Origin of the sequence: Pseudomonas psychrophila (assembly GCF_001043005.1) — a bacterium.
Classification (GTDB): Bacteria; Pseudomonadota; Gammaproteobacteria; order Pseudomonadales; family Pseudomonadaceae; genus Aquipseudomonas; species Aquipseudomonas psychrophila.
Map to the genome: position 1 here is coordinate 230,037 of NZ_JYKZ01000006.1, position 57,503 is coordinate 287,539.

50 protein-coding genes, 1 tRNA gene and 2 pseudogenes (2 of these 53 cut by a window edge) are annotated in these 57,503 nt (G+C 58.0%); 15 read left to right on the forward strand and 38 right to left on the reverse strand.

Annotated elements, in window-relative coordinates:
• From TU76_RS15770 to TU76_RS15810, 9 genes are all read right to left on the reverse strand, one after another.
• A protein-coding gene (locus TU76_RS15770; RefSeq protein WP_048352045.1) for an AAA family ATPase crosses the window boundary here: on the reverse strand, positions 1–1,686 show its beginning. The gene continues 1,956 nt to the left of window position 1, outside the view; the window shows 1,686 of its 3,642 coding nt (coding positions 1–1,686); it begins with the start codon at positions 1,684–1,686; its stop codon lies beyond the left edge, outside the window.
• Positions 1,683–2,924, reverse strand: coding sequence for an exonuclease SbcCD subunit D C-terminal domain-containing protein (locus TU76_RS15775; RefSeq protein WP_046810497.1), 1,242 nt, complete (start codon positions 2,922–2,924; stop codon positions 1,683–1,685). Before TU76_RS15775 ends, TU76_RS15770 begins: the two co-directional genes overlap by 4 nt.
• A gap of 66 nt (positions 2,925–2,990) precedes the next feature.
• The gene (locus TU76_RS15780) at positions 2,991–4,625 is read right to left on the reverse strand and encodes a BatD family protein (protein ID WP_048352046.1); all 1,635 of its coding nucleotides are present in this window, start codon (positions 4,623–4,625) and stop codon (positions 2,991–2,993) included.
• On the reverse strand, positions 4,622–6,361 hold the full coding sequence (locus tag TU76_RS15785; protein WP_048352047.1) for a VWA domain-containing protein: 1,740 nt from the start codon (positions 6,359–6,361) through the stop codon (positions 4,622–4,624). Before TU76_RS15785 ends, TU76_RS15780 begins: the two co-directional genes overlap by 4 nt.
• Positions 6,358–7,431: a vWA domain-containing protein gene (locus TU76_RS15790; protein WP_048352048.1), complete on the reverse strand. Its 1,074-nt coding sequence runs from the start codon at positions 7,429–7,431 to the stop codon at positions 6,358–6,360. Before TU76_RS15790 ends, TU76_RS15785 begins: the two co-directional genes overlap by 4 nt.
• Complete coding sequence (locus TU76_RS15795; protein ID WP_019821896.1) at positions 7,424–7,918, reverse strand: DUF4381 domain-containing protein; 495 nt, start codon at positions 7,916–7,918, stop codon at positions 7,424–7,426. The genes TU76_RS15790 and TU76_RS15795 overlap by 8 nt, the downstream gene beginning before the upstream one ends.
• Positions 7,915–8,859, reverse strand: a complete 945-nt coding sequence (locus TU76_RS15800; protein ID WP_048352049.1) for a DUF58 domain-containing protein — start codon at positions 8,857–8,859, stop codon at positions 7,915–7,917. Before TU76_RS15800 ends, TU76_RS15795 begins: the two co-directional genes overlap by 4 nt.
• Positions 8,860–8,862: 3 nt before the next feature.
• Positions 8,863–9,822 (reverse strand): AAA family ATPase, encoded by a 960-nt coding sequence (locus tag TU76_RS15805; protein ID WP_016780594.1) that lies wholly within the window; start codon positions 9,820–9,822, stop codon positions 8,863–8,865.
• 258 nt (positions 9,823–10,080) lie between these two features.
• A complete protein-coding gene (locus TU76_RS15810) occupies positions 10,081–10,965 on the reverse strand; it encodes a LysR family transcriptional regulator (RefSeq protein ID WP_048352050.1) in 885 nt (294 codons plus the stop codon).
• A gap of 133 nt (positions 10,966–11,098) precedes the next feature.
• Here TU76_RS15810 and TU76_RS15815 point away from each other — a divergent pair, with 133 nt between their 5' ends.
• Positions 11,099–12,037, forward strand: coding sequence for a DMT family transporter (locus TU76_RS15815; RefSeq protein WP_048352089.1), 939 nt, complete (start codon positions 11,099–11,101; stop codon positions 12,035–12,037).
• On the opposite strand, the gene TU76_RS15820 is transcribed toward TU76_RS15815, so the two are convergent.
• The gene (locus TU76_RS15820; protein WP_048352051.1) at positions 12,025–12,771 is read right to left on the reverse strand and encodes an amidohydrolase family protein; all 747 of its coding nucleotides are present in this window, start codon (positions 12,769–12,771) and stop codon (positions 12,025–12,027) included. The two genes, TU76_RS15815 and TU76_RS15820, sit on opposite strands and share 13 nt — an antisense overlap.
• Before the next feature lie 611 nt (positions 12,772–13,382).
• Positions 13,383–13,739 (reverse strand): hypothetical protein, encoded by a 357-nt coding sequence (locus tag TU76_RS15825; RefSeq protein ID WP_019821890.1) that lies wholly within the window; start codon positions 13,737–13,739, stop codon positions 13,383–13,385.
• A gap of 495 nt (positions 13,740–14,234) precedes the next feature.
• On the opposite strand from TU76_RS15825, the gene TU76_RS15830 reads away from it, so the two are divergent.
• Positions 14,235–19,091, forward strand: coding sequence for an NAD-glutamate dehydrogenase (locus tag TU76_RS15830; protein WP_048352052.1), 4,857 nt, complete (start codon positions 14,235–14,237; stop codon positions 19,089–19,091).
• A gap of 74 nt (positions 19,092–19,165) precedes the next feature.
• Here the strand turns inward: TU76_RS15830 and TU76_RS15835 are convergent, their stop codons facing one another.
• The gene (locus TU76_RS15835; protein WP_048352053.1) at positions 19,166–19,429 is read right to left on the reverse strand and encodes a DUF4404 family protein; all 264 of its coding nucleotides are present in this window, start codon (positions 19,427–19,429) and stop codon (positions 19,166–19,168) included.
• Positions 19,430–19,737: 308 nt separating this feature from the next.
• Here TU76_RS15835 and TU76_RS15840 point away from each other — a divergent pair, with 308 nt between their 5' ends.
• The 3 genes from TU76_RS15840 to rssC all read left to right on the forward strand — a co-directional run bounded on the left by TU76_RS15840 (position 19,738) and on the right by rssC (position 22,432).
• A complete protein-coding gene (locus TU76_RS15840; RefSeq protein ID WP_019821884.1) occupies positions 19,738–20,427 on the forward strand; it encodes an MlaA family lipoprotein in 690 nt (229 codons plus the stop codon).
• A gap of 341 nt (positions 20,428–20,768) precedes the next feature.
• Positions 20,769–21,953 (forward strand): two-component system response regulator RssB, encoded by a 1,185-nt coding sequence (gene rssB, locus TU76_RS15845; protein WP_019821883.1) that lies wholly within the window; start codon positions 20,769–20,771, stop codon positions 21,951–21,953.
• On the forward strand, positions 21,950–22,432 hold the full coding sequence (gene rssC, locus TU76_RS15850) for an anti-sigma factor antagonist RssC (RefSeq protein ID WP_019821881.1): 483 nt from the start codon (positions 21,950–21,952) through the stop codon (positions 22,430–22,432). The genes rssB and rssC overlap by 4 nt, the downstream gene beginning before the upstream one ends.
• Positions 22,433–22,500: 68 nt before the next feature.
• On the opposite strand, the gene dusA is transcribed toward rssC, so the two are convergent.
• A complete protein-coding gene (gene dusA / locus TU76_RS15855; RefSeq protein WP_048352054.1) occupies positions 22,501–23,511 on the reverse strand; it encodes a tRNA dihydrouridine(20/20a) synthase DusA in 1,011 nt (336 codons plus the stop codon).
• Between the two features lie 448 nt (positions 23,512–23,959).
• Between dusA and TU76_RS25645 the strand changes: the two are divergent.
• Positions 23,960–24,114 (forward strand): annotated as a pseudogene (locus tag TU76_RS25645) (glycoside hydrolase family 19 protein); the annotation flags it as partial.
• A 44-nt stretch (positions 24,115–24,158) separates the two neighbouring features.
• On the opposite strand, the gene TU76_RS15865 reads toward TU76_RS25645, so the two are convergent.
• A complete protein-coding gene (locus tag TU76_RS15865) occupies positions 24,159–24,827 on the reverse strand; it encodes a DUF3313 domain-containing protein (RefSeq protein ID WP_037031555.1) in 669 nt (222 codons plus the stop codon).
• 46 nt (positions 24,828–24,873) lie between these two features.
• The gene (locus tag TU76_RS15870; RefSeq protein ID WP_019821873.1) at positions 24,874–25,158 is read right to left on the reverse strand and encodes a hypothetical protein; all 285 of its coding nucleotides are present in this window, start codon (positions 25,156–25,158) and stop codon (positions 24,874–24,876) included.
• Positions 25,159–25,321: 163 nt separating this feature from the next.
• Here TU76_RS15870 and TU76_RS15875 point away from each other — a divergent pair, with 163 nt between their 5' ends.
• From TU76_RS15875 to TU76_RS15885, 3 genes are all read left to right on the forward strand, one after another.
• Positions 25,322–26,032, forward strand: coding sequence for a response regulator (locus tag TU76_RS15875; protein ID WP_019821871.1), 711 nt, complete (start codon positions 25,322–25,324; stop codon positions 26,030–26,032).
• Entirely contained in the window at positions 26,029–27,378 is a 1,350-nt protein-coding gene (locus TU76_RS15880; RefSeq protein WP_048352056.1) for an ATP-binding protein, read from the forward strand. Before TU76_RS15875 ends, TU76_RS15880 begins: the two co-directional genes overlap by 4 nt.
• Before the next feature lie 205 nt (positions 27,379–27,583).
• Positions 27,584–29,995 carry a TonB-dependent siderophore receptor gene (locus TU76_RS15885; protein ID WP_037031554.1) on the forward strand — a complete coding sequence of 804 codons (2,412 nt, stop codon included), beginning with the start codon at positions 27,584–27,586 and terminating at the stop codon, positions 29,993–29,995.
• Positions 29,996–30,454: 459 nt separating this feature from the next.
• On the opposite strand, the gene TU76_RS15890 is transcribed toward TU76_RS15885, so the two are convergent.
• The 4 genes and pseudogenes from TU76_RS15890 to TU76_RS15900 form a co-directional block, all read right to left on the reverse strand.
• Complete coding sequence (locus tag TU76_RS15890) at positions 30,455–32,860, reverse strand: TonB-dependent siderophore receptor (protein ID WP_048352057.1); 2,406 nt, start codon at positions 32,858–32,860, stop codon at positions 30,455–30,457.
• Positions 32,861–32,935: 75 nt separating this feature from the next.
• Positions 32,936–33,628, reverse strand: coding sequence for a FecR family protein (locus tag TU76_RS15895; protein WP_048352090.1), 693 nt, complete (start codon positions 33,626–33,628; stop codon positions 32,936–32,938).
• Positions 33,629–33,709: 81 nt separating this feature from the next.
• Positions 33,710–33,871: pseudogene (locus TU76_RS25780) on the reverse strand (FecR/PupR family sigma factor regulator); the annotation flags it as partial.
• Positions 33,872–33,875: 4 nt separating this feature from the next.
• Positions 33,876–34,373, reverse strand: coding sequence for an RNA polymerase sigma factor (locus TU76_RS15900; RefSeq protein ID WP_072022833.1), 498 nt, complete (start codon positions 34,371–34,373; stop codon positions 33,876–33,878).
• 393 nt (positions 34,374–34,766) lie between these two features.
• On the opposite strand from TU76_RS15900, the gene TU76_RS15905 reads away from it, so the two are divergent.
• Complete coding sequence (locus tag TU76_RS15905) at positions 34,767–35,477, forward strand: serine protease (RefSeq protein WP_231984092.1); 711 nt, start codon at positions 34,767–34,769, stop codon at positions 35,475–35,477.
• Between the two features lie 292 nt (positions 35,478–35,769).
• On the opposite strand, the gene TU76_RS15910 is transcribed toward TU76_RS15905, so the two are convergent.
• The 4 genes from TU76_RS15910 to TU76_RS15925 all read right to left on the reverse strand — a co-directional run bounded on the left by TU76_RS15910 (position 35,770) and on the right by TU76_RS15925 (position 38,053).
• Positions 35,770–36,228, reverse strand: a complete 459-nt coding sequence (locus tag TU76_RS15910; protein ID WP_019821859.1) for a GNAT family N-acetyltransferase — start codon at positions 36,226–36,228, stop codon at positions 35,770–35,772.
• Positions 36,229–36,376: 148 nt separating this feature from the next.
• Positions 36,377–36,742: a cupin domain-containing protein gene (locus TU76_RS15915; RefSeq protein WP_019821858.1), complete on the reverse strand. Its 366-nt coding sequence runs from the start codon at positions 36,740–36,742 to the stop codon at positions 36,377–36,379.
• Between the two features lie 63 nt (positions 36,743–36,805).
• A complete protein-coding gene (locus TU76_RS15920) occupies positions 36,806–37,324 on the reverse strand; it encodes a type 2 periplasmic-binding domain-containing protein (protein ID WP_048352058.1) in 519 nt (172 codons plus the stop codon).
• A gap of 33 nt (positions 37,325–37,357) precedes the next feature.
• Positions 37,358–38,053 (reverse strand): RraA family protein, encoded by a 696-nt coding sequence (locus TU76_RS15925; protein WP_231984093.1) that lies wholly within the window; start codon positions 38,051–38,053, stop codon positions 37,358–37,360.
• 575 nt (positions 38,054–38,628) lie between these two features.
• Between TU76_RS15925 and TU76_RS15930 the strand changes: the two genes are divergently transcribed.
• On the forward strand, positions 38,629–39,201 hold the full coding sequence (locus TU76_RS15930) for a nucleotidyltransferase family protein (protein ID WP_046809291.1): 573 nt from the start codon (positions 38,629–38,631) through the stop codon (positions 39,199–39,201).
• Between the two features lie 87 nt (positions 39,202–39,288).
• Here TU76_RS15930 and TU76_RS15935 read toward each other — a convergent pair whose 3' ends face one another.
• Together TU76_RS15935 and TU76_RS15940 are read right to left on the reverse strand one after the other, a co-directional pair.
• Positions 39,289–40,128: a hypothetical protein gene (locus TU76_RS15935; RefSeq protein WP_048352059.1), complete on the reverse strand. Its 840-nt coding sequence runs from the start codon at positions 40,126–40,128 to the stop codon at positions 39,289–39,291.
• 101 nt (positions 40,129–40,229) lie between these two features.
• Positions 40,230–40,730, reverse strand: coding sequence for a GNAT family N-acetyltransferase (locus TU76_RS15940; RefSeq protein ID WP_173667394.1), 501 nt, complete (start codon positions 40,728–40,730; stop codon positions 40,230–40,232).
• Positions 40,731–40,870: 140 nt separating this feature from the next.
• Between TU76_RS15940 and TU76_RS15945 the strand changes: the two genes are divergently transcribed.
• Positions 40,871–41,353, forward strand: a complete 483-nt coding sequence (locus tag TU76_RS15945) for a GNAT family N-acetyltransferase (RefSeq protein WP_019821847.1) — start codon at positions 40,871–40,873, stop codon at positions 41,351–41,353.
• A gap of 376 nt (positions 41,354–41,729) precedes the next feature.
• Positions 41,730–41,804, forward strand: a tRNA-Gln gene (locus TU76_RS15950).
• A 153-nt stretch (positions 41,805–41,957) separates the two neighbouring features.
• Here TU76_RS15950 and TU76_RS15955 read toward each other — a convergent pair.
• The 10 genes from TU76_RS15955 to TU76_RS16000 all read right to left on the reverse strand — a co-directional run bounded on the left by TU76_RS15955 (position 41,958) and on the right by TU76_RS16000 (position 51,940).
• A complete protein-coding gene (locus TU76_RS15955; protein WP_048352060.1) occupies positions 41,958–43,370 on the reverse strand; it encodes an amidase in 1,413 nt (470 codons plus the stop codon).
• Positions 43,367–44,647, reverse strand: coding sequence for a Zn-dependent hydrolase (locus TU76_RS15960; protein WP_048352061.1), 1,281 nt, complete (start codon positions 44,645–44,647; stop codon positions 43,367–43,369). The genes TU76_RS15955 and TU76_RS15960 overlap by 4 nt, the downstream gene beginning before the upstream one ends.
• Before the next feature lie 16 nt (positions 44,648–44,663).
• Positions 44,664–45,359, reverse strand: coding sequence for an ABC transporter ATP-binding protein (locus TU76_RS15965; protein ID WP_019821842.1), 696 nt, complete (start codon positions 45,357–45,359; stop codon positions 44,664–44,666).
• Positions 45,359–46,117, reverse strand: a complete 759-nt coding sequence (locus TU76_RS15970) for an ABC transporter ATP-binding protein (protein WP_048352062.1) — start codon at positions 46,115–46,117, stop codon at positions 45,359–45,361. The genes TU76_RS15965 and TU76_RS15970 overlap by 1 nt, the downstream gene beginning before the upstream one ends.
• Positions 46,114–47,124 carry a branched-chain amino acid ABC transporter permease gene (locus TU76_RS15975; protein WP_048352063.1) on the reverse strand — a complete coding sequence of 337 codons (1,011 nt, stop codon included), beginning with the start codon at positions 47,122–47,124 and terminating at the stop codon, positions 46,114–46,116. The genes TU76_RS15970 and TU76_RS15975 overlap by 4 nt, the downstream gene beginning before the upstream one ends.
• Before the next feature lies 1 nt (position 47,125).
• Complete coding sequence (locus tag TU76_RS15980) at positions 47,126–47,986, reverse strand: branched-chain amino acid ABC transporter permease (RefSeq protein ID WP_019821837.1); 861 nt, start codon at positions 47,984–47,986, stop codon at positions 47,126–47,128.
• Positions 47,987–48,055: 69 nt separating this feature from the next.
• Positions 48,056–49,258, reverse strand: coding sequence for an ABC transporter substrate-binding protein (locus TU76_RS15985; protein WP_019821835.1), 1,203 nt, complete (start codon positions 49,256–49,258; stop codon positions 48,056–48,058).
• A gap of 91 nt (positions 49,259–49,349) precedes the next feature.
• Complete coding sequence (locus tag TU76_RS15990; protein WP_019821833.1) at positions 49,350–50,120, reverse strand: FadR/GntR family transcriptional regulator; 771 nt, start codon at positions 50,118–50,120, stop codon at positions 49,350–49,352.
• 189 nt (positions 50,121–50,309) lie between these two features.
• Positions 50,310–51,167, reverse strand: coding sequence for a GNAT family N-acetyltransferase (locus TU76_RS15995; RefSeq protein WP_046809290.1), 858 nt, complete (start codon positions 51,165–51,167; stop codon positions 50,310–50,312).
• Positions 51,168–51,220: 53 nt separating this feature from the next.
• A complete protein-coding gene (locus TU76_RS16000) occupies positions 51,221–51,940 on the reverse strand; it encodes a murein L,D-transpeptidase catalytic domain family protein (RefSeq protein ID WP_048352064.1) in 720 nt (239 codons plus the stop codon).
• A gap of 144 nt (positions 51,941–52,084) precedes the next feature.
• Here TU76_RS16000 and TU76_RS16005 point away from each other — a divergent pair, with 144 nt between their 5' ends.
• The gene (locus TU76_RS16005) at positions 52,085–53,644 is read left to right on the forward strand and encodes a L,D-transpeptidase family protein (RefSeq protein WP_019821827.1); all 1,560 of its coding nucleotides are present in this window, start codon (positions 52,085–52,087) and stop codon (positions 53,642–53,644) included.
• Between the two features lie 254 nt (positions 53,645–53,898).
• The gene (locus TU76_RS16010) at positions 53,899–54,978 is read left to right on the forward strand and encodes an NAD(P)H-dependent flavin oxidoreductase (protein WP_048352065.1); all 1,080 of its coding nucleotides are present in this window, start codon (positions 53,899–53,901) and stop codon (positions 54,976–54,978) included.
• Here the strand turns inward: TU76_RS16010 and TU76_RS16015 are convergent.
• The 3 genes from TU76_RS16015 to TU76_RS16025 form a co-directional block, all read right to left on the reverse strand.
• Entirely contained in the window at positions 54,951–56,264 is a 1,314-nt protein-coding gene (locus tag TU76_RS16015; RefSeq protein ID WP_048352066.1) for a spinster family MFS transporter, read from the reverse strand. The two genes, TU76_RS16010 and TU76_RS16015, sit on opposite strands and share 28 nt — an antisense overlap.
• Positions 56,265–56,335: 71 nt before the next feature.
• Positions 56,336–57,358, reverse strand: a complete 1,023-nt coding sequence (dmpG, locus tag TU76_RS16020) for a 4-hydroxy-2-oxovalerate aldolase (RefSeq protein ID WP_019821821.1) — start codon at positions 57,356–57,358, stop codon at positions 56,336–56,338.
• A gap of 10 nt (positions 57,359–57,368) precedes the next feature.
• A protein-coding gene (locus TU76_RS16025; protein ID WP_019821819.1) for an acetaldehyde dehydrogenase (acetylating) crosses the window boundary here: on the reverse strand, positions 57,369–57,503 show its 3' end. 795 nt of this gene lie beyond the right edge of the window; the window shows 135 of its 930 coding nt (coding positions 796–930); the start codon falls outside the window, past its right edge; it ends in the stop codon at positions 57,369–57,371.

A 57,503-nucleotide genomic window follows, 5' to 3' on the forward strand; every position in this document is an offset into this window, starting at 1 on the left:
CTGAATACCTTGCTGGCTCAGGCGCTCACGTTCCTGCTGCACGCTCTGCTGCTTGAGGTGCAGTTCGTGCAGGCGGCTGTCGAGCGCCTGCTGACTGCTGCACAGACGCTGCAACTCTTCAAAGGCACGCTGCTGCTGACGGTTGTCCTGCAGCAGGCTGCCCAGGGTCTGGATTTGTTCGTTGACCGCGTGGGGCTCGGCTGCGGCTTCCTGGAACAGAATTTCCAGGCTGTTGCGCAGCCCGGTCAGTTCCTGCGTGGCCTGCAGGGCCAGCTGTTCAAGCCCCGGTAGTTCCTTGCGGCCGGTAGTCAGGAGATTGCTCAACCGCACCAGTTGCTGAAGCCGTGGACGATAGGCGTCCCAGGCACTGGCCAGTGGCGCGAGCGCGTTGCTGTGTTCGAGCTGCGTGGCTATTTGTACCAGGCGCTCAGCGCCCAGTTGCTGGCGCTCAAGCAACGTATTGAGTGCGAGTTGCCCTTCGGCGCATGCCTGTTCGGCTTGCTGCTGGAGGGCTTGCTGGGTGGTGAGGGTCTGGGTCAGGCGATTGAGGTTGGCCTGTTCCAGATGGGCGTGTTGCACCTGGGGGGCGCTCTCGCGCTGCTGGGTCTGGGCGTGGGTCGCCGCCAGTCGGGCGTTCTGCAGCTCGCCTTCAAGACGGGTTTGGCGCTCGCCCAATTCGGTCTGTTGCTGAAGATGGGCGCTGATGTGCCTGGCCAATGGGCTCAGTTGCGCATCCAGCTCGGCCAAACGGGCAAATTGATGGCGCTGCGGCGCCAGTTGTTCGAGCAGGTTCAGGGTCTGGCGCTGATCGGCCTGGCTGTCCCACAAGGTGTGCGCTTGCAGCAATTGCTCGGCAGCACTGTGTTGCTGCTCTTGCAGTTCACCCAGGGTTTTGAGCCAGGTGTGTTGCAGCTCCAGCTGCTTGAGCTGGCCTTGCTGGTTCTTGAGTTGCTGCTGCGCGTCATTGAAGTGTTGATCCAGTTCGGCCCGGGCCTGGGGCTCAAGGGGCGTGACACCAACGGCCTGGTCGTGCAGTTGCTTGTGCGCGTCCTTGGCCTCTTTGGCCTTATCGAATGCGCGCTTGCCCAGCCGGGTGTAGAGCGCAGTGTCGGTGAGTTTTTCGAGCAGTTCGCTACGCTCGTTGTCATCGGCCTTGAGAAAGGCGCTGAACTCACTTTGGGCCAGCATCACGGCACGGGTGAATTGCTCGAAATTGAGCCCCAGTCGTGCTTCCAGCTGGACTTTGTAATCGCCTTTCTGGCTGGCCAGCAGTTGATCGCTGTCCAGGTCGCGCAGGCTTTGGCGGCTGGCTTGCAGTTTACCGGTGGCTTTTTCGCGAGCGCGGTTGGCCTCCCAGCGGGCGCGGTAACGGCGGCCGTCGATGCCGACAAAATCGACTTCGGCAAAGCCTTCACCGGTGCCACGGCGCAGCAAGGTGCGCGGGTCGCCGGTGGCAATTTCGCCATCGGCATCGGGCACTTTGGCATCGCGACCCGTATTGTTCAGGCGCGGCACGGCGCCAAACAGTGCCAGGCACAGGGCGTCGAGCAGGGTGCTTTTACCGGCGCCGGTAGGGCCGGTGATCGCAAACAGGCCAGCACTGGCCAGGGGTTCTGCGGTGAAATCCAGCTCAAAGGGGCCGGCCAGCGAGGCGAGGTTTTTCAGGCGAATGGCGAGGATTTTCATGGCTGTTCACCTTCCAGCTGAACTTCTTGCAGCAGCACGGCAAAGTCCTTGAGGGTTTGTTCGTCGGCTTCACTGCCGTAGTTTTCTTGCCAGGCGCGGCTGAACAGTTCCTGGGGTGTCAGTTGGTCCAGTTCGATCAGGCATGTGGCGTCGTCCGAGGCACCGCTGCCGCTGCCGGCATATTCGGCAGAGATGCGCACCAGGCGTACGGATTTACCCTGCAGGGCGGTTTCGATTTGTTGACGCAAATCGGGCTGCGGTTCGTCCAGTTTGACTCGCACTTCGAGCCAGGGCTGGCGCTGGGTATCGGCCAGCAGGTCGGTATCCGGCAGCCCGGCCAGCTGGGTGAGGATTTCAGCCAGGGGCAGCGGGCCAATGCGTTGCAGATTGACCGCGCGGGGGATCAGCAACGGTTCGACGCTGATCAGGGTTTCGCCCTCCAGTTTCACGTCGAGTATCTGGTGCTGGTAGCCGATTTCAGAGAACGACAACGGAATCGGTGAGCCGCAGTAGCGGATACGCTCTTCGCCGTTGACCCGTTGTGGTTTGTGCAAATGACCCAGGGCTACATAGCTGATGCTCGGTCCGAACAGGCTGGCGGGCAGGGCTTCTGCGTTGCCGATGATCAGGCTGCGTTCGGAGTCTTCGGACACCGAACCGCCAGCCATATGGGCATGGCTGATGGCAATCAGGGCCTGGCCCGGCTTGCGTTTGACGTTGGCGGCCTCGATCAGCCACTCATGGACCTGGCCGATGCCGCGCAGGTAGTCATCACCCAGGTGCGCTCCCGTGACTTCAGCTGGGCGCAGAAAGGGCAGCGCCAGGCACCAGGCAGCGGTTTCGCCGCTGGCATCGGGTAAGGGGATCAGCAGGCGTTCGGCGTCGAGCTGGCCATCGTCCAGCCACAGCACCCGGCCCAGCGCATGGGTACGCAGACGCCGCATCAAGGGCGCCGGCAGTTCGATGCGCGAGCCGGAATCGTGGTTGCCGGCAATCATCACGATGGTCAGTTTGGGCTGTTGCTCATGGGCGCTGACGATGAAGTCGTAGAGCCGTTCCTGGGCTTTTACCGGCGGATTGACCGTGTCAAAGATATCCCCGGCAATCAGCAGCACGTCTGGCTGCTGTTCGTTGAGCTGTGTCAGTAGCCAGGCAAGAAAACAGGCGTGTTCGAAGTCGCGGTCCTGGCCATGGAGGTTTTGCCCCAGGTGCCAGTCGGAAGTGTGAAACAGGCGCATAACAGAATCCGTTTTAAAAGGGGTTGGCAACCCGCTCGCTCGTGCGGTCCTCGGGTTGCCTTGAAATTATTTGGGGTAGAGCGGCGGCAGGCTGCTCGGCTCGCTGCCAGCGTCTTGTTCGCGCTCGGTGGCAGGAATGCTGCGAATGGCTTTCCACAGCTCTTCGCCTTGCCAGTACTGGCCGGTTTCGCTGTACAGCGCGCCGTTGAGCCCATCGAGGGCGTCAGACAGCAACACGAAACGCGCCGCCATGTCGGCCAGGGTTTCGGGTTGTTGCCGTGCCCAGGCATCGAGCGCCTGGCGTGTGGCATGCGGATCGTTGGCAAGACAGGCGCGTTTAAGGTCGTCGAGCAGGGTGCGCGGGCTGGGCCCGGTTTGCGCCGCACGCAGGATCGCGGGTTGCCAGCGGGCACGCCACCACAAACCCAGACTCGCCAGGGTAGTGCAGGCCAGGAACAGGGTGCACAGCTGCCAGATCCATAGCGACGACTCTTCGCTCATGGCCGCCACGGAACCGCTGACAGGCGTGTCCACGGCAAGGTTGGGGTTGGCCGCCGCCAGTAAGGTGCGGGCGGGCAGGTAAGTACGCTCCAGGTGGTCTTCGTGGGTGTTCCACCACACCACCTCGACGGCGGGCAATTCGATTTGGCCAACCCGTGTCGGCACCAGCGCCTCGCGCTCTTCGCGGCTGCCGATCAGGCCGTTTTCGGTGACTTGATTGCTCAACTGCGGCAAGTCTGGGTAGCGCCGCAAGCCGTTGACATCCGTGGCGGGCAGGGGCGGCAACTGGGCGCTGGACAGGCCTTCGGCCTTGAGGGTGAGGGTCCGGGTCAGAGAGTCCCCCACCAGCGTGTGGTCTGGCTCAGGGTTCCAGGTTTCGCTCATGCTCAGGCTGCGCGCGGGCAACCAAGGGGAATTGGGCGGATACGTCTCGGGCTTGGGCAGGACGGTCAACGGGATTTCGGTCGACGTCACGTGCAGCAGCTTTCCGGGCTTGGGCCCAAGGGGGGCGGGGGCCGTGGATTGCTGGCTGTCGACTTGTGTGGCGCTGAACGTCTGTGCCGGGATCATCAGCTCGCCGCTGCGCTGCGGATAAATACCGTAGCGGCGCTCGATCACGCCGTGGCGTACGCCGTTGATCAGCTTTTCATAGGTGCGCGACTCACCCAGTTGCTCGACGACGGCGTCATCAATGTGCAAGGGGGTCAGGCTGCTGTCGTCGTAGAGCGCCACGGAATGGTAGACGCGCAGGGTCAGCAGGGCCTGGGCCTGCACGTAGACGCTGGGCTGATCCAGACTGACTTCGATAAATACCGGTGCCAGCTCGTTTTCGCTGGCCACGCTCTGGGTCACAGTCAGGTTGATCGGCTGGCTGTGGTATTCACCGACGTGCAGCGCCGGAATGATCACGGTGCCGGTTTGTTTGGGCTGCAGGGTGATGATCCAGCGGGTAGTGGCTTTGTTGTCGTCACTGAGACTGGTCAGTTGGTTGACCTGGCGCGTGCCGCGCACTTCGAACACGTTGTCCAGAGGCGTCAGGTCGGGCTTGCCAAACAGTGTGACGTCGTTGGACTCCAGTGTCAGCTCGACGGTTTCACCTGAGTTGAGCTGGTCTCGGTCAACGCTGGCAACCAATCCCCGGGCGTGCGCCGGCAAGGTCCAGCAACACAGCAAAAGAAGTAAAACGCAGAGGCGGTTCATTTAGGCGTGTCCTGATGTTGCTGCTGTTCGTACCAGAATTTGCGGCGCAACAATTCGCTGGGGTTGTCGGGAATCTGTCTGAGCCATTGTTCCAGTGCCTGACGCTGTTCTTCGTCGGTCTGGTTGGCGGCCGGTGCGGGCGGGCGCGTGGTCTGTTCGTCACCGGGCTCATTGTCGGCTTCGGCTTCGGCGCCGGGGTTGAGGGGCTCGTCCGGGGGCGCCTCGGTGGTTGGGCTGGTAGCGGAGTTGTTGTCCTCATTTTGCCCGGTGGTACTGGACGCGCCCTGAGCGCTGGTGCTGAGCGGGGTTTGCGATTCGGCAGGCGCAGGAGGCGGCTCGGGGGTTTTTTCGGCCTCCGCCTGGGCCTGAGCACGCTGTTGTTCGAGTATTTGCTCGACGATGGCTTTGTTTTGCGCGGCGGCCTGAAGCTCGGGTTGCAGTTCGAGCGCTTGCTCATAGGCATCGATGGCGGCTTCGAGTTCGTCATTCATGGCCAGTGCATTGCCGCGATTATAGTGCGCGCTGGCGCTGTTGACCTCGGCAAATCGCAGGGCCGCTCCGGCATAGTCGCCTGCCTGATACAACGCCACTCCTTGCCAGAGAGGGTCGCTAAAGTGCTCGAGTGCTTGAAGTGGTTTTTTTTGCTGTAGCAGGCGCATGCCTTGTTGATCGGGACGCAGCCAGAGATCGCTAAAGCTCATGGCGTAGCCGGGCTGGGGCGCCAGTATCAACAGCAAGGGCAGGCAGAACAGCCAGCCACGCCGCCCGGCACAGGCCACCAGCAACAACAGCGGCAACAGCAACCAGTAACCCTGGTCAGCCCACGTGTCCAGATGCAGGGTCTGGCCGTCATCACGCAGGTGCTGCGGCCCGTCAAGCAGGCCCAGGCCACGCAAGTCGTTGTCATCCAGCCGTGCCTGACGATAGCGACCGTCCACATCCAGGGCAAACGCCCGCAGGCTTGGGCTGTCCAGGCGGGGCAGGAGAATGGCGCCCTGATCGTCCTTGAGGAACTCCCCGCTTTCATCCACCACCGGGGAGCCTTCGCGGCTGCCCACTCCGAGAACCAACAGTTGCGGGGCATGGCCACTCAAGGCCTGGCGGATGCCGCTTCGCTCCTGATCGCTGAGCGAGGAGGTGATCAGCAACAAACGACCTTCGCCCAGTGCGCCCTGATCGAGCAGCTCAAGGGCCTTGGTGACCGCAAGATCTGCGCGATGGCCCGGTTGCGGCATGATCGACGGCTTGAGGGCTTCAAGCAGGTTGCGGCTGGTGGCCAGGTCATCGGACAGCGGCACCAGTGTGTGGGCACTGCCGGCGTAGACGATCACGGCGGTTTGCGCATCGGTACGGTTTTGCAGCAAGTCGTAGATCTTGCGGCGCGCCTGTTCCAGCCGGTTGGGCGAGCTGTCGGTGGCGAGCATGTGCGGGGTCAGTTCCAGCATGACGACCAGCGGGTCGGCGGGCTTTTGGGTGGACTGTTCGACCCTCTGCCAGCTGGGGCCCAGTAACGCCAGCAGGGCCAGCAGCCAGCCAAGCCCCAGGGCAATCCAGGGCAGCTTGCTGTTGCGGCCGTTGCCGCCGCTGAGCAGTACGCGATGAAAAGCGACCGGCAGGATCATCTGCCAGCGGCCTGCGCGTTTTTCACGGTGCCAGCGCTTCCATAGCAGCCATCCGAGCAGCGGCAGGACAAGCAGCCATTCGGGGCGAAACCAGTGGGGCCAGAGCGCGCTCATCGACGCCTCCGCAAACGCAGGCGTTTGAGTCGTGCGCGCCAGTCAGGGTGCTGTTGCAGAAAATGGTCCTTGCTCAGCCAGCGTTGTACAGGGTTGTTGGGCCACAGTTCACGGATCACCAACAGCACGCTCAGCAGCAGGGCCGCCGCCAATGGCCAGCTGTAGAGTGCCTGCGCCGGTCGCGCCTGGGTGGGCTGTTGGGCCACGGGCTCAAGCCGGTCGAGGGTGTCCTTGATGGCTGCCAGTTCGCCGCCGTCACGGGCGCGGAAGTATTGGCCACCGGTGATTTTGGCGATCTCTTCGAGCGCTGGCTCATCGAGGTCCACCCCGGGATTGATAGTGAACATGCCCTTGCTGCTGCTTTCTTCCGGGTCGGCTCCAATGCCGATCGGGTAGATTTTTACGCCTTCCTCGGCGGCCAGGCGTGCAGCGGTCAGCGGGTCGATCTGACCGCCATTGTTGGCGCCATCGGTGATCAGGATCAGTACCCGGCTTTGTGCCGGGCGTTGGCGCAAGCGTTTGAGGGCCAGCCCAATGGCATCGCCGATGGCGGTGTTTTTACCGGCGATGCCGATGCGTGCCTCGTCGAGCCAGGTGCGCACGGTGCGCCGATCGAAGGTCAGGGGCGCTTGCAGGTAGGCCTGGCTGCCGAACAGGATCAGCCCCACACGGTCGCCTTCACGTTTTTCAAGAAAGTCCCCGAGCAGGCTTTTAACCAGATCGAGACGGCTGACGTCTTCGCCTTGCCATTGCATATCCGGGTAGTCCATCGAGCCCGAGACATCGACCGCAACCAGCAAATCACGGCCGCTGGCGGCAATGGGCAGCGGCTCGCCCAGCCATTGCGGGCGGGCGGCGGTCAGCAGCAACAGCCAGAGCAGCATATAGGGGGTTTGCTGGCGCCACGAAGGCAGGGTGGCTCGCGCCTTGCGCCGGGCCAGTTCTTCGAGGTCGCCCAGAAAGCTGATCTGCAGCGCTGCCTCACCGCTGTCGGCGGCGGGCAGCACCAGGCGCATCAGCCAGGGCAGGGGCAGCAGGGCGAAGAGCCACGGCCAGGCAAATTCAAACATGTTTGCGAATCCAGGTTTCAACCGCTTGATTGAGCCCGGCGATGGCTTTGTCGTCGAGCTTGCACTCGGGCTTATAGGCGCCTTCAACCAGCACCATCCAGCGCGTCAATCCGGCAGCCGGGCAGCGGTTATCCAGGAATGCCAGCCACTTGCGGCCATTGAGTGTGTGGCTCTGGCTGTAGGGGTAGTGGTTGCGGCACAAACGCTTGAGCAGGCCGTTGAGCTGTTGCAACCAGGCACCTGCGGGCGCACCGTCGTAAGGTTTCGGAAAACGCGCCAGTTCCTCGAGGGCCGCCAGGCGGACCGGGTCCAGAGGTTGCTCGGTACGGCCCGGCTGACGTTTGGCAGGCAGGTAGCGGCGTAACCACCACAGGCACCAGCCCAGTGCAGGCAGAACAATGAGCAGCAACCACCAGCCCGGGGCTGGCGGCCAAAGGCCAATCGCCGGAGGAGTGATCAAGGGCTGCAACTGTTCAAGTTCTTTCATGAGGTTTTGCCGGGGCGTTTGGCGTTCAGGTATTCGCGCAGTTGTTCGACCATTTCACTTTGGGTGCTCAGGGGCATGAGCAACACACGCAGCTTTTGCGCCAGCAGTTCCCAGCGGGCAATACGGGCTTCGGCCTGGGCACGGTAGGCCTGGCGCAAATCATAATTGAGGGTGTCGAGTTCCAGTTGCGCGCCGCGCTCGGCAAAGCGCAACAGGCCGGCAGCGGGCAGGGCATGATCCAGCGGGTCGGACAGGGGCAGCAGGATCAAGTCGCAATGGCGCGACAGCAGGCTCAGTTGCTGCTCGGCGGCGTCGGTAAGCCCGCGCTCATCACAGATCACGATCACCAAACTGCCGGGGCGTAGCACCTCGCGGGCACGGATCAGCGCCATGCCCAGTGCATCGCGGTCTGATTGCACTTCGGTGTGCAGGGACTGATTGACCCTCACCAGGCGGTTAAGCAGTTGCAGCAGGCTTTGTTTGCTACGCCGGGGTTTGATTTCATAGTGTTCGTGGTCGCCAAACACCAAACCCCCGACGCGGTCGTTGTGGCCCAGTGCGGCCCAGCCAATCAGGCTGGCAGCCTGGGCGGCGAGTACCGACTTGAACATCAATCCCGAACCGAAAAACAGCCGCCGGCTTTGTTCGGCGAGGATAAAGATCGGCCGTTCGCGTTCCTCATGGAACATTTTGGTGTGCGGTTCCTGGGTGCGCGCCGTCACGCGCCAGTCGATGGTGCGCACATCGTCCCCGGCCTGGTAGACCCGCACCTGATCGAAGTCGACCCCGCGCCCGCGTAATTTAGAGTGGTGCAACCCCACCAGCGGGCTGCGCTGGCTGGGGGAGGAGAACAGTTGCACTTCGCGTACCCGATTGCGCATCTCGATCAATTCGGCGAGTGTGACGCGGATGCCGGGTTCGGCGGGCAGGGGGTTGTTCATCGGTCAGGCAACGGCAACGACGTCGAGGATGCGCTGCACCACGCGGTCTTGATCGATACCGGCGGCCTCGGCTTCAAACGACAGAATGATGCGATGACGCAGCACGTCAAACAGCACGGCCTGAATGTCTTCGGGGCTGACGAAGTCGCGTCCGGCCAGCCAGGCGTGGGCCCGCGCGCAACGATCCAGCGCAATCGAGCCACGGGGGCTGGCGCCGTAGGCGATCCATTCAGCCATTTCGGGGTCGAATTTCCCTGGAGTCCGGGTCGCCATCACCAACTGCACCAGATATTCCTCCACGGCATCGGCCATGTACAAACCAAGGATTTCCTTGCGCGCGGCAAAAATGGCCTGCTGGCTGACCCGCCGCTCGGGTTTGGTTTCACCGTTGAGGGCTTCGCCACGGGCCTGCTGCAGGATGCGGCGTTCGACGGCAGCGTCCGGAAAGCCGATTTTGACGTGCATCAGGAAGCGGTCGAGCTGGGCTTCGGGCAGCGGGTAAGTGCCTTCCTGCTCGATAGGGTTTTGTGTGGCCATGACCAGAAACAGCGGTGACAACTCGTAAGTGCTGCGCCCCACGCTGACTTGACGCTCTGCCATGGCTTCCAGCAAGGCCGACTGCACCTTGGCCGGGGCACGGTTGATTTCATCCGCCAGCACCAGATTGTGAAAAATCGGGCCTTGTTGAAACACGAAGCTGCCGGTTTCGGGGCGATAGATCTCGGTGCCGGTAATGTCGGCAGGCAGCAGGTCGGGGGTGAACTGGATTCGATGGAACTGCGCTTCAATGCCCTCAGCCAGCTCTTTGATGGCCTTGGTCTTGGCAAGACCCGGCGCGCCTTCGACGAGCATATGACCGTCAGCGAGCAACGCGATCAGCAGGCGGTCGATCAGCTTTTCCTGACCGAGGATCTGCGTTGAGAGAAAGGTTCGCAGCGCAAGCAGCGCTTCACGATGTTCCATCGATGACTGTTCCTGAAAAGGACACCGGCGGCGCAAGAATTACACCGGGGCTGGGGGCGTTACTTTAATCCATTGAGGGTGCTGCGGACTAATGGCGGTGGGGCTTTTTATGGAAAAACCTGAAAAGCGCCGGGTTGTTGAGAATGGTGCTCATCTGCACGGGGACTTGAGGGGGCGCAGTGTCGTTAAATTGGGCGTCGATTAGACAAATTGTTTAACCGCAGAGTGAGCGCGGGCCTACTCTTTCCCACTCCGCGGTTAGGCTAAGGGGGCGTGATTTTCTGCAAAATGCTCCGTCAACAGCGCAGCGAAGGCATCCCGTGGGCCGTGAAGACCGGTTTCGCTGTGCCAGAAAAACAGGTTGGGCATGGGCGCCAGTTCGGCAAAACGATAAGTGGTCAGATGGGCGGTGCCGTCAAAACGTTGCAGGATGCCCTCCGGCACCAGTGCCAGCCCGGCACCTGCGCTGACGCAGCCAATGATGCTGCCCCAGTTAGCGTAATCAACGGTGTTGATTTCCAGTCGGTGCTCGGCCACCCAGTTCTCCAGTGCCGCGCGGTACGGGCAGCCAATAGGCCACATGAATACGGTGTGCCGATGCACGTCACCCAGCTGTGAAAGGGGCTCCAGTTCGGGGCTTGCGATCAGCACCAGTTGCTCGTGATACAGCGTTGTTCTGGACAGTTTGGGCAGGTCGATGCGGCCTGCAACCAGCACGCCGTCCAGACGGTGGTGCTTCACATCATCAAGCAGTTGCTGCGACTTGCCGGTGACCAACTCCAGTGCCACTTGGGGGTAGCGTTTATGAAACTGCGCCAGTAGCGGCGGCAATCGCCCTGTAGCACAGGACTCGATTGCGCCGATTCGCAGGTTGCCGGTCGGCACGGCATGGGGCGCAACGGCACGTTTTGCCTGATCGACCAACGCCAGGATCTGCTCGCTGTAACCCAGAAATACCTGGCCCGCCGCACTGATGCATAACCCTCGTCCAGCGCGGGTGAAAAGCGCGGTCCCCAGTTCGCTTTCAAGCTGTTTGATGCGAGTGGTGATGTTGGAGGGCACGCAATGTAACTGCTGGGCGGCCAGTGCAATGCTGCCGCACTCGGCCACGGCCTTGACCATGCGCAACTGGCTTAGCTCCATTGTTCACTCCTGATGAATTCTGGGCTCTTTATATCTCACTTGTGGGTGGTTGCGAGCGCGATAAACACTGGATGCCACTTCATTTGACTTACAGGTCGTCAACGTGTCGCTCCCGATCAAACTTGCCGCCGCGATGGCCGCTGTAGTGCTGTGCTGGGCCTATTCACCGATTGGTATCCATATTGGCCTGCAAAGTTACTCGCCGGGACATCTGGCCTTGCTGCGCTTTTTAATCGCCTCGGCGTTTATGGCAGTGATTGCGCTGTGTATGGGCATCGGCCTGCCCCGGCTGCGGGACGTGCCGTGGCTGATGATGCTGGGTTTCTTTGCGGTGGTGCTGCATCACGTGGTGCTGAACATGGGGCAGCGTTGGGTCAGTCCCGGGGCCTCAAGTGTACTCGCGCAAACGGCGCCGCTGTTCAGTACGCTGATTGCGGCCCTGTTTCTCAAGGAGTCGGTGAGCCGCTGGCGCTGGTCGTGGGTAGCTGTGGGGCTGGCGGGTGTGTTGGTGGTCATCTGGGCCGACAAGGGGGTAGGGGAGTTCCGGCCTGAAGGGTTGTTGCTGTTGCTGGCCGCGCTGTCATGGAGCATCTATTTCGCGCTGCAAAAGCACTACTGCAATCGCTACAGCCCGCTGACCATTGTTTGCTACATGATTTGGGCCGGGACGCTGATGCTGTGTGTCTATTGGCCCGGGCTTAAGGAAGAGGTCCTGAATGCGCCGGCGCGGGTAAATGGGGCCGTTCTGCTTCTGGGATTGTTCCCCAGCGCTCTGGCGTATTTGTTGTGGGGCTATGTGCTGTCGCACACGCAGATCAGTCGATCGGTGGGGGTGATGTACTTGATTCCGCCGGTGGCCATGGTCATGGCGGCGTTGATCCTGGGCAGCAAGGTGTCGCCTGGGGTGTTGCTGGGTGCAGCGATTATTGTGGGCAGTGTGATTGCGATGAGCCGTGAGGGGGCCGCAACAGCAATTTCAGATACCCGTGGGCGAAAACTTGATTGCGATGCCGTGCGTAGCGACGTCATCGCGAGCAAGCCCGCTCCCACAGAAGCCGCTCACAGGCCGTAAAACCTGCGGGCGTTGTGCCACAGGGCTTGTCGGACACCGTATTCACCCAGTGCGTCGATCAGCAAGGTGATGTCGCTGTTTTCGAAGGCCCGGGGGGCGCGGGTTGAGGGCAGGTCGGTGCCAAACATCAGGGCGTTTGGGTTGGCACTGTGTATCTGTTGCAGTACGGGTGCGACATCAAAATCAACCCGGCCAAAGCCACAGGCCTTGATGTGAACTCCGTGTTCAGCCAGGCGCAGCAGGCAGGGCAGGCCTTCGTGGCTTAATCCCAGATGATCGATGCTCAGTGCTGGCAAGCGTCGCAGGCGGGCCTCAATACCGGCCAGCTCGCGAGCATCAATGTACAGCTCCGAATGCCAGCCGACTTGCTCATGCACGCGTCTGGCCAAGGATTCGAGCTGGTCGAGCTGTTCTGATCCGCCGCGCTTGAGGTTGAAGCGCAGGCCGCGCACACCGTGCTGGTGCAACGTGTGCAGTTCTGCATCAGTAACGCTGGCCGCGAGCTGGGTGACGCCCACAAAGCCTGGCCCCAGTCGCTTTAAGGCAGCGATCAGGTAAGTCTGATCGAACCCCTGAAAGGAACCCGAAACCACGGCGCCGCCGACGATGCCCAATGGTTCAACTCGCGACAGGTAGTCATTGACACTGAAAAAATCAGGCAGATAGCCGTTGTTGGGTATTAACGGGTAAGCGCGATCAATGATGTGGCAGTGAGCGTCGAAGATCGGTGGCATCTGGTTGTGAGCTCCAGTGGAAGTGCATAGCTGTGGGAGCGAGCCTGCTCGCGATGCAGGCGCCGCGGCCTGTCTGGCCCACCGCATTGAGACCATCGCGAGCAGGCTCGCTCCCACAATGCGGGCTGCCCTGCTGGGCTCCCTTGCTCAGTGAGGGTTATTTTAGTTCGCTGACGTAGGTGCCTGTTCCCTTGAGCACGTCTGTATCGCCTGCACCAATTCTGCATCTGGTTGTGAGCTCCAGTGGAAATGCATAACTGTGGGAGCGAGCCTGCTCGCGATTCAGGCGACGCGGCCTGTCTGGCCCACCGCATTGAGACCATCGCGAGCAGGCTCGCTCCCACAATGCGGGCTGCCCTGCAGGGCTCCCTTGCTCAGTGAGGGTTATTTTAGTTCGCTGACGTAGGTGCCTGTTCCCTTGAGCACGTCTGTATCGCCTGCACCAATTCTGCATCTGGTTGTGAGCTCCAGTGGAGGTGCAGAGCTGTGGGAGCGAGCCTGCTCGCGATTCAGGCGACGCGGCCTGTCTGGCCCATCGCATTGAGACCATCGCGAGCAGGCTCGCTCCCACAATGCGGACTGCCCTGCAGGGCTCCCTTGCTCAGTGAGGGTTATTTTAGTTCGCTGACGTAGGTGCCGGTTCCCTTGAGGATGTTCTGCAAGGTTTCTTCGACTTCTGCCAGGTCTGCGGCCGCTGTGCTGTGGTGGATTTCCAGGTGGTCGTCGCCTTTGAGCACGTCTGTATCGCCTGCACCGATTTCGATCAGCAGGCGGGTAGGGCTCAAGGTGACTTTCACACCGTCCAGTGTGGAAGGCTCGTCCTCAAGGGTGATTTCCAGCTCGTCTTCATCGGGGTAGCGGGTCATCAGGAACATTTCGCCACCGTCTGTGTGGCAGCACAACATAGCCATGTTGTCTTCTTCGTCATCGCACGGGTTGGCAAGCAGGTGGTCGGTGGTCATTTGCATGGGGAGTTCCTGGCGCCCTGGGCGCGGGTAAGTCGAACAGAGGCCGATTTTGCCAGCCTGAACCGATTTGTGCATGTTTGAATGGTGCAACAGGGCAAATGGTCAGTTATTTCTGATACTCACCACAGAAAGTACGGTGCTTTTATGAAGGTTTTTCGCTTGCGAATGCTAGGGTTATTCACTGACAGCGCTTGAGGTTGCGTCCCGATGACCGAATATGTCGCCGCACCGTAAGCAGGTGGTGCGGCTCAATCGTTAAGCTGCGCGGTGATAGTTATCTCTAAAGGCACAGCCTGTTTATCCGGCAGTCGTTTTTGTAGATACCCATCCTGGAACGTGAATGTGACCCGTGGGTCACGGCCAGCTTCACCTCCCTGTCATGCTGTGCGTTGAAGGTGAACTGCCAAGATAGACCTTGCACAGTATTGGCGGCTCCCCACGCGGGAACAGCATGCGACGCTTCTCTCAATAACAAGCCCAAGCGGAGTACCACAGATGGCGTTCTTCACCGCAGCCAGCAAAGCCGACTTCCAGCATCAACTGCAAGCAGCACTGGCGCAGCACATCAGTGAACAGGCACTGCCACAAGTGGCGCTGTTCGCTGAGCAATTCTTCGGCATTATTTCTCTGGATGAACTCACTCAACGTCGGATGTCCGACCTGGCCGGCTGCACACTGTCGGCCTGGCGTCTGTTGGAACGCTTCGACCCTGCACAGCCGCAAGTGCGGGTCTTTAACCCTGATTACGAACGCCATGGCTGGCAGTCGACGCACACTGCTGTTGAAGTGCTGCATCACGACTTGCCGTTCCTGGTGGACTCGGTGCGTACCGAGCTGAACCGTCGCGGTTACAGCATTCACACTCTGCAAACCACGGTGTTGAGCGTTCGCCGCGGCAGCAAGGGCGAGTTGTTGGAGGTCCTGCCCAAGGGCACTGCTGGCGAAGGCGTCTCGCAAGAGTCGCTGATGTACCTGGAAATCGATCGCTGCGCCCATGTTGCCGAATTGAATGTGCTGAGCAAGGAACTGGAACAGGTTCTGGGTGAAGTGCGCGTGGCGGTGGCTGATTTTGAGCCGATGAAGGCCAAGGTGCAGGAGTTGCTGGCCAGTGTCGACAACTGCCAGTACGCCGTCGATACCGACGAGAAAGCCGAAGTCAAAAGCTTCCTGGAGTGGCTGGTGGGTAACCACTTCACGTTCCTGGGCTACGAAGAATTTGTGGTACGTGACGAGGCAGATGGCGGGCATATTGAATATGACGCCGACTCTTTCCTCGGTCTGACCAAGCTGCTGCGCGCGGGGCTGACTGCCGAAGACCTGCGAATTGAAGATTACGCCGTCAGCTACCTGCGCATGCCGACCCTGTTGTCGTTTGCCAAGGCGGCACATCCAAGCCGCGTGCATCGCCCGGCTTACCCGGACTATGTGTCGATCCGCCAGATCGATGCCGACGGCAAGGTCATCAAGGAATGCCGCTTTATGGGCTTGTACACCTCCTCGGTGTATGGCGAAAGCGTGCGGGTGATCCCTTATATCCGTCGCAAGGTTGCAGAAATCGAGCGTCGCTCCGGCTTCCAGCCCAAGGCTCACCTGGGCAAGGAACTGGCCCAGGTCGTTGAAGTGCTGCCCCGTGACGATTTGTTCCAGACGCCGGTGGATGAGTTGTTCACCACCGTGATGTCGATCGTACAAATCCAGGAGCGCAACAAGATTCGCGTGTTCCTGCGCAAAGACCCGTATGGCCGTTTCTGCTACTGCCTGGCGTACGTGCCGCGTGATGTGTACTCCACCGAGGTGCGGCAGAAGATCCAGCAGGTGCTGATGGAGCGTCTGCAGGCTTCTGATTGCGAGTTCTGGACCTTCTTCTCAGAGTCGGTACTGGCCCGCGTGCAACTGATTCTGCGGGTTGATCCTAAGAACCGGATCGATATCGACCCGCTGCTGTTGGAAAAAGAAGTGGTTCAGGCCTGCCGCAGCTGGCAGGACGACTATGCGAGCCTGGTGGTTGAAAGCTTCGGCGAGGCCAACGGCACCAAAGTGCTGTCTGACTTCCCCAAAGGCTTCCCGGCAGGTTACCGCGAGCGCTTTGCCGCGCACTCGGCCGTGGTCGACATGCAGCACCTGATGAGCCTGAGCGAAAAAAACCCGCTGGTGATGAGTTTCTATCAGCCGCTGGGTCAAAGTGCCGGTCAGGAACTGCATTGCAAGCTGTATCACGCTGATACGCCACTCGCGCTGTCCGATGTGCTGCCGATTCTGGAAAACCTTGGCCTGCGGGTTCTGGGTGAGTTCCCGTACCGCCTGCGTCATGCCAATGGTCGTGAGTTCTGGATCCATGACTTTGCTTTCACCGCGGGTGAAGGCTTGAATCTGGATATCCAGCAACTCAACGACACGCTGCAGGATGCGTTCGTGCATATCGTGCGCGGCGATGCCGAGAACGATGCGTTCAACCGTCTGGTACTGACCGCCGGCTTGCCGTGGCGCGATGTGGCGTTGCTGCGTGCTTACGCCCGTTACCTGAAGCAGATCCGCCTGGGCTTTGACTTGGGTTACATCGCCAGCACCCTGAACAACCACACCGATATCGCTCGCGAGTTGACCCGGTTGTTCAAGACCCGTTTCTACCTGGCGCGCAAGCTGACGGCCGAAGACCTGGAAGACAAGCAACAGCGTCTGGAGCAGGCCATTCTGACGGCACTGGACGACGTCCAGGTGCTTAACGAAGACCGCATCCTGCGTCGTTATCTGGACTTGATCAAAGCCACGCTGCGTACCAACTTCTACCAACCGGATGCCAACGGTCACAACCGTTCGTACTTCAGCTTCAAGTTCAACCCGCACCTGATCCCCGAGCTGCCAAAGCCGGTGCCCAAGTTTGAAATCTTCGTTTACTCGCCACGGGTTGAAGGCGTGCACCTGCGCTTCGGTAACGTGGCTCGCGGCGGTTTGCGCTGGTCGGACCGCGAAGAAGATTTCCGTACCGAAGTGCTGGGCCTGGTAAAAGCCCAGCAGGTGAAGAACTCGGTCATTGTGCCGGTGGGCGCCAAGGGCGGTTTCGTACCGCGTCGCTTGCCATTGGGCGGCGGTCGTGACGAGATCCAGGCTGAGGCAATTGCCTGCTACCGGATCTTTATCTCAGGCTTGCTGGACATCACTGACAACCTCAAGGACGGTGCTCTGGTACCGCCTTTGAACGTGGTTCGTCACGATGACGATGACCCGTACCTGGTGGTCGCGGCCGACAAGGGCACAGCGACCTTCTCCGACATCGCCAACGGCATTGCCATCGATTACGGCTTCTGGCTGGGCGATGCGTTCGCGTCGGGCGGCTCGGCCGGTTATGACCATAAAAAGATGGGCATTACCGCCAAGGGTGCCTGGGTGGGCGTGCAGCGTCACTTTAAAGAGCGCGGGATCAACGTCCAGAAAGACAGCATCAGCGTGGTCGGTGTCGGCGATATGGCCGGTGACGTGTTCGGAAACGGCTTGTTGATGTCGGACACACTGCAACTGGTTGCGGCCTTTAACCACCTGCACATCTTCATCGATCCAAATCCGGAGCCTGCCAACAGCTTCGTTGAGCGTCAGCGCCTGTTCGATCTGCCGCGTTCGGCCTGGTCAGACTACGACACCAGCATCATGTCGGCGGGCGGCGGGATCTTCTCGCGCAGCGCAAAAAGCATCGCCATCTCCTCAGAGATGAAAGAGCGTTTTGCAATCACTGCTGACAAGCTGACACCGACCGAGCTGCTCAATGCCTTGCTCAAGGCACCGGTGGATCTGTTGTGGAACGGCGGCATCGGTACTTACGTCAAAGCCAGCAGCGAAAGCCACGCCGATGTCGGCGACAAGGCTAACGATGCGTTGCGCGTCAATGGCAATGAACTGCGCTGCAAGGTAGTGGGTGAGGGCGGCAACCTGGGCATGACCCAGCTGGGCCGTGTTGAATTCAACCTCAATGGCGGTGGTTCCAACACCGACTTTATCGACAACGCCGGCGGCGTTGACTGCTCTGACCACGAAGTGAATATCAAAATCCTGCTCAACGAAGTTGTGCAGGCCGGTGATATGACCGAGAAGCAGCGCAATCAATTGCTGGGCAGCATGACCGACGAAGTGGGCGGTCTGGTGCTGGGCAACAACTACAAGCAGACCCAGGCCATTTCGTTGGCGGCCCGTCGTGCTTATGAGCGGATTGCCGAATACAAGCGCCTGATGAACGATCTGGAAGCTCGTGGCAAGCTGGACCGTGCCATTGAGTTCCTGCCATCTGAAGAGCAGCTTAACGAGCGCGTTGCAGCAGGCCATGGCCTGACCCGTGCCGAACTGTCGGTGCTGATCTCGTACAGCAAGATCGACCTCAAGGAAGCCTTGCTCAACTCTCTGGTGCCCGATGATGACTATCTGACCCGGGACATGGAAACCGCGTTCCCGCCGATGCTGGTCAGCAAGTTTGCCGAAGCCATGCGTCGTCACCGTCTGAAGCGCGAAATCGTCAGCACCCAGATCGCCAATGATCTGGTCAACCATATGGGCATCACCTTTGTTGAGCGCTTGAAAGAGTCGACCGGCATGAGTGCAGCGAACGTGGCGGGTGCTTACGTCATCGTGCGCGACATTTTCCATCTCCCGCACTGGTTCCGTCAGATCGAAGCACTGGACTATCAGGTACCGGCTGAAATCCAGCTGGCGCTGATGGATGAGCTGATGCGTCTGGGTCGCCGTGCTACACGCTGGTTCCTGCGCAGCCGTCGTAACGAACTGGATGCGGCGCGTGATGTGGCGCATTTCGGTCCGCATCTGGCAGCGTTGGGTCTCAAGCTCGACGAACTGCTGGAAGGTCCGACCCGCGAAGGCTGGCAGACCCGTTATCAGGCTTACGTGGCCGCGGGCGTGCCGGAATTGCTGGCGCGGATGGTGGCGGGTACTACGCACCTGTATACCTTGTTGCCGATTATCGAAGCCTCGGATGTGACTGGCCAGAACGCTGCCGATGTGGCGAAGGCGTATTTCGCCGTGGGCAGCGCACTGGACCTGACCTGGTACTTGCAGCAGATCAGCAACTTGCCGGTTGAAAACAACTGGCAGGCGCTGGCCCGTGAAGCGTTCCGCGACGATATCGACTGGCAGCAGCGTGCAATTACCGTTTCGGTGCTGCAGATGGCTGATGCTCCCGAGGACATCGAAGGGCGTCTGGCATTGTGGCTTGAGCAGAACAACTCGATGGTTGAGCGCTGGCGCTCGATGCTGGTCGATCTGCGTGCTGCCACTGGCAACGATTACGCGATGTACGCGGTGGCCAACCGTGAGTTGCTTGACCTGGCACTGAGCGGTCAATCCGTGATCTGACTGGCCAAGCAGTAAAAAAAAGCCCCGGCTCATGTGCAGTGAGCCGGGGCTTTATTGTTTGTGGCGGGGAGGAATCAGATTCCGATGTTCCCCAGGGTTTGTACGATGTTGCGCAGCGTGACGGCCAGGGTAGGGTGGTCGACCTCGAAGCGTTCTACGGCGAGGTTGACGCTGTCGGCCAGGCTGGAATCGTTCGTGGCTTTCTCAATGTCGATTTGAGCCTGGATTTGGGTCGAGAGCTGGTTCAAATGATCACGCTCTTCTTGAGTGAGCGGGGGATTCTGTTCCAGTTGCTCGCGCAGGGTGTTGAGTTGTTGTTGCAGTTCGCGGGCAGGCATAGCATTCATCCTTTATTGATAGGCTCTGGTATAGACCTTCGCAATGAACAAAAGGTCTGTAAGCGGGCTTCTAGATTAATCCACTCGCGGCTGGAGTGCATGATCTCTATCACAATCCCTTGTACCTGCTTTTTTGGGTGGCCAACCGGTGTTTTTAAAAGAATCCTGGAGCTGAGGAGCGTCTATCTTTTACTCAAGTCTGTTTAGGGTATTGCTTGGGGGCTGCCTAAAAGACATTTGCCGTTATACTGATGGCCAGACTCAGGGCATAGCGCCCAAGTATTAAGTATCTTCAGGGAGTTTTTGCTATGCGCTGGACTGATCGTCTTGCTCAACTATTTGTATGTGCCGGTGTGGCGATGTTGCCCTTGGCTGCCAGTGCCGCCACGGAAGATGACCCATGGGAAGGGTTTAACCGGGTCGTTTTCAAGTTCAACGACACCCTTGATACCTATGCCCTGAAGCCGCTTGCTCAGGGTTATCAGTACATCACTCCGCAGTTTCTGGAGGATGGCATCCACAACATGTACCGAAATATCGGTGACATCCGCAACCTGGCCAACGATGTTCTGCAGGCCAAGCCCCATGCTGCCGGTGTAGACACCGCTCGTCTGCTGCTCAACACCACGCTGGGTGTGGCCGGCTTCTTTGATCTGGGTACCAAAATGGGCCTGCATCGCAACAGCGAAGACTTTGGCCAGACCCTTGGGCGTTGGGGCGTTGAAAGCGGCCCTTACCTGGTGCTGCCGCTTCTGGGACCTAGCACCGTACGTGATGCCGTGGGTATCTACCCGGACTCCTTCACCGAACCGTACCGCTACATCAGTGATGTGCCGGCCCGTAACATGACTATCGGCATGGACTTGATTGATACCCGCGCCAGCTTGTTGTCAGCCGAAAAACTGATCACGGGCGACAAGTACGTCTTTATCCGTAATGCGTACCTGCAAAACCGTGAATTCAAGGTCAAGGACGGTCAGGTAGTCGACGACTTTTAAATCCTTCGACTCTTGTATAAAAAACGGCCCGAGCGGCCGTTTTTTTTAATGTTGCAGATGAGAAATACTCCGCTTTAGAGCCTTTCAGACCTAGGTTTTAGTTGCCGTTAACGAGGTTCTTATAACCCGTGGGAATTTAACGTGACGAACACCTCAAACCACCATCGGCCTGAGCTTGAAACCCCCCGCGGATGGGAGTACCGTCTGCGCCTTACACGGGCACCTTTGTAGGATCGAGCAACACAGTCGATTTGAATCAGGGATGTTCACAAGCCAATTCAGTCGTGAGTCCGACGTATTCGAGATCTCGCGGCAACCTAATTCTGGCGCCGTTTGCCCACATGCAAAAAACCAGTGCCACGCTGCTGATCATTGATGACGACGAAGTAGTACGCGCCAGTCTGGCGGCCTACTTGGAAGACAGCGGCTTCAGCGTCCTTCAGGCCAGTAATGGCTTGCAAGGGCTACAGGTGTTCGAGCAAGAGCAGCCGGATTTAGTCATCTGTGACCTGCGCATGCCGCAAATGAGTGGCCTGGAGCTGATTCGCCAGGTCAGCCTGCGGTCTGTGCAGACGCCAGTGATCGTTATTTCCGGTGCGGGCGTAATGAGCGATGTGGTCGAGGCGTTGCGTCTTGGCGCTGCCGACTACCTGATCAAGCCGCTTGAAGACCTTGCCGTTCTGGAGCACTCGGTCCACCGTGCGCTAGATCGTGCAAGGTTACAGCTCGAAAACAAGCGCTATCGGGACAAGCTTGAGTCTGCCAACCGGGAGCTTGAGGCCAGCCTGCACTTGCTGCAGGAAGACCAGAACGCCGGCCGTCAGGTGCAGATGAACATGCTGCCGGTCAGCCCCTGGTCCATTGACGATTTCAACTTCGCTCACCAGATCATTCCGTCCCTGTACCTGTCTGGCGATTTTGTTGACTACTTCCGGGTCGACGAGCGCCGGGTCGCGTTCTACCTGGCTGATGTTTCCGGTCACGGTGCGTCCTCAGCGTTCGTCACGGTGTTGCTCAAGTTCATGACCACCCGCTTGCTGTTTGAATCCAAGCGCAACGGTACGTTGCCGGAGTTCAAGCCCTCCGAGGTGCTTGGGCACATCAACCGTGGCCTGATCAACTGCAAGTTGGGCAAGCACGTGACCATGGTGGGCGGCGTGATTGATGAAGAAACCGGTTTGCTGACTTACAGCATTGGCGGGCACCTGCCACTGCCGGTGCTCTACACTCCAGACAGTGTGAGTTATCTTGAGGGGCGAGGGCTGCCCGTTGGTTTGTTCAACGAAGCCACGTATGAAGATCAGGTTCTGAAACTGCCGGAATCCTTCAGCCTTACGCTGATGTCTGACGGAATTTTGGACCTTTTGACTGAGCCGACGCTCAAAGAGAAAGAAGCTGCGTTACCTCAATTGGTGAAGGCAGCGGGCGGCAGCCTGGATGGTCTGCGCCAGGTGTTTGGATTAGCTACGCTAGGGGAGATGCCGGATGATATCGCCCTGTTGGTGTTAAGCAGGAATCTTAAATGAGTACCGGTAGAATTCAGTTCGCCGAACAGGATGGCACCTTTGTCCTGAAGTTTGTGGGTGAAGTGCGTCTGACGTTGTGTTCGGCACTGGATGCAACAATCGAGAGGATCTTCACGGCGTTGAACTTCAACGCCATTGTGATTGACCTCACTGAGACCCGCAGTATCGACAGCACTACACTGGGTTTGCTGGCGAAACTGTCGATTATGTCGCGCCAAAAAATAGGCCTGCTGCCGACGGTTGTCACCACCCACGAAGACATCACCCGACTGCTGGAGTCGATGGGCTTCGATCAGGTATTTAACATCATTGGCCAGCCGATTCCGTGCCCGGGATGCCTGACGGACTTGCCTTCACAGGATCAGTCCGAAGAAGTGGTTCGCGTCAAAGTGCTTGAAGCGCACAAGATCCTAATGGGGCTCAACGACTCCAATCGCGAAGCGTTCCATGACTTGGTGAATGCACTCGAGCGCAACTGAGCAGGGTGCGGCACATAAAAAAGGGGTCGTTCCTGTGCAGGAACGGCCCCTTTTTAATTACCCCGGCTTCAGCGACCCTCCAGCAACTCCCCGGCTTGATCCAGCAACGCCAGTGGGTCCTTGGCCTTATGGATGTCCACTGACAGTAACTGGCGGAAACGACGTGCGCCCGGGAACCCCTGGCCCAGTCCCAAAATATGCCGCGTGATGTGGTGCATCGAACCACCTGCTGCGATATGGGCAGCGATATAGGGGCGTAACAGCGCCAGGGCTTGAGCGCGTGAAATAACAGGGGTGGTACAGCCAAACAGCTGCTGATCGACCTCTGCCAGAATGTACGGATTGTGATACGCCTCACGGCCGAGCATCACACCGTCAAATACCTGCAAATGCTCCTGGCATTGCTCAAGTGTCTTGATCCCGCCGTTGAGAATGATCTCCAGCTCAGGGAAATCACTCTTCAACTGCGCGGCAACGTCATAACGCAGAGGAGGAATGTCGCGATTTTCTTTAGGCGATAACCCTTCGAGAATGGCGATACGCGCATGCACAGTAAAGCTAGTGCAGCCTGCATCACGCACAGTCCCGACAAAATCGCACAACTGTTCGTAGCTATCGCGCCCGTTGATGCCAATCCGATGCTTGACCGTGACGGGAGTGGACACCGCATCACGCATAGCCTTCACGCAGTCTGCAACCAACGCGGGGTGCGCCATCAGGCAAGCGCCAATCATATTGTTCTGAACCCGATCACTCGGGCAGCCGACGTTAAGATTGACTTCGTCATAACCTGCGTCTTGAGCCATGCGCGCGCACGCAGCCAAATCCGCCGGCACACTGCCACCCAACTGCAAGGCCAGCGGATGCTCAGTTTCGTCATGACGCAAAAAACGCTCGGCATCACCATTGAGCAGCGCCCCAGTGGTGACCATCTCGGTGTACAGCAGCGCATTTTTGGATAGCAGGCGCAGGAAAAAGCGACAGTGGCGATCTGTCCAATCCATCATAGGTGCAACAGAAAACCTCCTAGATACCGAATTCACTGCGGAGCCTAGGTTTTCTGCGGGTTTGGTGTGCATTCTGGCAACTCTCATTTACTTCTGTTTAGCCCTTTTAAGCTCGATTTTGACGGGTTGTCGCTAAAATGCAGCAACCTCAATCAAGGGCTCAGAAAAAAAGGGTTTTATAACTGCTCGCAAGCACAAAAACGGCTCTGTCGCTTACAGCGCACAGGTCCGGATCAGGCAGTAAGGCGCCATAGTTTATCAGGAAAGGCAGACGTTCGATGGCAAGGCGAACGTCCAGGTTTGGAGTCGCGTTTTTAACTTCAAATGTCAGTTCCCGGGCTAAGTGAAAAAGCCGATAGATCCGGCGTCGTGGTCAAGGAAATCATTGGGCAGTTCATTTCCTCCACCAGGCCCGCCTTTGCTGATGTCGATTCCCCCCCTGCGGCCGCTCAAACCTCATACCCAGGCCGCAAAACAGGTTACACCATGGGCGTGCGACGCCTCCAAGTAGCAAGCGTGCGGTCTGATCCAGATCACTGGCCGGGCCAACTACATGGCATGAGGGAAGCGCTGGGTGTTGACGTGATAAAGCAGCCCGAACTGCTGGAGAAGCCACAGCACGACTACATGTCAGCGGTAGGTTTCAAGGCGCCCAAGGACTTGAATACGCTGGCCATACTTGAAGAGACATGCATTGTTGCATGCCAACGTATGAGTACTTAATTCCCGCCGGATGAGTATGCCTGTCGCATATCGAAGGCCCAGCCATCGAGCACCGGCTTGAAATCATCCAGGGTCATGACCTGCTTGTCATTTTCCAGTGGACGGCCAGTTTCTTTGCGCACTATTTGCGCCACAACGTCTTGGTCGACGGCATCCAAAACAGCCACTTCGGTGGTGATTTCACTGTCCTGGTCGCGGATGCCGGTAGCCGTGCTGACGCCGGCAGCAAGCAGTGTCACGGGAAGCCACTCATAAAATCGCAAGCTCTGCGTCCTGGCCGCGACAGAGATGATGGAGGACCTGATGGTTAGTGTGTCGGGGCCAGGGGTTTCGACGACAGTCATGACTTTGCCCAGTTCGTGTTTGAGGGCGGTATCGTAGTAATGGGTTACGGCCGAGAGCGTTGACTGCGGAGCGCGTTCGGTCGGTAGCACTTCTGGATAAAAAAGGCTCGGCTCGATATACACACGGGTGTAATGGTGGGCATGCAGTGTCGGACTCGCCCAAGTCAGCACCTTTTTCCCGGATGGAAGCTTTTTTTCCGTCAGTTGGCTGTAGTCATGCAAGAAGCCCGAATACTCTTCGGGTGTGATGGTTTTACTGGCACAAGCAGTGAGTGAAATGGATAGGGTCGCCAATAGCGGTAGCGAGATACTTCTTCCCATTTTTTGCGTTCCTGAATCGATGTTTCATTAATGGTACTTGCAGCGCTCAGACGCCCGGGCGGCCCTCTGAGTCCTCGATTTTCAGTTCGCCATTAGCCATGATCCATTGAGTGAACTCGCAGACCGGCACGGAGTAGGCGTACTCCACCCATTGGCCACTTCCCGGACTGTAATGCTCGATGTAACGGATCAGGACGATACGTTCACGATCGCTTGAAAGTGTCATGCGCGACTCTTGAAAAAGTACTGGATCGTTGTTCCAGACCTTGCTGGTGAGCTGCTTCAGGATTAAAGCGTCGGTGCATGTGTCTTTGCTGCTCAATGTCTGCATGGAGGGCACTCCGGAATAGATTGCGCGCAGCTTGCCTGAGTGTTTTTGCCTGAAGATGTCTGATTTATGTCTGCAAAGCAGAAATGTTTCACGATTGAAATAAATGACCGTCACGCCAGAATAGTTTTAGATACCTTCCTTTTTGCACCATGGATCACTGAATGTGAGCAGGTTACTGATCGTCGACGACGATGTGGAAATCCTATTGCTGCTAGAGAAGTTCTTTCTCATGCATGCCTATGAAGTGGAACTGGCCACCGATGGCAAGGCAATGTGGGCGGCAATCGACCGCAAGCGTCCGGACCTCATCATTCTCGATCTGATGCTTGCGGGTGAGGGTGGTTTAAGCCTGTGTCAGAAGTTGAGGCTCAATACTCGTATTCCGGTGGTAATGCTGACCGCTATGGGGGAATTGAGTGACCGTATTGTCGGCCTGGAGTTGGGTGCCGATGATTACCTGACCAAGCCTTTCGACCCCAGAGAGTTACTTGCCCGGTTACGCGCGGTGCTGCGCCGCGCCAATGATCCTGTACACCCGCGGATCGAAGACACACGGCTGGTTATCCGTTTCGCTGGCTGGCATCTGGACGTTACGCGCCGCGAATTGCGTTCGTCCGCAGATGTAATGATTCCGCTCTCTGGCGGTGAATTCGATCTACTGGTGGTCTTTCTTGAGCACCCTGAACGTATCCTTACGCGTGAGCAATTGATCGATCTGACGCGTGGGCAGAATCATGAAGCCTTTGATCGAAGCATCGACGTGCAGGTCAGCCGCCTGCGACGAAAAATAGAGCCAGACAGCAAACGTCCAGATCTGATTCGTACCGTGCGCAATGGTGGGTATATGTTCAACGCCAAGGTGACGCGGACGTGATTCGTCAGATTGCGCACATAGATACTCTTCGGCGCCGGATTGCATTGACCATAGTCGCGGCAATGCTGTCTTCGCTCGTACTCTATGCCCTGTTTGTTCAGGTCGCCGGAGTCTGGGCCAAACCCCCAGTGGATCAAATCGGGTTGCTGGACCAGGTCGCAGCTACGACGCGAGTCATCCAGGCGGCACCCCCGGCAATGCGCGCGCAGTTGTCGGACGCAGCGAGCAATCCGACACTTGAGGTGCAATGGCGCGAACGCCGAAGCGGCTTCGAACTGCCTGTGTCTGGTACCTTGTTAGGCCCTGATAGTGCGCCGGTTTTGCGTGAGTTACTGGGGGAGACAGATCACAAAATTGAAGTCTTACAGCCCGCCAATTGGCCCGCGGATAGCCCACAAGCTCGCTATGTCATGTTGGTACAACTGAGCGACGATAGCTGGTTGTCGTTTACGCCACCGCAACGCAGTTGGGGGATGAGTGCTGCGTTGCGCTTTGCCATCGTTATTGCCCTTGGCCTGGTTGCGACTTGGTTGGTTGCCTGGTTCGCCACGCGCCAACTGGCTAACCCGCTGCAACGTTTCACCAGCGCTGCGCAACGCTTTGGTGGGGACCTACACGCGCCTCCCATTGATATCGAAGGGCCGTATGAAATTCGCCAAGCGATTATTGCTTACAACACCATGCAAGCCAAAATTCAGCAATTCATCGCCGAACGCACGCACATGCTAGCGTCAATCTCCCACGACCTGCGCGCGCCTCTCACGCGCATACGGCTTCGTTGCGAGTTTATTGAAGACATTGAGCAGCAACGCAAGCTGATCCGCGACACTGATGAAATGCAATCGATGATCAACTCGGCTTTGGGTTTTTTTCGCGACGAGGCACTGCAAGAACAAGCCACCAGTTTTGATCTCTCAGAGCTGCTGCAAACCGTGATCGATGATTATAGCGATCAGGGTATCGTTGTTGATTTTGCAGGCCCGCCCCATCTGGTGTTTTTCGGCCGCCCGGTGGGTATTAAAAGGATAACTGCTAATTTGCTGGAAAATGCCGTGAAGTATGCGAAACGACCGTGCATAAAATTGAGCAGTGACACGTGCTCGGTTCGCATCGAGGTGAGCGATGAAGGGCCAGGGATTCCTGAATCGGAGCTGGAAAACGTTTTTTCCCCATTCTTCCGACTTGAACCCTCTCGTAATCGTAACTCCGGTGGCGTTGGCCTGGGCTTGTCCTCGGCTCGGGCGATGTCACGCCTGCACGGCGGAGAGTTGCTGTTGAGAAACCGTTGTGGCGGCGGGCTCGTTGCACACGTTGAGTTGCCCCATGGGTTGTTGAATCGGCCTTAGCGGGGCGGTTTGGTCTGGTTCCGGTTAGTGACCTTTTTTACATACTCACCGGTTGCGTTGGTGTTGGCCAAGCGAACGCGACGGACGTTTGATGGCTTCAACCGCGATTGGGTTGAGTCTCTCCATAAGTTTTTGTAAAAGATTCCCATTAGCAATTCGTCTCCTACCTGTGGATCACATAATCATCACTAACAGGAGCCGATGGATGTCCGCTTGTTTCTCTTGCCCCCCCTTTAGTCTTCGCAGTGTCGCGTTGGCGTTTAGTTTTTCTGGTTCGTTATTGGCCAATAGCGCTGCGTGGGCCGCGCCGGTCAGTTACACCATTTCGGCGGGGTCTCTGACCAACGCCATCAATACGTTCGCCAGCACGAGCGCAGTGAGCGTCAGCTTCAGCAGCGAAGAAACTGCTGGTTTGCTCACTGCTGGGTTGCAGGGGCATTACGAACCGGAGCAGGGCCTCGCTCTATTGCTGCAAGGCAGTGGTCTGAAGTTTCAGCAAGTGGGTGACAAGCGCTACAGGCTGGCCCGGTCTACCCCATCCAGTTCGATGGAGTTGGCTGCAACGACTGTCTCCAGTGTGGGCCTCGGCGCCACCACTGAGGACACGGGCAGCTACACCACGGGCTCGGCCAACACCGCAACCGGTCTGCGCCTGTCGGCACGCGAGACGCCGCAGTCGATCAGTGTAATAACGCGCGAGTTGATTGAAGATCTGAACCTGAACGATGTGACCCAGGTGCTTGAGCAGACCCCAGGCGTGGTCGTCGAGAGCATGGGGCCCGCCGGTAGCGACGCTAACCACATCTATGTACGAGGTTTTGAAGTCGGCAGTATTCAGGTCGACGGGGTCAATCGACCTGATACCTATGGGTTTAGCGACGACCTTTCTGACACGGTTACGTTTGACAGGATCGAGGTGGTGCGTGGCGCCACGGGGTTGATGTCGGGGACCGGTGATCCCGGTGCCACCGTCAATCTGATTCGCAAAAAACCGACGCTAGAAACAAAACGTACGCTGACGCTTAAGGCGGGCTCTTGGGATAGTTACCGCACCGAACTGGACGTGTCCGGAAAGTTGTCCGAAAGCGGCAATGTTCGCGGGCGTTTTGTCGCGTCGAGCAGCGATAGCCGGAGTCACATCGACCGCCAGACCCTGGAACGGCAGGTGGGATACGGGGTGCTTGAATGGGACGTCACCGATGACACAATGCTGACAGTCGGGGCGGAGTATCAGGACATGGACAACAAAGGGGCCGGCAACCATGGCTTCCCGATGTTCACTTCCGATGGTGGTCACTTCAGCCCGTCTCGTTCGTTCAACTCGGCCTCGGACTGGAGTTACCACAAACGTCGAACCAAGACGCTGTTCACCACCCTTGATCGAGAACTTGATAACGGCTGGCATATAAAGTTCAACGCTGAGCACAGTCGGCGCAGCTACGACGACGCCTTTGCCACTGCGGCCAACGGCACCGTGAAGCCCGACGGCAGTGGTATCGGCACGTGGACTGGACGTTGGTCAGGGGAGCCACGACAGACCACGTTCGACCTGTCGGCTACCGGTCCTTTTGAGCTGTTTACCCGCGAGCACCAACTGTATCTGGGCGTCAGTCACTCCAAGTCGTATTACCGCAACGATGGTTATCCGCTCTGGTCGTTCCAGGACATCAACAACATCTACACATGGGATGGCTCGCTGGCCATACCGGATGCCATTTACACCAAGTCGTCAAGAGATGCGCTGGATGAAAAACAGGATGGGTTGGTCGCTTCGGTTCGCTGGAGTCTGGCGGATGATCTGTCGCTGATTACCGGGGCGCGAGTGATCGACTGGAAGCGAGACGAAGCCGCCACCAAACTGTCGACAGGCGATATCAAACGCACCTCGCGCAGCGAAACCGGGATCGTGACGCCATACTTGGGCTTGGTCTATGACTTCGACGAAAACTGGTCGGCCTATGCCAGCTACACCACTATCTTCAAACCGCAAAATAACAAGGACGTCAATGGGAGCTACCTGGACCCTAAAGAAGGCGTGAACTATGAGTTGGGGATCAAGAGTGAGTTCTGGGAAAAGCGTCTGACTGCTGCTCTCAGTGTCTTCGAGGTGCATCAAGACAATCTTGCAGTAGCCGATGGCGCCCAACTGGCGCCGGATGGCAACCAAGCCTATCGCGCTGAGTCGGGCACAAAAACCCGCGGGTTTGAGATGGAAATGGCCGGGGAGATCCTTCCCGATTGGCAGGTCTTGGCCAGCTATACCTATGCCGAGGTAAAAAACTCGAGTGATAAACGCCTGTTGACCGAAGTGCCTCGCGATACGTTGAAGCTGTTTACCAGCTATCGCCTCGATTCACTCCCGCAATTGAAAGTGGGCGGCGGTGTGCGCTGGCAAGGTACGGAGTATTACAAAGGCGCCGGGCCTAACAAGGAGACATTCACTCAGGGTGCTTACAGTGTTGTCGATCTGATGGCGCAGTACGCGTTCACGCCACAAACCAGCGTCTCGCTTAACCTCAACAACGCGCTGGACAAGCGTTATTACACCGCGATCGGTGCTCGTGGATGGTATGGCACCCCACGAAGCGCTACGGCCACACTTGTCTACGCGTTCTAAGTCGCTCCCTGCACGTTGTGGCCTTTTCTGCCGTGAGAGAAGCACCTTGAAGCCCGCATAACTGCGCAATGCTCCTTACTTTAGAACGAAGCACGACCAGCGGTGTGAAGAACTGGTCGTGCTTTATTGCCAAAGATCGTGAGCAAGCTAGCTCTCATAAAGTCGGCTTTTACATAAGTGAACAGCATTGTCGCTTTGCGGTTTTTTTTTGTGTCCGGCAACCGGCGCAGCCGGGAGCAAGGCCCATGAGAATTGTGGCGCGTGAAAGCAGTACTTGCTGCCATGACGGTAAGCTGATGTTTTAAGTTAAATGAGCGCAAGGACGTGATCGAATTCAGAGTGATACGACACGCTCGGACCTTCATTCTTGCGGGGCTTCAGGCTTCGCACAAGCCTGGCGCAGGGCACAGAACCCCCTTTCAACACTTAATCACTGGCTTGCCAAGGCAAAACAGCGCCTTAGAAACTGTAGCGGGCAGTCAGTTTCATATTGCGTGGATCGCCGTAGATGTCGTACGGATCATAGCCTCCGTTAGCAATGCTGACGTAGTAAGTACGGTCGAAGAGGTTGTTTACGTTGAGTTGCAGATCCAGTTGCTCGCTAGCCTTATAGCCTGCCACCAGGCCGGCCACCGTGTACGAACCCTGTCGATTTTGCCATGCCGTGGTACCGCTGCCACCTGAGGTGCGAATCTGGCTCTGCTGGTAGACATCACCACCAATGCGCCAGCGTTGCAGGTCACCGGGCAGGGTATAGATCGTGGACAGTTTGAATAGCTGGCGCGGCAGTCTACGGTTGAAATCCTGGCCTTCCAGGGTTGCGTTGGTGTCGCTGACGTATTTCGTCTGGGTGTAGGTATACCCACCGGCCAGTTGCCAGTTTTCGGTCAGGGCACCCTGTAGTTCCAGATCAATACCCCGGCTGCGCACCAGGCCGGAAGCTTCATAGCACGCACTGATGGCGCTGGTGCCGCAACCTTTGACATCAGGTAATTCCAGGGCTCGGTTTTTCTGATCGATCTGGAAAATCGCCGCGCTGGCGTTGAGTGCGCCATCAAAGTATTCGCCCTTTATACCCACCTCGTAGTTCTCACCCACGATAGGGACGATCACTTCTGCGCCGATGCCTTTTTCGGTTTGCGGCTTGAAGATATCGGTGTAGCTGACATAGACCGAGTGATGGGGGGTCAGGTCATAGACCAGGCCGGCATAGCGGGTCAGATTGCGCGTGACCTTGTAGCTGCTTTCAGGATTTGTCCTGTTTTCGAATTCATACCAGTCCAGGCGGCCGCCGAGAATCAGCGACAACGGTTCGGTCAAGCGCAGGCGGGTACTGGCATATAAGCTGTCCTGGGTGGTGGTCTCGGGACGGCCGTTGGGGCCCTTGACGATATCGGGCTTGGCATGGCCACGTGGATCCCAGGTGAAGAGATCGGTGCCATTGTCGATGAACGCTTCCCAAAGCTTACCGGTACGATAATCCAGCTGGCGCTTACTGACGCCCACCGTCAGGTCATGTTCCTGGCCCAGTAACTGGAAGGGACCGCTGAAGGCCAGGTCGTAACCGGTTTCTTTCTGCTCCATGGCTTGCGTCCATAGATAGTGACGGTTGTATGCCCATATGGATGAGGCCAGCACATCAGTGTGGGTCGTCGACTGCATGGCGGCCATGCGCAGCTTCCAGTCGTTGGCCAGGCCATGTTCCAGAGTCGCGAAATAACCGGTGGTGCGGTTGTCCATGTATTCCCAGTCATGCCCCAGGAAGGTGTCGCGTGACAGCCCAAGGTGCCCACCACCTCGGACCATGGGCAAGCCACCCCAGACGTAGTTGGTATGGTCCTTCTGGCGGTAGGCACCGAGCGTCAGTGTGGTGCTGTCGCTCAGGTCGGCATCGACCACGCCATAGAACAGATCTGCGTCACTCCCCACAGAATCACGGAAACTTTTGGCGTCTTGCCGCGAGATCACGGTACGCGCTCGCAGAGTGCCGTTTTCATTGAGCGGACCGCCGATGTCCAGCGTGCTGCTGTAATCGTCCCAACTACCGGCACTGCCAGTGAGTGTGGCCTGGAACTCATGGGGAGGGCGTTTGCGTATCAGATTGATGGCGCCAGCAGGGCTGCCGGCGCCTTGGGCCAGGCCAGTGGCGCCTCGAACGATCTCCACCCGATCATACATGGCCAGGTTAGCTTCGCTGCTGGGCAGGTAAGTGAGGAAGCTAGTGGGAAAGCCGTCGTACAGGATGGTGTCGACGTCAAAACCGCGCGCGCTGAACGTGGGCCGCCCGGCTCCGCCAGAGTTATTAAGGTAAATGCCCGGCGCACTTTGGACCACATCGCTAATGGTGGTCATGGCCTTGTCGTCCATGCGCTTGCGCGTGACCACGCTGACCGACTGCGGCGTTTCACGCAAGGTCAGGGGTAGCTTGGTGGCGGTCTGCATGGCCCCGGTGGTATATGAACCGGTGTTCTCGGTCACTTCGCCCATCACCCGGCCCTGGATTGAAGTCTCTCCCAATTGCAGAGTGCTTCCCGATTCGGGGGCTTTTTCCAGCATTACGCTGTTCCCACCGGTCGCGCGCCATGTCAAGCCGCTGCCTTTCAACACTTCAGCCAGTGCGACCTCTGGCTCTTTGGTACCGACCACCCCGGGGCTGCTCTTGCCGACGACCAGCGTGCCATCGAATATCACCTGCAAGCCGCTTTGAGCGGCCAGTCGATTCAGCGCGCTCGCCAATGGTTGTTGCGGGATGTTGAAGGTGTGGGAGTCGGCAACCGCCAGGCCGGACATCAGACCGCAGAGCATTGTTAGCGAAGCGACTGACAACGGTTTGATTCGCAAACCTTCAGGTAACGGATGGTGCATCGGTACTCTCCCAAATACGAAGTATTATCGTTCTAGGGAGGAAGACGGACGACACGCCAACAACCGTAAAAATAGTTACGTTTTGGGTGAAACCACCAGCAGGTAGTTTGTGTAGCGCTCGATTTTGATTGGAAAGACGCTCTCCAGCGTCGCCAAGCCTTCATCAAGGTGGTCGAGTTGAAAGGTGCCGCTGACCTTGAGTGCGCCCAGGCGCGTGTCCCTGATCAGCAGGATGCCCGGGCGATAGCGTTCGACCTGCTCAAGCACCTGCGAAAGCGGCGTCAACTCGAAGACCAGACGGCCTTGTTCCCAAGCCAGTACCCTGTCGACATCCACGCTCTGCTTCGCGCCCAGCCCGTGGAGATGCGCGCCGACGGCTTCGCCAACACCGAGCGTGATCTTGTCAGAGCCTTCAGTGACGGCCACACGTCCACGGCGAACCGTAACGTCGATGTTTTCACCCTCACGGCGCACCGCGTAGATCGTGCCAAGTGCCGTCGCGTTCAAGGCGCCAGCCTGCACACTGAAGGGGCGTTTCGGGTCGGGGTTTACATCGAAAAGAGCTTCTCCTTTGCGCAGGGTAATGCGCCGCCCATCGGCCGTGAGATTCACATCTACGGCGCTGTTGGCGTTCAGGACGATGCGAGAACCATCATCAAGAACGACCTGCCGACGCTCACCGGTGCCGGTGTAATAGTCTGCATCCAACGCCATTTGTTGAGCCCATACGAGGCCAAGCCCCAGCACCAACGACGCGGCGATGCCCATCTGCCAGATTCGACGTGACGACGGCCGTGCCGGGGCGTGAGGCTCAGCCAGATAGGCACTTAAACACCACAGACGCCGTGCTTCGACAAACGCTTGTTGATGATCCGGCGCCAGTTCGCACCAAGCCCGCGCCGCAGCGCGGTCAGAGGGCAGTACGGAGCCAGAGGTAAGGCGAATGACCCACGCGTGGGCTGTGCGCTGAACCTCTGTGACGGACGGGGGAGGGGTGGGTTGATCGTGCATATCGTTATCGTTGCAGGCATTGACTGAGAAAGTCGAGCGCAATAGCTAATTGTTTTTCCACCGTACTTATCGATACCTGCAGTTGCGAGGCCACTTCCTTGTGGGGAAGGTTTTGTAGCCGACACAGTGTAAATATGTGCTGGCACTGGACAGGTAAACGGTTCAAAGCGTGGGCCATTGCTGCTAGATCTTGTTGCGCAACCACAACATCGAATAGCTCGGGGCTTTCACCCGTGACTTCATAAAGGTAGGCGATACCTTCGTCGAGGTGCTCTCGGATTTGGCTGCTGCGCGCGTGGTCAATGACCAGGTTTCGGGCAATTTTAAAGATAAAACCGCGTAAATTCAGCACAGGCTTGCGTGGCGGTTGACGGAGCAGGCGCAGGTAGGTTTCCTGAGCCAAATCGGCAGCGGTCTCGGGATTGCGCAACTGGCGATGAAGAAAAGAGCGCAACTCTGTTGCATGGGCCCGAAAGGCCAGCTCAAGCTCTTCGGTGGTCATGCTCGTCATAAGCAGAGATCACGCAGCGGAAGGTCGCACACTTTAATGATAACGAGTCGTATTAACAATATTTATTTCGCTGCCGCCAAAAACAGCCTGTAACTGATGGGTGGCTGCTTTTAGCCCCAGGCAGCTCTTAGTGACAGGGAGCAAGCGTCCATAAGCGGCCGCTCGGATATATCCACGCATCTAGGTGCCATTCACAAGGGAATCCAGGCCAACCTGGACATTGTCTACCGTGCCGCAGTTGGATTTAGAAATTCATGTTATTAGAAATTCGACTATAAGTAATACGGCGACCACTAAGATAGATGATTAGGTGCTATACCCTGCATTGTCAAATGACTGACAATAACATTCGACCGTAATATTTCTATGAGCCGATAATTTATAATGATCAAGATAACAGTGATTTTACTAGTGGCACTTTCCACCGTGGGATGCAATGGCTTTGTAAAGCCCGATTTGTCGGGAGAATATAATGATTCGTACTTTGTGGTCTTCTCAGGCTTTCCAGCACCGTTTCTATATACGGCCTCGGCAGTGCAGTGGAACGATGATTACGCCGTAACGACCCGGCATACTCCATTCTTGCCCGATATTGCATACTCCTGCAGTACAGGCTGTGACCTCGCCTTCATCAAGCACAAAGCAGACGGCAGCTATCCTTCATGGCGAGCACCATGTCTGGGTGAGGAAATAACGGCCGTGGGGGTAAGCCCCTACATGATGACCACAACAGGCAAGGGTAAGGTGTATCAAACTCCCTTCCTCAATGTAAAAGAAAATAGCGGTGATCTTTATGGTATTCACGATGCCCCAGTGATCAAAGGGATGTCGGGTGGGCCGGTCATCGGCGTTGACGGTAGTGTGGTTGGTATTAATGAAGGATACTACTCGGTCACACCACACGATATACCTGCTCAGACCGATTTAAGAGGTGCTGAGAGGGTAAGTATCTTTGTCCCTTACTCCATTATTGCGCGTGAGTGGAGATTGTTCCAGGCTCAGCTTAATCACGACACTCGCCCGATAGGGCCGACCCCGAAAACTGATTTCTGCCCTGAGTTGGGTTTGAAACCGCTGAACATAAAAGCCAAATAAATAATAATTTTTATGCCAACTGCAGCGCAGCGTGAGCCAGTTTGTTCTTATATGCGTTCCGAGTGGGCTCTCACTCGCTCTGAAAAATTACTGGATGGATCACGTAATTATTTCGCACTAACCCTGGGGGCCGCCTGTCTGTCACTCAGTGCCCCCAGCTGTGATTTAGATGCCGTTGTACCTGGGGTCGACTGAGGCGAAAAAATTGATACATACCCGGTTCACTAGGTAGTGGCTTGCAAGGTGCCCAGAAAATTCGGTGTGTTTCACCACCACCTGCTGCTGGTTGGAGTCAGAGAGTCCGGGTCATTAGCCACTGTTCCTTCTCCCATGCCTGGAAGCACTCCAATACCTGCCATCCGCGCCTCGCGTAGTAATCGTGGCGATCATGAGTGTGCAGGTAGAGTTGTGAGCAACCGCCGCTCTTTGCTGCGATGCAGATACCCTCAATCAGTTGCTCCGCCAAGCCTCGCTTTCTTGCATGCGTGGCTATGAACACGCATGCGAGCCACGGGCCGAGTTCCGGACGCTCCGGCAAGTCGTTTGTTGCGAGTGCCGCCCCTCCGAGAAGCTGGCCATCTTCTAAAGCAATCAGGCTTGGCCAATCGCCGTTAGTCTGCCCCTCAGCGAATTCATGTTGCCAGTCAGCCAAAGGTTGCCCGGTGAACTCGTAAGTGAACTGTCGGTGTAACCACTCGGCCATGGTGTTGCTGAACTGCATATGGTCACGGAGCCAAACCAGTTGGAGCATGGGGGTCTTCCTTGTTTGATTGCGATGAACAAGCATGGGGCTGAAGGAGGGTTGAAGCTGATTCTATCGCTGAACTGTCGTTCGGGAAGTGGGAGCGATGATGCCGCTCGGTCCTGACAGGTGAGCGGCATCTTTTCGCATTGCGTGTCTACGCAATTACATCCCAGGCCACTTTGTGGAAGTCGAGCTTCTTGTAGTCTTCCCGAACGGGGGAATAAATTTCAAGTATCTCGCAAGCTTCCAGGGCGATTGCTTCGTGTCCGATATTGGATTGAACAATGGCGCATTGTCCGTCGGTCAATACATAGGGGATGTTGTCGACGATTAGCTTCAGCGTTCCTTTAATGATGATGGGGCAGGCTTCTTGTACATGCTGGTGGCGAGGGATTATAGCGCCTTTGTCCAAAGACCAGAATGCGATCGTGCAATGCTCTGTATGGATGAAGCGCGCTCGCGCGGTGCCCTCGGAGTTAATGTTGTGTTCAGTCAAATCTTGAATGGTTATCTTGCCCATGACGGTCACTTTCTCCATAAAGTTTCAGAAACGGCTAAAGAGATCAAAGACAGTAGCGTGCGATCAGGTTTTAAGGTGGATGCTGAATCCCATCGGCACCGGACCAAAGTTCCTAGCAATCTCCAGTTTGTTGGCGTGTGCCGCAGCCATTGTAGTGATGCAAGCGTCGATACTTCCTTGCGCGCACTGCAGGGCCGCCTCACTGTTCGATGTGCACAGAACTATATCCGGGGAGGAGCCTAACGCTTTAAGTTGGTTCAGCAGGCTGACGGGGGCGGGGTGCGATCCAATACGGTTAATCGTATGGCTCTGGTTTGTGGCGAAAACCATATCGTGAGTATCCATCAAGTGGTGGTCCACAAGCTTCAAACAGTCGAGGTGACGAAACACCAGTTCATGCAGTTGTGGGTACACGATACAGCCCATCAAGACACCAGGCTCGGGCGAGCTCAGCAAATCGTCCAGAGCATCCTCGAGGGTCGTGCGAAGATTTATTTGGCCGGACCAGTGTTGTTTTTCCATGTACTGGTGGGCTGCTTTTTCACAGTTTGTTCCGGCAGGTCCAAGCGTATATATATTCATGCCCAACTATTCCTTGTAGGGATGGTGAATGATTTAGATGCGGTTGCGTTCTTCTACCAAGGTGATCAAACTCCGTGTGTCATGTTTGTCATGCAGGATGTCTAAAATCTCCCTCTCTGTCTTCTCGATCTCGAGTGCCAGGTAAACGATGTCTTTCAATACATCAGGCGGCAGTATGACTGTCCCGTTGGCATCCGAAATGATGACGTCTTTTGTCTTTATCAGGCAGCCGTCAATCATGCAGCTGTCACCCACGGACTTGACCCGATAGCTGCCTTGGGTATCCACGGGGGTGAAGTTAGTGGCAAGGACTGGCATCGCAAGGGCTTTTAATTCCGATACGTCGCGTACAGCGCCACCCAGCACGACGCCTTCGAAACCCAGTTTAGCGAAATAACTGCAACTCAGACCTCCGGCGAGCGCCTCTTCCTTTATTAAGTGGCCTCCACCGGCCACATAAACAAGGCCGTCGGCAGAGTGTATGTCTGGAACCAGGAAGTTTTTTACTTGGTGCCATGTAGACGGTTGAGACTCAGAGATATTGCCTGTTTTTCTAACGCGCTCCCACTCTATCGTATAGGCTTCGCCCACAAAGTAGTGCTGTTCGGTATTGACTGATTTTATGCTTCGGCAAATAACGCTTCCGATGCCTTTGGCGTCCATGATGTCTGCAAAAGTAGAAGTGCTTATCTTGTTGGATTTTATAAGTTCAGTAAGGCTCTTGTTCACGTAAATTTCCTTTTTAAGTGAATTGTCCATGTGTCTTGTTTGAATGCTCGAGGTGCCGTGGGAATGCAAGTGAAGCGCTGTATTTGTATTGGCTTGTGTTCGGGAAGTCAAGGATGAGCCGATTGATTGTCATATGATAAATCGGAATAACTAATCCTTGGTTTTTGAGGTGCGCAAACCAATTTTATTGCCTTAAACAAAAAAGCTCTACATGTTATAGCTGCTTGCATAGGTTTTATGAGGTGATGATTGATTGGAGTGCTATGTTGGAGGGGGTAGCGTAGCCGTTAGTTTGCATGAGGCCTGCTAAAGTTGATGCTCTGCGTGATAATCTTTATATGTTGATTGTACGATTTGTCGATTTTTTTACTATTGGGTCAATGGCAATGTTGGTGTTCTTTATTTCGCGTTTGTAATAGTCTTTCGCAAAAGAACCTGGCGCGCAGTGGTCGCGAGAAAAACTGCAAGTGGCTATTATATGAGGCCTGTATTTAAAAGAGCTGTATATCCGGCATCTTCATTCTGCAAGGCATCACTTTCAGCAAGGTGCGGGGTATTGAAACTGAGGACCCACTGTGAAATTGACGCACGAAAGTCTGGTCAAAATAGCAATGAACAACCCTGTTAACGTGCAGATCTCTGAGCGGCTGCCTTTGTTGGGGCTGAACCAATGCATGCTGACAGCGGGTTGTTTATTTCAAGCCGTCTGGAATCATCATTCGAATCTGCCACCGGCATCAGGTGTGAAGGACTACGACATTTTTTACTTTGACACGGACCTGTCCTGGGAGGCTGAGAACGGCGTTATTGTTCGAACCCGGCAGCTTTTCCAGGACCTGGACGTTAACGTTGATATCAAGAATCAGGCTCGTGTCCATCTATGGTACGGCGAACGGTTTGGCAGGGCTTATCCGCGACTTGAGTCGTCAAGAGACGGCGTTGATCGCTACCTTGTTGCCGGTACGTGTATTGGTTTGGTCCCTGAGACGGGTGAGGTGTATGCACCCTACGGACTGGATGATGTGGCACTGGGGCTTCTACGCCCCAATCCCAGAAATCTGCAACCTGACTTGTTCACACAGAAAGCCAGAAGCTATCAAGCGCGCTGGCCGTGGTTGCGGATCGTTGAGTCCAGCTCACATGGCTAGATTTTGAAGGTAAAACCCGTGGAGGAAACCGGAACACAACGATCGCACTCGGCTTGATTTCCACAGTAGCGGCAAGCAGACCGTCTTCTACGAAAGCAGGATGATGGTCGTGCTTTCTAACAGCACTGGTCGCACCAGAATCTTGTAGCAGTCGGCATCGAATGCTTGCCCCGTGAGCTTGGGGGCCTTTCTGGCATCAGCCTCGCAGGCGTAAGTCCCAATGTAACGCCAGCTGTCTACGACGTGGTATTCCTCGGCCTGCCCATGCCGTTCGTGCAAAGCGATTGGGCCGGGGAACGGCCAGTGATGCACTGCCCAGCGTTCTAAAGCAGCGAGCAAGCGTTCGGTATGCGCCTCATGACTTTCTGCGCCTTTGCAGGCCCCGGCGCACTTTCCAATTTGTGCCCTGAAGCAGGCGCGTCCCGAGGATTTATCAATCCCTAGCAGGGTATGGCAGAGGCGATGCTCGTCCGCAATCAGCATCAGAGCGTCGGTAGCCATTCGCCGGTTACGGAAAAGTCCGTACAGCTGAGGTCCTGTGCCAATCGCGGTGGTGTCGATGATCTCCAGCACCCCGTCGCGAATACGCAGCGAACACAGGCGTTGCTGACGACGAAGCCGCTTGTTCTTCAAGGGTTGCAGTTCTTTGATCAGTCGGGATTCAAGCAGCAGGGCGCCTATTTCCCCTGCGGTTTGCTGGTACTCGATTCGTTGCGCCTGGCGCAGCATTCTGGCTTCTTCGGGCGCGCGCAGGTGGGCAAGCAGTCGGCTGCGAATATCGATGCTTTTGCCGATATAAAGCGGTATCGAATCGCCTTCAGCGTAAAAGAAATAGACCCCTGGCGCCCGGGGAGCAGCTTCGACCTGAGCACGCAGGTGCGATGGGTATTCATAAATAAGGTCTGGGCGAGCAGGGGGGGCGGGCATACCGGAAACCTTCGTGGCGGATCAGTGTGGCTGTTAGCCAGATCATCGATCTTCAGACACTTATCTGATTGGCTAGTTTCGACACCACGCGGTCTACCCGTTTATGCAACGTAAGAAAACACGGCATAAACAGAACCCTTGAATGAAAACGATGCAACTTGATTCATGCCCATTTTCACGTGCGCGCGCAGTGAGGGTTCGTTGTCCTGACGGATGAAAAGAATCCCCTCACGGCCTGGTTCAAGGCGCTTCAGGGCGGCGAACATTTTTTGCGCCAAGCCCTTGCCACGTTCCTCCTCGCCAACACAGACCGGACCATAGACATAGGCCTCAGGGGTGCCTTGATAGGCGTCGAACATGGCTTTTACGATGGGTATATCCGCATTCATTGTCCGGCTGGTGCTCATCAAAAAGCCGGTTACGTGGGCGCCGCGCCGGGCAACGATTAACGGCATTTCTTGCATCATGGCTGCGATACGCGAGCGGGGCAGGCTTGCAGACAGTGAGCCGCCACGGGCTGTCTGATTAGCTTCTTGAAGCTCAAGAATGCCGTCCAGATCGCTCTCGACAGCCGTACTGACAATGCTTTCATACTCGGTCATGGGTACTTCTCCGTCAGTTTTAAAAAATTACAAGCCGAGCCTCAAGGCAGCGAGCCCCTGGTCTGCGCTCGAAACAGCCAGGTGCTTGAGCAAATGGCGGTGAGCTAGAATGCCGGGGCCATAGATCTCAAGGACGCGCTATGAAAATACACCACCGGCCTGTGAAAGCGGATGACATCAAAACAATCTGCGGCCTTCCTCAGGGCGCTCAGGAACTGTTTTATATGTTCCCAAAAGCGCAATACCCACTGACGGAGTCACAAATGGCCGACGCGATTGCGCAGCGGTTCGATTCAACGATTTTCGAAGCCGATAATAGAGTTGTCGGTTTTGCCAACTTCTATCGGGCTGAGCCGGGCGGGACTTGCTGTATCGGCAATGTCATCGTTGCCCCGCAGGCGCGATGCAAAGGTGTGGCGAGCTTCATTGTGGAGACGATGACAGCGCTGGCGTTCGACCGATACGACGCCTCTGAAGTACAGCTCTCGTGTTTCAACGGTAATACTGCGGGCTTGCTGCTTTATCCAAAGCTGGGATTCCAGCCCTTTGCTATCGAAGAGCGAGCTTCACCGGAGGGCGACAGATTGGCGCTGATCCATATGACCCGCAGAAGGGCAGGCTGAAGAGATCGGCCAGTGGTGAAGGTAATGCTGACAGTACATCTGTGGGGCCGAGCCTGCTCGCGAAGATCGGTGTTGACTGGGGATAGCCGAGGCGCTTTTACAGTCTTCGCGAGCGGGCTCGGCACCACAGTTGAGGTGTCACGGATTTTTAGTGGGGTGGCCCGCATTACGGCCAAAAGGGCTTAATTTTGCCCCGAGAACCACTAAGTAGCTGTTTTTGAATAAATTTATTTAAAAAGTGCTTCCCCAATCCAAAGAGTGTTGGTATATTTGCGCCCGTTCTTGCAGCGAACCCTTACAGGCTCGCAGCAAATGGCGACATTTGCAGGCTGCAAGCATCAGTAAAAGAGTGCCAGGCACTCATCGCTACAGATACAGGGGCGTCGCCAAGCGGTAAGGCAGCAGGTTTTGATCCTGCCATGCGTTGGTTCAAATCCAGCCGCCCCTGCCATTTTCAAGAGTTCATCCGCAACGTGATGGATATCTTCATGTTCAGCGTCAACGCCATCGGGCCTGACGCGCACTTATCAGCAAACAATCCTTCTGCTTCAACGTCTTCTGCGTGCCATGCCGGCTCATGCAGCATGGCAACGTTTTGCCCGGATCAGTCCTGGCCGTTTTTCGGCACCAAGGGGTGTGTGGCCGGGAAGTGTTGTTCATACGCCCGGCAGACCCGCAGCACCTGATCATCCGCAAACCGTGCAGCCACCACTTGCAACCCCACCGGCAAGCCGTTTTGAGCCAGGCCGCACGGGATTGACGCCGCCGGTTGCTGAGTCAGGTTGAAGGGGTAGCTGAAGGGCGTCCAGTGCATCCACTCGGTAGAGGCCGAATCCGGCGGTACGTTATGCCCGGCGGCAAACGCCGTGATGGGCAGCATCGGTGAGACCAGCACATCGTAGCGCTCATGGAACGTCGCCATCTGTGCCACCAAAGCCGCTCGTGCTTCCAGGGCTGCGCTGTATTCGCTCAACGTGATGCGTTCACCTAGCGACGCAATGCGTTGCAAGCCTGGGTCGAGCAAGGCGCGCTGGCTGCTGTCGAGTTGTCCGGCCAGGCGGGCGGCACCTGCAAACCACAGGGTATTGAACGTATCCAGCGGATCACTGAACCCCGGGTCGATCTGCTCAACATGGGCTCCCAGCTCCACCAGCCGCTCGACGGCGCGAGCCACCACGCTGGCGACCTGCGGATCGACCCCCACATGGCCGAAGTCCGGGCTGTAAGCGATGCGCAGCCCTTTGAGGCTGTCACCTTCAGGCAGCCACGGCAGGCTGCGCGGTGCGCCGATCAAGCCGTCGCGAACGTCCGGTTGTGCCACGGTTTGCAGGATTAGCACGGCATCTTCCACCGTGCGGGTCATTGGTCCGAGGTGGGAGAGGATGGTCATCGAGCTGGAGGGCCACTGCGGCACATAGCCAAATGTCGGCTTGATGCCAAAGGTGCCAGTAAAGGCGCAGGGGATACGGATCGAACCGCCCGCGTCGCTGCCCTGGTGCAACACCCCCAGATTGAGTGACGCAGCGGCGGCTGCACCGCCCGAGGACCCGCCCGCAGTCAGGCGGGTGTCCCACGGATTGCGGGTGATGCCGTAAAGCGGGTTGTCGGTGACACCTTTCCAGCCGAATTCCGGGGTGGTGGTTTTGCCCAGCAGCACGGCTCCGGCCTGGCGCATGAACGCCGTGAACGGTGCATCCACCTCCCACGGTCCCTGGGCCGATGTGGTGCGTGAGCCTTTACGCGTGGGCATGCCGCGGGTCAGGGTCAGGTCCTTGATCGATGACGGCACGCCATCCAGCGCGCCGCAGGGTTGGCCTTTCAACCAGCGCTGCTCGGATTCCCTGGCAGACTGCATCGCACCTTCGGGGTCCACGTGGCAGTAAGCGTTGACCGCCGGGTTGTAGCGCTCGATACGCAGCAAGGCATCTTCAGTGACTTCTACCGGCGACAGGCTCTTGTCGCGAAAGCGGCTCAGCAGTTCAACCGCGTTCATTTGCCCGATATCCGTCGTGCTCATTGTGCAGCTCCTGCTTGCGCGGCATTGACCATTGCCCGCAGTAATACGGCGCACCCGTCAGCCAGATCCTGAGGCGCAGCATTTTCGATTTCGTTGTGGCTGATGCCACCTTCACAGGGTACGAAGATCATCCCGGCGGGGCCCAACTCAGCGATGAAAATCGCGTCATGGCCAGCGCCGCTGACGATGTCCATATGGCTCAGGCCCAGCTGTTGCGCGCCCTGGCGCACGGCGTCGATGCAGGCGGGGTTGAAGTCCAAGGGCGGGAAATCTGCAGTAGGTGTCAGCTCGAAACTCAGCCCATGCTCGGTGCACGCGACGTCAATAGCCTCGCGGACCTCATTGACCATCGCTTGCAACCGGTCGGTATGCAAATGCCGCAGGTCGATGGTCATGTGCACCTGCCCCGGGATTACATTGCGCGAACCCGGGTGCAGGGTCAGGCAGCCGACAGTACCGCAGGCGTGGGGTTGATGCTGATGGGCAATACGGTTCACGGCGCTGACCACATGTGCGGCGCCCACCAGCGCATCCTTGCGCAAATGCATCGGTGTTGGGCCCGCATGGGCTTCGACGCCGGTCAGGGTCAGGTCAAACCACTTCTGCCCCAGGCATCCCATCACCACACCCAAGGTGATGTTGCGGTCTTCCAGCACCGGACCTTGCTCGATATGCGCTTCAAAATAGGCCCCAACCGGATGGCCGAGTACTGCACGGCTACCGGCGTAACCAATGCGCTGCAACTCCGCACCCACTGACAGGCCTTGCTCATCCTGTTTGCTCAGGGTCTCGTCGAGGTCGAATTTACCGGCGAAAACTCCAGACCCCATCATGCACGGCGGGAAGCGCGAGCCTTCTTCATTGGTCCATACCACCACTTCGATCGGGGCCTCGGTGCTCAAATTCAGGTCATTGAGGGTGCGAATCACCTCCAGCCCGGCCATAACGCCATAACACCCGTCGAACTTGCCGCCTGTGGGCTGGGTATCGATATGGCTGCCGGTCATCACCGGTGGCAGGTGCGGTTGGCGACCGGCGCGACGGGCAAAAATATTGCCGATGGCATCAACCGTGACGGTGCAACCGGCTTCTTCGCACCATTGCACAAACAGGTCACGGGCCTGACGGTCGAGGTCGGTCAGGGCCAGGCGGCATACACCGCCCTTGGCTGTGGCGCCGAGTTGCGCCAGGTCCATCAGCGATTGCCACAAGCGATCGCGGTTGATCAATGGCGCGTTGCTGTTGAAAAGGTCGGATAACAGGATTGGACTGTTCATTGACACAAATCTCCCTTCAGGCGCTCAGGGCCAGGTAACGGTTCTTGATGGTCGGGTTGGCGCGAAAATCGGCGGCGCTGCCTTCATACACCACACGGCCTTGCTCCAGTACGTAATGGCGGTCGGCCAGTTTGTCGCAGACCATCAGGTTCTGTTCCACCAGCAGCACAGGCAGACCATCGTCCTTGATCTTGCGCAGGATTTTTACCAACTCGTCGACGATCACCGGGGCCAGGCCTTCGGTGGGTTCATCGAGGATCAGCAGCTTGGGGTCATTGAGCAGCGCCCGAGCGATGGCGAGCATTTGCTGCTCGCCGCCAGACAGCGCATGACCGGCATTTTTTCGCCGTTCCTTGAGGCGCGGGAACATGGTGTACACATCCTCCAGCTGCCAGCGGCTGGTTTTGCGTTGCGCAATGCGCAGGTTCTCCTCGACGCTCAGCAGGCGGAAGATCCCGCGATGCTCCGGCACGAGCGCCAGCCCTTCACGGGCGATCTCGAAGATCTTGCGCCCGACCATATCCTGGCCGTTGAAGAGGATCTGGCCTTGACGCGGGCAAATGATCCCCAAAATGCTGCGCAACGTTGTGGTTTTGCCCGCACCGTTACGGCCCAGCAGCGTCACCAGTTCCCCGGGGTTGACCTGCAGCGAGACGCCTTCAAGGACATGGCTTTTGTCGTAATAGGAATGGATATTCTCGACGGTCAGCATCAGGCGGCTTCTCCCAGATAGGCGACACGCACGCGCTCATCGGCGCGAACGAATTCGGGTGTGCCTTCGACCAAAATCTGGCCGTGGCTCATCACGGTGATACGTTGGCTAATGGACATAACGATGCTCATGTTGTGTTCGATCAACAGCACCGTGTGGTCGCGCCCCAGGTCACTGATCAACTGGGTCATGATCGGAATGTCGTCAATGCCCATGCCGGAAGTTGGCTCATCGAGCATCAGCAGCTTGGGTTTGGAGCAGATCGACATGCCCACCTCCAGCACCCGTTGCTGGCCGTGGGACAACTCACCGGCCAGGGTGTCGGCGCGCTGGGTCAATTGCAGGCGCTCCAGCACCTGATCGGCCATCTCTAGGTGTTCGCGGCGACTGTCGACACGGCGCCAGAAGTTCAGCGCAGCCAGACCATCCCGGCCTTGGGCTGCCAGGCGCAGGTTTTCCCGAACACTGAGGTTTTGAAACAGGCTGGTCAGCTGGAACGAGCGGGCCATGCCCAGGCCAACGCGGCCGTGTGACGGTTTTTTGATGATATTCCTGCCATCAAACATGATTGCCCCGCCTGTGGCCTGACGCTCTCCGGTCAGGCAGTGAAACAGGCTGGTCTTGCCCGCACCGTTGGGGCCAATCACGGTATGAATGGTGCCTTTTTCGACGTTGAGGCTCACGCCGTTGACTGCCCGAAAGGCGCCATAGGCCAGCTCCAGATTTTCGGTTTGCAGCAGATACTCAGGCGCGCTCATGGCTGCTCCTCCTGCACGGGCAAGCTGGGTTTGCGTCGCCCCTTGATACGCTCGAACAGGCTCGAAAATCCGCCCCACAGGCCGCCGCGCATAAACACCACCACCAGAATCAAAATGACCCCCAGCAGCATCAGCCAGCGTGGCCACAGATCAGACAGGAATTCGCCCAGCAACACGATGGAACCTGCGCCCAGCAAGGAGCCGAACAAGGACCCGGTACCGCCGACGATGGTCATGATCAGAATGTTTTCCGACATCGCCAGGTCGATATTGGACAGCGGAACAAAGTGCAGGAGCATGGCGTACAGCGCCCCTGCAATACCGGTGACTGCCCCCGAGAGCATGAACACCAGAATCTTGAAGTGCCGGGTGTCGTAGCCAATGGCGGCCGCGCGGGTTTCGTTTTCTCGGATCGCCATCAGCGTACTGCCGAAAGGCGAAGCGATAACGCGGCGTGCACCGATGAAAATCAACAGGAACAACACCGCGACAAAGCCGTAAAAGTATCGCGCATCACTCAATGACATCAGCACGGTGTCACCGATGCGAATTTCTGGCCGGGGCACATTCAGCAGTCCGTTGTCGCCGCCAGTCCAGTCACTCAGGGTGTAGGTCAGAAAGTACGCCATCTGACTGAAAGCCAGGGTCAGCATGACGAAGTAGATGCCAGTCCGGCGAATCGCCAGGGCGCCCACCAGAAACGCCAGGAAGCCGCCGGCCAGCGCTGCGCCCAGCAAGGCACTGAACAGGCCCAACTGCAAATGGATCATCAACAATGCGGCGCAGTAGGCACCGGCGCCAAAGAAGATCCCTTGGCCGAATGACAACAGCCCGGTGTAGCCCAGCAGCAGGTTGCAGGCCAGTGCCGCCATGGCGAAAATCAGGATTTCGGTGGCCAGGGTTGCGGAAGGCAGCACCAGTGGCAGGCCGACCAGTACCGCCACCACCAACAGCAGCATGGAACGCGACTGGGTTTTGGCAAAGGGCAGGGGGTTTTTCTCGCTCATGTCAGGCTCTCCCGAACAGGCCGTAAGGACGCAGCAGAATGACCACGGCCATCGCGCCGTAAATCATCAGGCTCGCACCCTGGGGCCAGATAGTTGTCATCAGGCTTTGCACCACGCCCACCAACAGGCCGCCCACCAACGCACCGCTGAACGAGCCCATGCCGCCGATCACCACCACGACAAATGCCACCCCGAGAATTTCCGGGCCGACGAAGGGCTGGGCACCGCGCAATGGCGCGAATAGCACGCCGGCCACACCGGCCAGCCCGGCGCCGAGGGCGAACGTCATGGAAAACAGGCGGAAAATATTGGTGCCCAGTAGCGACACGGTTTCCGTGCTTTCACTGCCGGCGCGCACCAGGGCGCCAAAGCGCGTGCGCTCCAACAGCAGCCACAAGCCGAATCCCACCAGGGCTGAAAACACAATCAGGAACAGGCGATAGTAGGGATAGACGAAATCGCCGATCACCAGTACGCCACGCAGCAGTTGCGGTACGGCGACGCTTTTGCCCACGGGGCCCCAGATCATCACGCTGGCTTCCTGGATGATCAGGGCGATACCCAGGGTCACCAGAATCTGGAACATGTGGGGCAAGTGATAAATCCGCTGGATCAGCAATCGCTCAATCACCCAGGCCAGGGCGGCGACCAGTAAGGGGGCAAGCAGCAAAGACAGCCAAAAATTGCCGGTCAGGCTGACCGCGGTGTAGCAGATGTAAGCGCCCAGCAGGAAAAACGCACCGTGGGCGAAATTGACGAAGTTCAGCAGGCCGAAAATGATCGTCAGTCCGACGGCAATCAGAAAGTAGATCATCCCTAGGCCCAGGCCATTGAGAATTTGAAACAGGTAAAGTTCGAGCATGCAGATACCCTCTGCAGGCGATCACGGGTGATCGGCTGCCAGTAGCAAAAGCTGAAGAAGTGCCGGGATTCAGCCCAGAACGCAGCCGGTGTCTTGTACCGGGGCAAATGACTGACCGGAGCTGACCACTTGAGCCAGATCGTCCTTGTCACTCATTTCGTCAGCCGGTTTTCCGATCAGCAGGTAGTAATCCTTGATCACCTGGTGGTCACCGGCGCGGATCGACTCGGTACCGGTCGGGCCCTCATAGCTCAAGCCCTGCATGGCTTTGGCCACCGTGGGGCCATCGAAACTGCCGGTGGCAGCGATGGTGTCGAGCATGACCTTGGTACTGATGTAGTCAGCGGCCAGGGGGTAGGTGGGGTTGATCCCGTACCTGGCCTTGGTGATCTTGACCAGTTCGCGATTGAGCGGTGTATCCACCTGATGCCAGTACTGGGCACCGAGGTACACTCCTTCAAGTATGTCGCTGCCCAGCTCCTGGAATTGATCCAGACCCGCCGACCACACCAGCAGGACCTTCATCCGCTCCTTGATCCCGAAGTTCACCGCCTGGCGCAGGGTGTTGGACGATTGGCTGCCGAAGTTGAGCAGCACCAGTACATCGGGCTTTGCCGCGATGGCATTGGTCAGGTAGCCAGAAAACTCCTGCTCCTGCAGGGAGTGATAGCTGTTGCCGACATGTTCCAGGCCATGCTCCTTTAGCACCTCTTTGGTGCCATCGAGCAGCGCTTCGCCGAATACATACTGCGGGGTGATGGTGTACCAGCGCTTGGCTTCGGGCAAACGCTTGATCAGCGGCACCAGGGTTTCGCGTACCGCACCGTAGGTTGGCACCGACCAGCGAAACGTGGCTTTGTTGCAATCCTTGCCGGTCACTTCGTCGGCACCCACGGGCGTCATGAAGACACCGCCTGCCTTGTCCACTTCCTTGGCGACTGCCAGTGCTGAAGACGAGAGTGTGCAGCCCTGAAAGAAGCGCGCGCCATCCTGTGCAATGGCTTCCTGCACCTTGCGTACCGCTTTGCCGGCGTTGCCCTCGGTGTCGATCACCTTGTAATTCAGGGGCCTGCCCAGCAACTGCGGATACTGCTCCACTGCCAGGCGCGAGCCCATGTCGGCGAACTTGCCGTAACTGGCAAAGGCGCCGGACATGGACTTGAGGCCGTAGAAAGTAAAGGGCTCGGAGGCGAAGGCATGGCGTATGCCCAGCGGAAGGCTCAGGGCACTGGCAGCGGCCAGGCTTGCTTTCAACAAAGTGCGACGTTGCATGGGGAAACTCCCTGGTTTGATTAGTTATTGGCAGGAGTAGCAATGGCAAACGGCGGAACATGGCCTGTGGGCAGGCCTTTTATTGGCACAGTTAGTGGTTGTGATCGAATTCCAGGAGGAAATGCGGGCTGACCTGGCCCTCGAGGGCGGTCATATGGTGTTCGGCGTCACACATGTGTTCGTGCATCAGGTTGCGCACAGAGGCTTCATCCTCGGCCTGCAAGGCAATCAACAGTTGCTTGTGATAATCCAGGTTGGCGGCGTCGAACTGTTTGCGCTTGGGTTTGTAGGCTTTCTTCAGCACCACCAGATCGCGCAGCAGGTCATTGAGAAACTGCGCCATAAAACTCAGGAGCGGGTTAGGGCAGGCCCGTGCCAGCAGGTTATGAAACTCCAGTTCCGCCAGACGCTGTTCGCGCTGTCCGGCTTCGCTGTCTTCGGGAGCGCTGCAAAAATCCACGTTGGCCTGCAGGGCCAGATAGTCTTCGGCACTCAATCTGCCAATCACCGATACCGCGAGTTCGACTTCGATCACCTTGCGCAACTGATAGACCTGCTCGCCGTCCAGATGCTGAAAGTGCAAGTAGTTACGCAGTGCGCGACTGGCGGGCTCGGTCCCGGCCTGGTTCAGATAGGCGCCACCGCTGGGGCCAGTGCGGGTGTTGACCAGGCCTTCGACTTCCAGCGCCTTGAGTGCTTCGCGGGCAGAACCCTTGGAGCACTGAAAGCTCTCCATCAGCTCCCGTTCGGTGGGCAACCGGTCACCGGGCTTGAGTGCATCGGTGACAATCGAGCGTTTGACCGACTCGACAATCACATCGGAGAGCTTCTGGCGTTTACGGTGCAGGGGGCGACTGAGCATATGTTCTATTTATCGTATTAATGCGGATTAATAGTAATAAATAGCGCCGAGCCCGATGAGTCAACAACAGGCCCGGGGCGGTGTCGCTTTCAGTGGAAAAGGGTCGGTAACGGATAAGAAACGGCAGGGCGGGGTACTGCGGTGATGCTATCGCGAGCAAGCCCGTTCCCACATCCTTCGCTCGACAGCTCAACCAATGGCCTGTGAAACCAGTGCGAACTGGCGTACGAGCGGGTTGGGTTGCGGGGGCGACCCCAGAGCCATCTGGGTTACGCGGTCCACCGGTTCAAGGCCGGCCAGTGTCAGCCACTCACACAGTCCGCTGTCCATCGGGACATCGATGCGCACAAACTGATTGGGGATTTGGGCGAGCAGGGTGGTGATCAGGTGTCTGGCCTGCCGGGTATTTTGTGCAATGACAGGACCAATGCAGTGTCCGCGCCCGGCCCGGCGCAATAAAGCAAACGCCTGTAGCTGGCCATCTGTCTCGATGCCTGCCGTGTGTTCGATCGTATCGTGCAACTGTGCGAAGAGGGCGCTTCGGTCCAGCCCGCTGCCCGCGTTGGCCAATGCCAGTTGCCGGACCTGATCCTGTTCGCAGAGGGCCCGCAGATGCTCATCTTCGGCCAGGGGTTCGAGTGCGACGGCCCGGGCCAGGCCCTGGCGCTGTTCAATGGTGCCGAATTCGACAAAGCCCTGACTCAGATACAGCGGTGCACCAGCAACGGAGGCATTTAGGATGGGAGTGCCCGGTTGGCAAGCATCAAGTGCCAGCTCCATCAGCAGGCGGCCGATGCCCTGGCCCTGGAAGTCGGGATTGACCACCACCAGGCCGATGGTTGCAAAGTTGCCTTGGGGGCAGGCGAATGCCGTGCCGATCAAACGGTCATCGACAGTCGCTACAAATCCTTTGAAGACCCGATGCAGCAGGCCCCAGTCTTCGAGGCGGTGGGGCCAGTCGAGTTGCGAGGACAGCCCGTGGGCTGCGGGTAAATCGGCCTGGGTCATGGGGCGATAAATACAGGCACTCGTGTGCAACGCGGACATGGTGAATCTCCTTGAACATGTACGCACTATGTACCGGTATTGCTCCCGGGCTTTCAACCCCCTGGCATGACCTCATGCTTGGCCGACACAATACTTGCCACCTGCCGTGACTGGCAGTTGAGGTAAGCCGAGGATTGCAGCCAGCGCTTGTCGGGGTACCAGGCGAACATGAACTGGCCATTCTTGAGTTTGTCCACCACCTGGCGCGCCACTTGCGGGCGTACTGCCGGGCAGCCAAGGCTGCGACCGATTCGGCCCTGGGTTTTGCTCCACAGCGGATTAACGTAATCGGCAGGGTGAATCACGATTGCACGTTCGCGAGCTTGATCATTGATGCCCGGCTCCAGGCCGTCCATGCGCAACGAGTAGCCGTGGCTGCCCACATAGCTTTCCTGGGTACTGAACAGCCCCAGGCTTGACTGATTGCTGCCTTCGGTATTGGAGAAACTGGTGGCGAAGTTTTCACCGGATTTTTTGCCGTGGGCCACCAGATCTCGCAGAACCAACGTCTTGCGATTCAGGTCAAAGATCCAGAGACGACGCGCAGTCGAAGGTTGCGAGTAATCGATTACGGCCAGATGCTGGGCCTGCTTTGCGCCATTGTTGACCGCGCATTGCATGGCGCTCAGGGCGCTTTTAAGGGCCTGTGGGTTCAGCTCGGGGGCGGCATGGCTGAGTTTGCTGAGTAATAGAGGGTTGGCTGCGTAGGCAGTGCTGCAGGTTGCACTCAGTGCAAGGACTGCCAAACAAAAGCGACGTAAAAAGTTAAGCATAAATAGCGTGTTCTCGATGATGTCAGGCCAGCAATCCTGCGCCGATAACTTGGCGATCCTGCGTTAGCTGCTAGCCTGTGGGTTTACCGTGACTGCAGATTCAGTTGATGTACCAAGTGACGGCCCTTAATTGGAGTTAAGCAGTTGTTCAAAAAACGCGCATTTTACTTGAGCATTGCCTTGCTGACTGCGCCATTGGTCGCTGTAGGCGATCCCCTACCTGTGAGTTCACTGAATCCGGTGCAGCAGGCGCTCAGTCAACTGCCTCAGGACTGCCCGGGGCTGGCGGCGCGAGTCAGCGAGTCTTCTAAACAACTGCTGCAGGGTTTTTATCTGGGGCATAACGATCAGTTGGTCTGGACCGACAATCAGCGCCTGAGCGCCTTGCAAGCAGCACTGGCTCAGTTGGCCGATGACGGTCTGAACCCAGGGGACTACACACTGCCCTCGACTCGGGATCTGTGCGCCGATATCGAGACCAGCCAGCAGTACCTTCAAGCATTGCAGGACCTGCACTATGGTCGCCTGCCACAGGCAAAGTTTGAGCCGGTATGGCATGCCAGCGAAGTGCCCCAGGACCGTCAGGCCCGGATTCTGGCCCTGGCAGGACCGGGCCTGAATGATATTCCGCGGGCCTTTGACCAGGCGCGGCCGCAAGGGGAGATGTATCAAAACCTGCGCCGGGTCTATGCCCGCCAGCGTCTGCAACCGTTGCCACAATGGCAGCCGCTTGCGAGCGGTCCTTTGTTGCGACCCGGCATGCAGGATGCACGGGTGCCCGAACTCGCAAAGCGGCTGTTCAGTGAAGGCTACCTGAATCATTTACCGGCCTCTGTCGATCACACTTACACCAATGAGTTGGCTGCAGCCGTGAAGAGCTTTCAGCTCGATCACTCGTTGCAGGCCGATGGTGTGATCGGTGCGGGCACCTTGAAAGAGCTGAATATCAGCCCTCAGGAGCGGCTCGAACAACTGCGCATCAACCTTGAGCGTTTTCGTTGGATCGCCCAGGATTTTGAGCCCGACAGCTTGCTGGTCAACGTGCCCGCTGCGCAATTGACCGTGTACCAGAGTGGCGTGCCCGTGTGGCAGACCCGCACTCAAGTGGGGCGTGCCGAACGCCAGACACCGTTGCTCAAGTCCCGGGTCAATCGCCTGACCTTGAACCCGACCTGGACCATCCCGCCGACCATTTTTCGTGAAGACAAACTGCCGCAGATCCGCCGCGATCCGTCTTTCCTCAGCCGCCAGGATCTGCAGATCGTGGACAGCAACGGCCAGCCGTTGGCGGCCCAGGATATTGACTGGGACCGCCCGGGCAATATCCTTCTGCGCCAGGGCGCCGGGCCGAGAAACCCTCTGGGGCGAATTGCAATCCGGTTTCCCAATCCGTTCTCGGTCTACTTGCACGACACCCCCAGCCAGGCGTTGTTCAGCAAGGGACCACGGGCTTTCAGTTCGGGCTGTGTACGGGTCGAGTCGGTCTTCCAGCTGCGTGACCTGCTGGTGACCCCGGCCGAAAAGACCCGCACCGAAGAACTCTTGAGCACGGGGTTGACCCATGAATTCAGGCTGTCCCGACCGGTGCCGATCCTGATGACTTACTGGACGGCCCAGGCGAGCAAAGATGGAAAAGTGACCTATGCGCCGGACATCTACAACCATGACCCGGCTTTGATTTCGGCGTTGGCCGGCAAGAAATAAGAGGCCTGTAGTCGCTGACGAGCCGTGCGAGGCTGCGAAGCAGTCGTAAGGTCGGCTTCCACGGTTAATCAGGCAAACCGCGTGTACCGGTTTTGCGACCGCTGCGCGATCGAACGTAGCCTCGTTCTACTCGTCAACTGCTACGGAGCGGGATGGGTGGCGAAAACCGTAGCCGTTGACGAGCAGAACGAGGCTGCGCCTTCGTAAGCCAGCCGCTAGTATTGGCATCCCGATCATTACCCGTGAGCGCCCTCATGAGCTGCTGGCCCGATTCTCGCCTTATCGACTTGCTCGGCATCACCCATCCTATCATCCAGGCCCCCATGCTCGGCGCTGGCGCCGATATCATGATCGGTGTCGCCAGGGCCGGAGGGCTGGGGTCCCTGGCCTGTGCCACGTTGAACCTCGAATCGATTCGCGCTGAAGTGGCGGCTTTCAGGGCCGCAAGCGAGCAGCCCTTGAACCTGAATTTTTTCTGCCATCAAGCCCCAGAATACGACGAGGCCGCAATCGAGCAGTGGAAGTCGCTGTTCAAGGCCTACTACATCGAGCTTGGGGTCGACTATGACGCGCCGACTCCCGTGTCGAGCCGCGCACCTTTCGACGAAACCACCTGCGCCCTGGTCGAAGAGCTGCGCCCGGAGGTCGTCAGTTTCCACTTCGGCCTGCCGGCACCGGAGCTGGTGGCGAGGGTCAAGGCCTGCGGGGCAAAAATCCTCAGTTCAGCCACCACGGTTGAGGAGGCTCAATGGCTGGAGCTTCACGGGTGTGATGCGATCATCGCTATGGGCTACGAGGCCGGTGGGCATCGGGCGATGTTTTTGAGCCGTGAATTGACTACCCAGATCGGCACCTTTGCCCTGGTGCCACAGATCGTTGATGCGGTAACCGTGCCGGTGATTGCCGCGGGCGGGATCGCCGATGCGCGGGGCATCGGCGCTGCGTTTGCACTGGGCGCCAGTGCCGTGCAAATCGGCACCGCGTACCTGTTTTGTGCCGAGGCCAGCGTCACCCAACCCCATCACCGGGCGCTGCGTGAAGCCAGCTCCAGCCAAACTGCGTTGACCAACCTTTTTACCGGCCGCCCGGCCCGCAGTATTGTCAATCGGGTGATGCGCGAAATGGATCCGATCAATACCCAGGCGCCGGTCTTTCCGCTGGCGGGCGGGGTGCTGCTGCCCTTGAAGGCCAAGTCAGAGGGCAGCGGTGACTTCATCAACCTGTGGGCGGGTCAGGCATTCCCTCTCAGCCCCGGGCGCAGGGCGAACCTGTCGTCCTATGAGCTGACCCGCACATTTATCGATGACTATGCGGCTCGCTCTGCCTGTAGATAATCGGTTTGTGCGGCATGGCTGGAGGTGCGGATCAGCAGCATGATCGCACCTGCCACCGGCAGACTGACCAGCAGTAACGCATAGCGCAGCGATTCAACGCCGAAAGCCGGTTGCAAGGCATCACTGAACAGTCCGGCCAGCAACGGGCCCACCCCAACCCCCATAAGTGTCGAGATGATGGTCTGTAAAGCCATGGCCGTGCCTCGACGGTTGGCCGGGACCAGTTGCGTGACCAGGTTGTAAGACGGGGCCACCCACCACACCACAAAAAAGCTGTACAGCGCGCACCACAGCATCGAGCTGGGGACGGGCACGCTGCCCAGCTGCGTCCACACTGTGTCGGGCCACAGCAGGTAGGCGAACAGCGCAGCAAGCGCGGCTACATTGCCGATTATTGGAATACCCACTTGCCAGTGCGGGTTGCGCGGCGTCAGGTGGTCGCTTAGCCAGCCGCTGAACAAGGCGCCGATCCCGGCAAAACCGCCACAGATAAAGCCCGCCAGCAACCCCGCATGCTGGAGTGACAATCCGTGGGAGCGCACCAGAAAGCTGGTGTTCCACATGCCGATAGCATAGGAGCCCAGAGTGGTCAGGCCGCCCGCCATGACCAGGCAACGGTAGGCGGGCAGAGCCCAGAGTTTGCGTGCCTCACTGCCCATGCTTTGCAGCGGATGGGCAGCATGGGCGCTGGCCAGGTCCCAACGGCCCCGGGCCGGATCGTTTGCGACAAAAGCCAGCAGCGTGGAGAACAACAGCGCGGGCATGCCGATCACGATAAACGCCGTGCGCCAGCCATAGTGCTCGACCACCCATGCCCCGAGGCTGAGGCCGATAACGGCGGAAAAAGTCGGGGCGGCAGTGAAGCAACTGATCGCAAACGAGCGACGATGCGGCGGGTACAAGTCGGCAATGATCGACATCGACGCCGAGGTGGTCGGCGACTCGCTCACGGCAACCGCCATGCGCGCCACGGCCAGCATCCAGAAACTGACTGCCAGGCCACAGATCATGGTCGCCACCGCCCATAACAGGCAGGCAATCGCCAGCAAGCGGGTGCGTGACATGCGATCGGCCAGCCGCCCGGCGGGCAAGGCGAGGAGGGCGTAGACCCCGGCAAATGCCAGGCCCGAAATCAGCCCCATCGCCGTATCACTGACCCCGAACTCTGCTTTGATCGGTTCAATCATCACCGCCAGAATCTGGCGGCCGACAAAGTTGTCGGCAAACATGGCCGCCAGCAACAACAGCAAAGCATGGCTGCGCCAGCCGACCTGGGCATTGGACATGGTTGAATTCCTGTCAGATAAAAACGCCAAAGGCGCTGACCCGGTCAGCGCCCCTGGCAAGGAACAAAGCCTCAGGCCCGCTGGCGAGCCAAGGTCATGGCAGTGTCTTCAATCATGTCTTCCTGACCGCCAACCATGCCGCGACGGCCCATTTCCACCAGGATTTCCCGTGCCGGTACGCCATATTTCTTCTCGGCGCGCTTGGCAAACAGCAGGAACGAGCCATAGACCCCGGCATAGCCCATAGTCAGGGCATCACGATCGCTGCGGATCGGGAAGTCCATGATCGGCACCACCAGGTCTTCGGCGACATCTTGAATGCCGAATACGCTGACCCCGGTTTCAATGCCCATGCGGTCACACACCGCAACCAGGATTTCCATTGGCGTGTTACCTGCACCGGCGCCCAAACCGGCAGCGGCGGCGTCGATCCGCGTGGCCCCGGCCTCGATGGCGGCGATGGAGTTGGACACACCCATGGACAGGTTGTGATGGCCGTGAAAGCCGATTTCGGTGTCCGGATGCAGCGCTTCACGCAACGCCGCGACCCGGGCCTTGATGTCGTGGGGCAGCATGTAGCCGGCCGAGTCGGTGAGGTAAACGCAGTTGGCGCCGAAACTCTCCATCAGCTTGCCCTGCTTGACCAGGCCTTCGGGGCTATTCATGTGGGCCATCATCAGGAAACCCACAGTGTCCATGCCCAACTTGCGCGCATAGGAGATGTGCTGCTCCGACACGTCTGCTTCCGTGCAATGGGTGGCGACCCGGATCGTATTGACCCCCAGCTCATACGCCATTTGCAGATGATCCACCGTGCCTATGCCGGGCAGCAGCAGGGCCGACACCTTGGCTTTTTTCATCATCGGGATAACCGCAGACAGGTACTGCTCATCGGTGTGCGCCGGGAACCCGTAGTTCACCGAACTGCCACCCAGGCCGTCGCCGTGGGTGACTTCAATCAAGGGCACGCCAGCGGCGTCCAGGCCACAGGCGATGTCTTTCATCTGTTGCAGGCTGATCTGGTGACGCTTGGGGTGCATGCCGTCGCGCAGGCACATGTCATGCACGGTGATTTTTTTGCCGCGAAGATCCATGGTCGGCTCCTTAAGCGAGGGCAGGTTGAGGGGCGGATGCCTTGAGTTGCAGTTCACCCTTGAGGATTTCCTCGGCGAACATCTCGGCGGTGCGCGCAGCGGCAGCGGTCATGATGTCGAGGTTGCCGGCGTACTTGGGCAGGTA

Excerpts from the sequence above, each read along its gene's own strand:
- TU76_RS15775 (WP_046810497.1), bottom strand. The coding sequence starts at position 2,924 with ATGCGCCTGTTTCACACTTCCGACTGGCACCTGGGGCAAAACCTCCAT.
- TU76_RS15820 (WP_048352051.1), bottom strand. The coding sequence starts at position 12,771 with ATGCCACCGATCTTCGACGCTCACTGCCACATCATTGATCGCGCTTAC.
- TU76_RS15945 (WP_019821847.1), top strand. The coding sequence starts at position 40,871 with ATGAAAATACACCACCGGCCTGTGAAAGCGGATGACATCAAAACAATC.
- TU76_RS15815 (WP_048352089.1), top strand. The coding sequence starts at position 11,099 with ATGGCCGCTGTAGTGCTGTGCTGGGCCTATTCACCGATTGGTATCCAT.
- TU76_RS16015 (WP_048352066.1), bottom strand. The coding sequence starts at position 56,264 with ATGTCCAATGCCCAGGTCGGCTGGCGCAGCCATGCTTTGCTGTTGTTG.
- TU76_RS15790 (WP_048352048.1), bottom strand. The coding sequence starts at position 7,431 with ATGTTTGAATTTGCCTGGCCGTGGCTCTTCGCCCTGCTGCCCCTGCCC.
- TU76_RS15780 (WP_048352046.1), bottom strand. The coding sequence starts at position 4,625 with ATGAACCGCCTCTGCGTTTTACTTCTTTTGCTGTGTTGCTGGACCTTG.
- TU76_RS15835 (WP_048352053.1), bottom strand. The coding sequence starts at position 19,429 with ATGCCTGCCCGCGAACTGCAACAACAACTCAACACCCTGCGCGAGCAA.
- TU76_RS15935 (WP_048352059.1), bottom strand. The coding sequence starts at position 40,128 with ATGCCCGCCCCCCCTGCTCGCCCAGACCTTATTTATGAATACCCATCG.
- dmpG (WP_019821821.1), bottom strand. The coding sequence starts at position 57,358 with ATGGATCTTCGCGGCAAAAAAATCACCGTGCATGACATGTGCCTGCGC.
- TU76_RS15805 (WP_016780594.1), bottom strand. The coding sequence starts at position 9,822 with ATGGAACATCGTGAAGCGCTGCTTGCGCTGCGAACCTTTCTCTCAACG.
- TU76_RS15985 (WP_019821835.1), bottom strand. The coding sequence starts at position 49,258 with ATGCAACGTCGCACTTTGTTGAAAGCAAGCCTGGCCGCTGCCAGTGCC.
- TU76_RS15915 (WP_019821858.1), bottom strand. The coding sequence starts at position 36,742 with ATGGGCAAGATAACCATTCAAGATTTGACTGAACACAACATTAACTCC.
- TU76_RS16000 (WP_048352064.1), bottom strand. The coding sequence starts at position 51,940 with ATGCTTAACTTTTTACGTCGCTTTTGTTTGGCAGTCCTTGCACTGAGT.
- TU76_RS15865 (WP_037031555.1), bottom strand. The coding sequence starts at position 24,827 with ATGGGAAGAAGTATCTCGCTACCGCTATTGGCGACCCTATCCATTTCA.
- TU76_RS15810 (WP_048352050.1), bottom strand. The coding sequence starts at position 10,965 with ATGGAGCTAAGCCAGTTGCGCATGGTCAAGGCCGTGGCCGAGTGCGGC.
- TU76_RS15970 (WP_048352062.1), bottom strand. The coding sequence starts at position 46,117 with ATGAGCGCGCCTGAGTATCTGCTGCAAACCGAAAATCTGGAGCTGGCC.
- TU76_RS15830 (WP_048352052.1), top strand. The coding sequence starts at position 14,235 with ATGGCGTTCTTCACCGCAGCCAGCAAAGCCGACTTCCAGCATCAACTG.
- TU76_RS15975 (WP_048352063.1), bottom strand. The coding sequence starts at position 47,124 with ATGAGCGAGAAAAACCCCCTGCCCTTTGCCAAAACCCAGTCGCGTTCC.
- TU76_RS15890 (WP_048352057.1), bottom strand. The coding sequence starts at position 32,860 with ATGCACCATCCGTTACCTGAAGGTTTGCGAATCAAACCGTTGTCAGTC.
- TU76_RS15905 (WP_231984092.1), top strand. The coding sequence starts at position 34,767 with ATGATCAAGATAACAGTGATTTTACTAGTGGCACTTTCCACCGTGGGA.
- TU76_RS15955 (WP_048352060.1), bottom strand. The coding sequence starts at position 43,370 with ATGAGCACGACGGATATCGGGCAAATGAACGCGGTTGAACTGCTGAGC.
- dusA (WP_048352054.1), bottom strand. The coding sequence starts at position 23,511 with ATGCACACCAAACCCGCAGAAAACCTAGGCTCCGCAGTGAATTCGGTA.
- TU76_RS15980 (WP_019821837.1), bottom strand. The coding sequence starts at position 47,986 with ATGCTCGAACTTTACCTGTTTCAAATTCTCAATGGCCTGGGCCTAGGG.
- TU76_RS15910 (WP_019821859.1), bottom strand. The coding sequence starts at position 36,228 with ATGCTCCAACTGGTTTGGCTCCGTGACCATATGCAGTTCAGCAACACC.
- TU76_RS16010 (WP_048352065.1), top strand. The coding sequence starts at position 53,899 with ATGAGCTGCTGGCCCGATTCTCGCCTTATCGACTTGCTCGGCATCACC.
- TU76_RS15800 (WP_048352049.1), bottom strand. The coding sequence starts at position 8,859 with ATGAACAACCCCCTGCCCGCCGAACCCGGCATCCGCGTCACACTCGCC.
- TU76_RS15870 (WP_019821873.1), bottom strand. The coding sequence starts at position 25,158 with ATGCAGACATTGAGCAGCAAAGACACATGCACCGACGCTTTAATCCTG.
- TU76_RS15995 (WP_046809290.1), bottom strand. The coding sequence starts at position 51,167 with ATGTCCGCGTTGCACACGAGTGCCTGTATTTATCGCCCCATGACCCAG.
- rssB (WP_019821883.1), top strand. The coding sequence starts at position 20,769 with ATGCAAAAAACCAGTGCCACGCTGCTGATCATTGATGACGACGAAGTA.
- TU76_RS15965 (WP_019821842.1), bottom strand. The coding sequence starts at position 45,359 with ATGCTGACCGTCGAGAATATCCATTCCTATTACGACAAAAGCCATGTC.
- TU76_RS15795 (WP_019821896.1), bottom strand. The coding sequence starts at position 7,918 with ATGAAAGAACTTGAACAGTTGCAGCCCTTGATCACTCCTCCGGCGATT.
- TU76_RS15990 (WP_019821833.1), bottom strand. The coding sequence starts at position 50,120 with ATGCTCAGTCGCCCCCTGCACCGTAAACGCCAGAAGCTCTCCGATGTG.
- TU76_RS15920 (WP_048352058.1), bottom strand. The coding sequence starts at position 37,324 with ATGAATATATATACGCTTGGACCTGCCGGAACAAACTGTGAAAAAGCA.
- TU76_RS15940 (WP_173667394.1), bottom strand. The coding sequence starts at position 40,730 with ATGACCGAGTATGAAAGCATTGTCAGTACGGCTGTCGAGAGCGATCTG.
- TU76_RS15840 (WP_019821884.1), top strand. The coding sequence starts at position 19,738 with ATGCGCTGGACTGATCGTCTTGCTCAACTATTTGTATGTGCCGGTGTG.
- TU76_RS15785 (WP_048352047.1), bottom strand. The coding sequence starts at position 6,361 with ATGAGCGCGCTCTGGCCCCACTGGTTTCGCCCCGAATGGCTGCTTGTC.
- TU76_RS15895 (WP_048352090.1), bottom strand. The coding sequence starts at position 33,628 with ATGGGCATCGCCGCGTCGTTGGTGCTGGGGCTTGGCCTCGTATGGGCT.
- rssC (WP_019821881.1), top strand. The coding sequence starts at position 21,950 with ATGAGTACCGGTAGAATTCAGTTCGCCGAACAGGATGGCACCTTTGTC.
- TU76_RS15825 (WP_019821890.1), bottom strand. The coding sequence starts at position 13,739 with ATGCAAATGACCACCGACCACCTGCTTGCCAACCCGTGCGATGACGAA.
- TU76_RS15960 (WP_048352061.1), bottom strand. The coding sequence starts at position 44,647 with ATGAACAGTCCAATCCTGTTATCCGACCTTTTCAACAGCAACGCGCCA.
- TU76_RS15900 (WP_072022833.1), bottom strand. The coding sequence starts at position 34,373 with ATGACCACCGAAGAGCTTGAGCTGGCCTTTCGGGCCCATGCAACAGAG.
- TU76_RS15885 (WP_037031554.1), top strand. The coding sequence starts at position 27,584 with ATGTCCGCTTGTTTCTCTTGCCCCCCCTTTAGTCTTCGCAGTGTCGCG.